Annotated in this window: 52 protein-coding genes and 4 tRNA genes (1 of these 56 running past the window's edge); 27 read left to right on the top strand and 29 right to left on the bottom strand. The window is 60.4% G+C overall.

What is annotated here, in order from left to right:
- From rluD to OK411_RS23945, 8 genes are all read left to right on the top strand, one after another.
- Positions 1 to 228, top strand: partial view of a 23S rRNA pseudouridine(1911/1915/1917) synthase RluD gene (gene rluD / locus OK411_RS23980; protein ID WP_016773140.1) — the end only. The gene continues 735 nt to the left of window position 1, outside the view; only the last 228 of its 963 coding nucleotides appear in the window; its start codon lies beyond the left edge, outside the window; it ends in the stop codon at positions 226 to 228.
- Entirely contained in the window at positions 225 to 947 is a 723-nt protein-coding gene (gene pgeF, locus OK411_RS23975; RefSeq protein WP_136494037.1) for a peptidoglycan editing factor PgeF, read from the top strand. Before rluD ends, pgeF begins: the two co-directional genes overlap by 4 nt.
- 130 nt (positions 948 to 1077) lie before the next feature.
- Positions 1078 to 3642 (top strand): ATP-dependent chaperone ClpB, encoded by a 2565-nt coding sequence (clpB, locus tag OK411_RS23970; protein WP_016773142.1) that lies wholly within the window; start codon positions 1078 to 1080, stop codon positions 3640 to 3642.
- 297 nt (positions 3643 to 3939) lie between these two features.
- Positions 3940 to 4015 (top strand) — tRNA-Asn (locus tag OK411_RS23965).
- A gap of 9 nt (positions 4016 to 4024) precedes the next feature.
- A tRNA-Pro gene (locus OK411_RS23960) sits at positions 4025 to 4101 on the top strand.
- 5 nt (positions 4102 to 4106) lie between these two features.
- Positions 4107 to 4182, top strand: a tRNA-Lys gene (locus OK411_RS23955).
- Between the two features lie 97 nt (positions 4183 to 4279).
- Positions 4280 to 4356, top strand: a tRNA-Pro gene (locus OK411_RS23950).
- 161 nt (positions 4357 to 4517) lie between these two features.
- Positions 4518 to 6143, top strand: coding sequence for a methyl-accepting chemotaxis protein (locus OK411_RS23945; protein WP_264365781.1), 1626 nt, complete (start codon positions 4518 to 4520; stop codon positions 6141 to 6143).
- Positions 6144 to 6351: 208 nt separating this feature from the next.
- Here OK411_RS23945 and OK411_RS23940 read toward each other — a convergent pair whose 3' ends face one another.
- From OK411_RS23940 to OK411_RS23925, 4 genes are all read right to left on the bottom strand, one after another.
- On the bottom strand, positions 6352 to 7650 hold the full coding sequence (locus OK411_RS23940; protein WP_016773144.1) for an NAD(P)/FAD-dependent oxidoreductase: 1299 nt from the start codon (positions 7648 to 7650) through the stop codon (positions 6352 to 6354).
- A gap of 63 nt (positions 7651 to 7713) precedes the next feature.
- Positions 7714 to 7887, bottom strand: coding sequence for a DUF3094 domain-containing protein (locus OK411_RS23935; RefSeq protein WP_007909875.1), 174 nt, complete (start codon positions 7885 to 7887; stop codon positions 7714 to 7716).
- A 51-nt stretch (positions 7888 to 7938) separates the two neighbouring features.
- Complete coding sequence (locus OK411_RS23930) at positions 7939 to 8466, bottom strand: MOSC domain-containing protein (protein ID WP_024014346.1); 528 nt, start codon at positions 8464 to 8466, stop codon at positions 7939 to 7941.
- Positions 8463 to 9089 carry a DUF1780 domain-containing protein gene (locus OK411_RS23925; protein WP_264365780.1) on the bottom strand — a complete coding sequence of 209 codons (627 nt, stop codon included), beginning with the start codon at positions 9087 to 9089 and terminating at the stop codon, positions 8463 to 8465. The genes OK411_RS23930 and OK411_RS23925 overlap by 4 nt, the downstream gene beginning before the upstream one ends.
- Positions 9090 to 9206: 117 nt before the next feature.
- Between OK411_RS23925 and OK411_RS23920 the strand changes: the two genes are divergently transcribed.
- A complete protein-coding gene (locus OK411_RS23920; RefSeq protein WP_016773147.1) occupies positions 9207 to 9896 on the top strand; it encodes an energy-coupling factor ABC transporter permease in 690 nt (229 codons plus the stop codon).
- A 65-nt stretch (positions 9897 to 9961) separates the two neighbouring features.
- On the top strand, positions 9962 to 10177 hold the full coding sequence (locus OK411_RS23915; RefSeq protein ID WP_016773148.1) for a hypothetical protein: 216 nt from the start codon (positions 9962 to 9964) through the stop codon (positions 10175 to 10177).
- 7 nt (positions 10178 to 10184) lie between these two features.
- Here the strand turns inward: OK411_RS23915 and yacG are convergent, their stop codons facing one another.
- From yacG to pilB, 5 genes are read right to left on the bottom strand one after another with little or no spacing between them, the layout of a single operon-like run.
- Positions 10185 to 10385 (bottom strand): DNA gyrase inhibitor YacG, encoded by a 201-nt coding sequence (gene yacG / locus OK411_RS23910; RefSeq protein WP_016773149.1) that lies wholly within the window; start codon positions 10383 to 10385, stop codon positions 10185 to 10187.
- The gene (gene coaE, locus OK411_RS23905) at positions 10382 to 11005 is read right to left on the bottom strand and encodes a dephospho-CoA kinase (RefSeq protein ID WP_264365779.1); all 624 of its coding nucleotides are present in this window, start codon (positions 11003 to 11005) and stop codon (positions 10382 to 10384) included. The genes yacG and coaE overlap by 4 nt, the downstream gene beginning before the upstream one ends.
- The gene (locus OK411_RS23900) at positions 11002 to 11874 is read right to left on the bottom strand and encodes a prepilin peptidase (RefSeq protein WP_130900966.1); all 873 of its coding nucleotides are present in this window, start codon (positions 11872 to 11874) and stop codon (positions 11002 to 11004) included. The genes coaE and OK411_RS23900 overlap by 4 nt, the downstream gene beginning before the upstream one ends.
- A 1-nt stretch (position 11875) precedes the next feature.
- Positions 11876 to 13093, bottom strand: a complete 1218-nt coding sequence (locus OK411_RS23895; RefSeq protein WP_122693098.1) for a type II secretion system F family protein — start codon at positions 13091 to 13093, stop codon at positions 11876 to 11878.
- 2 nt (positions 13094 to 13095) lie between these two features.
- The gene (gene pilB, locus OK411_RS23890; protein WP_130887104.1) at positions 13096 to 14796 is read right to left on the bottom strand and encodes a type IV-A pilus assembly ATPase PilB; all 1701 of its coding nucleotides are present in this window, start codon (positions 14794 to 14796) and stop codon (positions 13096 to 13098) included.
- 226 nt (positions 14797 to 15022) lie between these two features.
- On the opposite strand from pilB, the gene OK411_RS23885 reads away from it, so the two are divergent.
- Positions 15023 to 15439, top strand: a complete 417-nt coding sequence (locus tag OK411_RS23885; RefSeq protein ID WP_264365778.1) for a pilin — start codon at positions 15023 to 15025, stop codon at positions 15437 to 15439.
- Positions 15440 to 15733: 294 nt separating this feature from the next.
- On the top strand, positions 15734 to 16087 hold the full coding sequence (locus tag OK411_RS23880) for a BON domain-containing protein (RefSeq protein ID WP_016773155.1): 354 nt from the start codon (positions 15734 to 15736) through the stop codon (positions 16085 to 16087).
- A gap of 264 nt (positions 16088 to 16351) precedes the next feature.
- Here the strand turns inward: OK411_RS23880 and OK411_RS23875 are convergent, their stop codons facing one another.
- The 14 genes from OK411_RS23875 to dksA all read right to left on the bottom strand — a co-directional run bounded on the left by OK411_RS23875 (position 16352) and on the right by dksA (position 36037).
- Positions 16352 to 16651: a DUF2845 domain-containing protein gene (locus tag OK411_RS23875; protein WP_264365777.1), complete on the bottom strand. Its 300-nt coding sequence runs from the start codon at positions 16649 to 16651 to the stop codon at positions 16352 to 16354.
- Entirely contained in the window at positions 16648 to 19599 is a 2952-nt protein-coding gene (locus OK411_RS23870) for a DUF748 domain-containing protein (RefSeq protein ID WP_264365776.1), read from the bottom strand. Before OK411_RS23870 ends, OK411_RS23875 begins: the two co-directional genes overlap by 4 nt.
- A 222-nt stretch (positions 19600 to 19821) precedes the next feature.
- Positions 19822 to 20838, bottom strand: coding sequence for a class I SAM-dependent rRNA methyltransferase (locus tag OK411_RS23865; RefSeq protein WP_071173626.1), 1017 nt, complete (start codon positions 20836 to 20838; stop codon positions 19822 to 19824).
- Positions 20839 to 20973: 135 nt separating this feature from the next.
- Positions 20974 to 22911, bottom strand: a complete 1938-nt coding sequence (gene acs, locus OK411_RS23860) for an acetate--CoA ligase (RefSeq protein WP_264365775.1) — start codon at positions 22909 to 22911, stop codon at positions 20974 to 20976.
- 200 nt (positions 22912 to 23111) lie between these two features.
- Complete coding sequence (gene pgi / locus OK411_RS23855) at positions 23112 to 24776, bottom strand: glucose-6-phosphate isomerase (RefSeq protein ID WP_016773160.1); 1665 nt, start codon at positions 24774 to 24776, stop codon at positions 23112 to 23114.
- Between the two features lie 358 nt (positions 24777 to 25134).
- Positions 25135 to 25995: a pantoate--beta-alanine ligase gene (panC, locus tag OK411_RS23850; RefSeq protein ID WP_016773161.1), complete on the bottom strand. Its 861-nt coding sequence runs from the start codon at positions 25993 to 25995 to the stop codon at positions 25135 to 25137.
- Positions 25992 to 26792 carry a 3-methyl-2-oxobutanoate hydroxymethyltransferase gene (gene panB / locus OK411_RS23845; protein WP_136494032.1) on the bottom strand — a complete coding sequence of 267 codons (801 nt, stop codon included), beginning with the start codon at positions 26790 to 26792 and terminating at the stop codon, positions 25992 to 25994. Before panB ends, panC begins: the two co-directional genes overlap by 4 nt.
- Before the next feature lie 435 nt (positions 26793 to 27227).
- A complete protein-coding gene (gene folK / locus OK411_RS23840; RefSeq protein WP_136494031.1) occupies positions 27228 to 27713 on the bottom strand; it encodes a 2-amino-4-hydroxy-6-hydroxymethyldihydropteridine diphosphokinase in 486 nt (161 codons plus the stop codon).
- A 2-nt stretch (positions 27714 to 27715) separates the two neighbouring features.
- Positions 27716 to 29116: a polynucleotide adenylyltransferase PcnB gene (locus tag OK411_RS23835; protein WP_016773164.1), complete on the bottom strand. Its 1401-nt coding sequence runs from the start codon at positions 29114 to 29116 to the stop codon at positions 27716 to 27718.
- A 733-nt stretch (positions 29117 to 29849) separates the two neighbouring features.
- Positions 29850 to 31286: a sigma-54-dependent transcriptional regulator gene (locus tag OK411_RS23830; protein WP_039761623.1), complete on the bottom strand. Its 1437-nt coding sequence runs from the start codon at positions 31284 to 31286 to the stop codon at positions 29850 to 29852.
- Between the two features lie 22 nt (positions 31287 to 31308).
- The gene (locus tag OK411_RS23825; RefSeq protein ID WP_024014332.1) at positions 31309 to 34263 is read right to left on the bottom strand and encodes a sensor histidine kinase; all 2955 of its coding nucleotides are present in this window, start codon (positions 34261 to 34263) and stop codon (positions 31309 to 31311) included.
- Positions 34247 to 34423, bottom strand: coding sequence for a hypothetical protein (locus tag OK411_RS23820; RefSeq protein ID WP_003176118.1), 177 nt, complete (start codon positions 34421 to 34423; stop codon positions 34247 to 34249). Before OK411_RS23820 ends, OK411_RS23825 begins: the two co-directional genes overlap by 17 nt.
- 77 nt (positions 34424 to 34500) lie before the next feature.
- Entirely contained in the window at positions 34501 to 35394 is an 894-nt protein-coding gene (gene gluQRS, locus OK411_RS23815; RefSeq protein ID WP_130927871.1) for a tRNA glutamyl-Q(34) synthetase GluQRS, read from the bottom strand.
- A 199-nt stretch (positions 35395 to 35593) separates the two neighbouring features.
- Positions 35594 to 36037, bottom strand: coding sequence for an RNA polymerase-binding protein DksA (gene dksA / locus OK411_RS23810; protein WP_016773167.1), 444 nt, complete (start codon positions 36035 to 36037; stop codon positions 35594 to 35596).
- 332 nt (positions 36038 to 36369) lie between these two features.
- Here dksA and OK411_RS23805 point away from each other — a divergent pair, with 332 nt between their 5' ends.
- Both OK411_RS23805 and sfsA read left to right on the top strand, forming a co-directional pair.
- Positions 36370 to 37539 (top strand): pyridoxal phosphate-dependent aminotransferase, encoded by a 1170-nt coding sequence (locus OK411_RS23805; protein ID WP_016773168.1) that lies wholly within the window; start codon positions 36370 to 36372, stop codon positions 37537 to 37539.
- Positions 37539 to 38252, top strand: a complete 714-nt coding sequence (gene sfsA, locus OK411_RS23800) for a DNA/RNA nuclease SfsA (RefSeq protein WP_024014329.1) — start codon at positions 37539 to 37541, stop codon at positions 38250 to 38252. The genes OK411_RS23805 and sfsA overlap by 1 nt, the downstream gene beginning before the upstream one ends.
- Here the strand turns inward: sfsA and OK411_RS23795 are convergent.
- Complete coding sequence (locus OK411_RS23795) at positions 38249 to 38566, bottom strand: Rieske (2Fe-2S) protein (RefSeq protein WP_024014328.1); 318 nt, start codon at positions 38564 to 38566, stop codon at positions 38249 to 38251. The two genes, sfsA and OK411_RS23795, sit on opposite strands and share 4 nt — an antisense overlap.
- A gap of 164 nt (positions 38567 to 38730) precedes the next feature.
- On the opposite strand from OK411_RS23795, the gene OK411_RS23790 reads away from it, so the two are divergent.
- From OK411_RS23790 to OK411_RS23775, 4 genes are read left to right on the top strand one after another with little or no spacing between them, the layout of a single operon-like run.
- Entirely contained in the window at positions 38731 to 39603 is an 873-nt protein-coding gene (locus OK411_RS23790; RefSeq protein WP_130900974.1) for a heme/hemin ABC transporter substrate-binding protein, read from the top strand.
- A 50-nt stretch (positions 39604 to 39653) separates the two neighbouring features.
- On the top strand, positions 39654 to 40637 hold the full coding sequence (locus OK411_RS23785; RefSeq protein ID WP_167333571.1) for a FecCD family ABC transporter permease: 984 nt from the start codon (positions 39654 to 39656) through the stop codon (positions 40635 to 40637).
- Positions 40637 to 41404: a heme ABC transporter ATP-binding protein gene (locus tag OK411_RS23780; protein WP_264365774.1), complete on the top strand. Its 768-nt coding sequence runs from the start codon at positions 40637 to 40639 to the stop codon at positions 41402 to 41404. The genes OK411_RS23785 and OK411_RS23780 overlap by 1 nt, the downstream gene beginning before the upstream one ends.
- A gap of 19 nt (positions 41405 to 41423) precedes the next feature.
- On the top strand, positions 41424 to 42272 hold the full coding sequence (locus OK411_RS23775) for a ChaN family lipoprotein (protein WP_264365773.1): 849 nt from the start codon (positions 41424 to 41426) through the stop codon (positions 42270 to 42272).
- Between the two features lie 233 nt (positions 42273 to 42505).
- Here OK411_RS23775 and OK411_RS23770 read toward each other — a convergent pair whose 3' ends face one another.
- The 4 genes from OK411_RS23770 to OK411_RS23755 form a co-directional block, all read right to left on the bottom strand.
- Positions 42506 to 43300, bottom strand: coding sequence for a Crp/Fnr family transcriptional regulator (locus OK411_RS23770; protein WP_264365772.1), 795 nt, complete (start codon positions 43298 to 43300; stop codon positions 42506 to 42508).
- A gap of 15 nt (positions 43301 to 43315) precedes the next feature.
- Positions 43316 to 43588: a TfoX/Sxy family protein gene (locus OK411_RS23765; RefSeq protein ID WP_016773175.1), complete on the bottom strand. Its 273-nt coding sequence runs from the start codon at positions 43586 to 43588 to the stop codon at positions 43316 to 43318.
- 288 nt (positions 43589 to 43876) lie between these two features.
- A complete protein-coding gene (locus OK411_RS23760; protein ID WP_039761605.1) occupies positions 43877 to 44221 on the bottom strand; it encodes a pentapeptide repeat-containing protein in 345 nt (114 codons plus the stop codon).
- 91 nt (positions 44222 to 44312) lie between these two features.
- On the bottom strand, positions 44313 to 45869 hold the full coding sequence (locus tag OK411_RS23755; RefSeq protein ID WP_264365771.1) for an AAA family ATPase: 1557 nt from the start codon (positions 45867 to 45869) through the stop codon (positions 44313 to 44315).
- A 116-nt stretch (positions 45870 to 45985) separates the two neighbouring features.
- On the opposite strand from OK411_RS23755, the gene mrcB reads away from it, so the two are divergent.
- The 3 genes from mrcB to OK411_RS23740 are packed head-to-tail and all read left to right on the top strand — an operon-like array spanning position 45986 to position 49411.
- Complete coding sequence (gene mrcB, locus OK411_RS23750; RefSeq protein WP_122706096.1) at positions 45986 to 48310, top strand: penicillin-binding protein 1B; 2325 nt, start codon at positions 45986 to 45988, stop codon at positions 48308 to 48310.
- Between the two features lie 16 nt (positions 48311 to 48326).
- A complete protein-coding gene (locus OK411_RS23745) occupies positions 48327 to 49076 on the top strand; it encodes a tetratricopeptide repeat protein (RefSeq protein ID WP_016773179.1) in 750 nt (249 codons plus the stop codon).
- On the top strand, positions 49076 to 49411 hold the full coding sequence (locus tag OK411_RS23740) for a YqcC family protein (protein ID WP_016773180.1): 336 nt from the start codon (positions 49076 to 49078) through the stop codon (positions 49409 to 49411). The genes OK411_RS23745 and OK411_RS23740 overlap by 1 nt, the downstream gene beginning before the upstream one ends.
- A 22-nt stretch (positions 49412 to 49433) precedes the next feature.
- On the opposite strand, the gene OK411_RS23735 is transcribed toward OK411_RS23740, so the two are convergent.
- On the bottom strand, positions 49434 to 49850 hold the full coding sequence (locus OK411_RS23735) for a DUF4124 domain-containing protein (protein ID WP_264365770.1): 417 nt from the start codon (positions 49848 to 49850) through the stop codon (positions 49434 to 49436).
- A gap of 399 nt (positions 49851 to 50249) precedes the next feature.
- On the opposite strand from OK411_RS23735, the gene OK411_RS23730 reads away from it, so the two are divergent.
- The 6 genes from OK411_RS23730 to msrQ all read left to right on the top strand — a co-directional run bounded on the left by OK411_RS23730 (position 50250) and on the right by msrQ (position 56237).
- Positions 50250 to 51974, top strand: coding sequence for an acetolactate synthase 3 large subunit (locus OK411_RS23730; RefSeq protein WP_039761986.1), 1725 nt, complete (start codon positions 50250 to 50252; stop codon positions 51972 to 51974).
- Between the two features lie 2 nt (positions 51975 to 51976).
- Positions 51977 to 52468 (top strand): acetolactate synthase small subunit, encoded by a 492-nt coding sequence (gene ilvN, locus OK411_RS23725; protein ID WP_003176102.1) that lies wholly within the window; start codon positions 51977 to 51979, stop codon positions 52466 to 52468.
- Positions 52469 to 52514: 46 nt separating this feature from the next.
- Positions 52515 to 53531, top strand: coding sequence for a ketol-acid reductoisomerase (gene ilvC / locus OK411_RS23720; RefSeq protein WP_003228216.1), 1017 nt, complete (start codon positions 52515 to 52517; stop codon positions 53529 to 53531).
- Between the two features lie 148 nt (positions 53532 to 53679).
- Complete coding sequence (gene pssA / locus OK411_RS23715; protein ID WP_016773182.1) at positions 53680 to 54537, top strand: CDP-diacylglycerol--serine O-phosphatidyltransferase; 858 nt, start codon at positions 53680 to 53682, stop codon at positions 54535 to 54537.
- Between the two features lie 63 nt (positions 54538 to 54600).
- The gene (gene msrP / locus OK411_RS23710; protein ID WP_136494025.1) at positions 54601 to 55614 is read left to right on the top strand and encodes a protein-methionine-sulfoxide reductase catalytic subunit MsrP; all 1014 of its coding nucleotides are present in this window, start codon (positions 54601 to 54603) and stop codon (positions 55612 to 55614) included.
- Entirely contained in the window at positions 55614 to 56237 is a 624-nt protein-coding gene (msrQ, locus tag OK411_RS23705) for a protein-methionine-sulfoxide reductase heme-binding subunit MsrQ (RefSeq protein WP_136494024.1), read from the top strand. Before msrP ends, msrQ begins: the two co-directional genes overlap by 1 nt.
- The last annotated feature ends 156 nt before the right edge of the window (positions 56238 to 56393 follow it).

Here is a 56393-nt window from a genome sequence, read left to right as displayed (position 1 = left end):
TTGGTCGGCGATCCGGCCTACGGCGGGCGTTTCCGCATTCCGCCTGCGGCCAACCCGACCATGGTGGAATCGCTCAAGCACTTCCCGCGTCAGGCGCTGCACGCGCGCTTCCTTGAACTCGATCACCCGACGAGCGGTGAGCGCATGAGCTGGGAATCGCCGCTGCCGGAAGATTTCGTCTGGCTGCTGACCCTGCTCAAGCAGGATCGCGAGGCCTTCGTCGGATGAACTGGCTGACGCCGGACTGGCCTGCGCCGGCCAGCGTCAGGGCCTGTGTCACCACCCGCGAGGGTGGTGTCAGCGAGGCGCCGTTCGACAGCCTGAATCTGGGCGATCACGTCGATGATCGCCCGCAAGCGGTGGCCGAAAATCGTCGCCGCTTGACCGAACACTTCTCCATACAGCCTGCCTGGTTGCAGCAAGTGCACGGGATCACCGTTGCCCATGCTGATCCGGGTAGCGTTGCGACTGCAGATGCCAGCTGGACCGCAACGCCGGGCATTGCCTGCGCAGCGATGACGGCGGACTGCCTGCCGGCGTTGTTCTGCGATCGTGCGGGCACTCGCGTAGCGGCGGCCCATGCCGGTTGGCGTGGTTTGGCGGCGGGGGTGCTTGAAGCTACCCTCGACAGCCTCGATGTTGCGCCTGAAGACGTTCTGGTCTGGCTCGGCCCGGCCATCGGCCCGCAAGCCTTTGAAGTCGGCGCGGAAGTGCGCGAAGTCTTCGTCAAGCAGTTGCCGGAAGCGGCGACAGCCTTCGTGCCGAGTAGCAATGCCGGCAAGTTCATGGCCGACATCTATCAGCTGGCGCGCCTGCGTCTGGCTAAACGGGGTGTCACGGCTGTGTATGGTGGCGGTTTCTGCACCGTGACCGATCCGCGCTTCTTTTCTTACCGCCGTGCGTCGCGCACCGGTCGTTTCGCCTCCCTTGTATGGCTCACCCGCTAAACTCTCTGATCTGCATCAACTCTCCGACGCTTGAATCTCCCAGAATCGACCGCATCTACAGTGGTATCTGGCAGGTTTCTTTATTCAGGATGGTTTCTTAGGTCCGGCCTGCTCAAAAGGAAGGTGACCCATGCGTATTGACCGTTTAACCAGTAAATTACAGTTGGCCCTGTCCGACGCCCAGTCGTTGGCGGTTGGCCACGATCATCCGGCCATCGAGCCGGCGCACTTGATGCAGGCCATGCTTGAACAGCAGGGCGGTTCGATCAAGCCGCTGCTGATGCAGGTAGGCTTCGACGTCAACAGCTTGCGTAAAGAGCTGACCAAAGAGCTCGACCAATTACCGAAAATCCAGAACCCGACCGGCGACGTCAACATGTCGCAGGATCTGGCGCGCCTGCTCAATCAGGCCGACCGTCTGGCTCAGCAGAAGGGCGACCAGTTCATCTCCAGCGAACTGGTGCTGCTCGCCGCGATGGACGAGAACAGCAAGCTTGGCAAGTTGCTGCTCGGCCAAGGCGTGAGCAAAAAAGCCCTGGAAAACGCGATCAACAACCTGCGTGGTGGCGAAGCGGTAAATGACGCCAACCACGAAGAATCGCGTCAGGCCTTGGACAAATACACCGTCGACCTGACCAAGCGCGCCGAAGACGGCAAGCTTGATCCGGTGATCGGCCGTGACGACGAGATCCGCCGCACCATTCAGGTTCTGCAACGCCGCACCAAGAACAACCCGGTGCTGATCGGTGAGCCTGGCGTGGGTAAAACCGCGATCGCCGAAGGGCTGGCGCAGCGCATCATCAACGGCGAAGTGCCGGACGGCCTTAAAGGCAAGCGCCTGCTGTCGCTGGACATGGGCGCGCTGATCGCCGGCGCCAAGTATCGCGGCGAGTTCGAAGAGCGCCTGAAAGGCTTGCTCAATGAACTATCGAAGCAGGAAGGGCAGATCATTCTGTTCATCGACGAACTGCACACCATGGTCGGCGCCGGTAAAGGCGAAGGCTCGATGGACGCCGGCAACATGCTCAAGCCTGCGTTGGCTCGCGGCGAGTTGCACTGCGTCGGCGCGACCACGCTCAACGAGTACCGCCAATATATAGAGAAGGACGCGGCGCTCGAGCGGCGTTTCCAGAAAGTCCTGGTGGACGAGCCGAGCGAAGAAGACACCATCGCCATTCTGCGTGGCCTCAAGGAGCGTTACGAGGTCCACCACAAGGTGGCGATCACCGACGGCGCGATCATTGCCGCGGCGAAACTCAGCCATCGCTACATCACGGATCGGCAGTTGCCGGACAAGGCCATCGACTTGATCGATGAGGCCGCCAGCCGTATCCGTATGGAGATCGACTCCAAACCGGAAGTACTCGATCGTCTGGAGCGGCGCCTGATTCAGTTGAAAGTGGAATCCCAGGCGCTGAAGAAAGAAAGCGACGACGCAGCGAAGAAACGCCTGGAAAAACTCCAGGAAGAAATCGAGCGTCACGAACGTGAGTATTCGGATCTGGAAGAAATCTGGAACTCGGAAAAAGCCGAGGTGCAGGGTTCTGCGCAGATCCAGCAGAAGATCGAACAGTCGCGCCAGGAATTGGAAGCCGCACGCCGCAAAGGCGACCTGAATCGCATGGCGGAGTTGCAGTACGGGGTGATCCCCGATCTGGAGCGCAGCCTGCAAATGGTCGACCAGCACGGCAAGAGCGAAAACCAGTTGCTGCGCAGCAAGGTGACTGAAGAAGAGATTGCCGAAGTCGTGTCGAAGTGGACCGGCATCCCGGTGTCGAAGATGCTCGAAGGCGAGCGCGACAAGCTGATGAAGATGGAGAGCCTGTTGCACAAACGGGTGATCGGTCAGGAAGAAGCGGTCGTTGCAGTGGCCAACGCCGTACGGCGTTCCCGCGCCGGGTTGTCCGACCCGAATCGTCCGAGCGGCTCGTTCATGTTCCTCGGCCCTACCGGTGTTGGTAAAACCGAGCTGTGCAAGGCCTTGGCCGAATTCCTTTTCGATACCGAAGAGGCGATGGTGCGGATCGACATGTCGGAGTTCATGGAGAAACACTCCGTGGCTCGTCTGATTGGTGCGCCACCGGGCTACGTCGGCTATGAAGAGGGCGGTTATCTGACCGAAGCGGTGCGGCGCAAGCCGTACTCGGTGATCCTCATGGACGAAGTCGAGAAGGCGCACCCGGATGTGTTCAACATCCTTCTGCAAGTGCTTGAGGATGGCCGGCTGACCGACAGTCACGGGCGTACGGTGGACTTCCGCAACACGGTGATCGTGATGACCTCCAACCTCGGGTCGATGCAGATCCAGGAGCTGGTCGGTGATCGCGAGGCGCAGCGCGCTGCTGTGATGGACGCGCTGACGTCGCACTTCCGTCCGGAGTTCATCAACCGGGTCGACGAGGTGGTGATCTTCGAGCCGTTGGCGCGGGATCAGATCGCCGGGATTACCGAGATCCAGTTGGGTCGCCTGCGCAGCCGTCTGGCTGAGCGCGAGCTGAAGCTGGAGCTGAGCCCGGAAGCGATGGACAAGCTGATCGCCGTCGGTTACGACCCGGTGTATGGCGCACGTCCTTTGAAACGGGCGATCCAGCGCTGGATCGAAAACCCGCTGGCACAGTTGATCCTGTCGGGTCATTTCATGCCGGGCGACACCGCCACCGGCAAGGTCGAGAACGACGAAATCGTTTTCGGCTAAGCCTCAGCGGCAATGAAACCGGGAAGGCCTCGCATTGCGAGGCCTTTTTTTCGCCAGGCTGTTGAACTCAAAGGAAAAGGCTTGTAAAGTGCGCCCCGCAGTCAGTCACCGGCAGCGTTTCAACCCACCGGGTTGGAATCTGAAATAAGTTGCAAATCATTAACTTGAAAGCAATTTAGGGGGTTGACAGAGGTGTTCTAGGTTGTAGAATAGCGCGCCTCAGACACACGAACGCAGCGATGCGAACGGGTGGCGAGATGCAACAAAGCTTCACCGTTGTAAATTGAAATATATAGTTCCGTGATAGCTCAGTCGGTAGAGCAAATGACTGTTAATCATTGGGTCCCAGGTTCGAGTCCTGGTCACGGAGCCAATTTCAAACCGGGGTATAGCGCAGTCCGGTAGCGCGCCTGCTTTGGGAGCAGGATGTCAGGAGTTCGAATCCCCTTACCCCGACCATATTTGGGTCGTTAGCTCAGTTGGTAGAGCAGTTGGCTTTTAACCAATTGGTCGTAGGTTCGAATCCCACACGACCCACCATTTTTGAAACCAGTTTGCGCTGGGATCGAATCTTAAGATCAGAGGCCAAAAGCGCTGATCGAAGAAGGCGATCTTTGAAAGGTCGCCTTTTTTTTACCGGGGTATAGCGCAGTCCGGTAGCGCGCCTGCTTTGGGAGCAGGATGTCAGGAGTTCGAATCCCCTTACCCCGACCATATTGAAAATCCTCGTATCGAAAGATACGGGGATTTTTTTTGCCTGCTGAAAGCTGAATCCCTTCAAGTCGTCATACAACCTGCCGATAGCCCGCTAACACGAGGGGACTGCCAACGCTTCGCCCCTTGATCTGGCCATTACAAGAATAAGGGCGTTCGTCATGTTGCTTCGTCAGTTGAATATTGCTCCCCGGGCTGCCTTGGGATTTGCCCTGATCGCGGTGTTGGTGGCCTTGCTCGGCGTGTTTGCGCTGGGGCAGATGTCGAGCATTCGCGACAGTGAGGTGGCGGTGGAGAACCGCTGGTTGCCGAGCATCCGTGGCGGCGACGAGATCCGCGAACTGATGCTGCGCATCCGCACCATCTCCCTGCGCATGGCGCTCGATCAAGATCCGGCCAATATCGCCACCTATCGCGGCCAGATGGACACCCGCGACAAGGAACTGAGCGAGAAGATCGCCGCCTACGACAAACTGGTCGACACTGCCGAAGGCCAGCAGCTGTATGACCAGTTCAAGAAAACCTTCGCCGCCTATCGCACTGGCATTGCCCAGTCATTCACCCTTGCCGAGCAAGGCAAGCGTGACGAGCTGACCAAATTGCTGCTGGTTGACATGAAGACCGTGGTCGACGGCTCCGGCAAACAGCTCAATGATCTCGCCGATCTGTTCGCCCGCCAGGTCGCCGCCGAAAGCGAGAAGTCCGCCGCGCATTATGAAACCTCGCGGACCATCGTCAGCCTGTTCATTGGTCTGGCAGCGCTGGCCACGGTGGCGCTGGCGATGTTGCTTACGCGCAGTATCGTGCGCCCGCTGAGCAGCGCTGTGGATGCCGCTGAAAGTGTCGCCAAGGGCGATCTCACGCGGCCGATCGAAACCCATGGCAACGACGAAGTCAGCCGCTTGCTCAAGGCCTTGGCGACGATGCAACAGAACCTGCGCGAGACGCTGCAGGGTATCAGCGGCTCAGCTACGCAACTGGCCACCGCCGCGGATGAACTGAGCGCCGTCACCGTCGACAGCACCCAGGGCCTGCAAGAGCAGAACAACGAAATCGAACAGGCCGCCACTGCGGTTAACGAGATGACCGCTGCGGTGGAGGAGGTCGCGCGCAACGCGGTGTCGACGTCCGATGCCACGCGCCAGTCCAGTCAGTCGGCGCAATTGGGCCAGGAGCGCGTCAGCGAAACCGCCAGCGCGATCAATGCCCTGGCCAGCGATGTGCAGAACACCGGCGAACTGGTGCAGTCGCTGGCCAATCAGTCGCAGGACATCGGCAAGGTTCTTGACGTGATTCGCGCCATCGCCGAGCAGACCAATCTGCTGGCGCTCAACGCTGCCATCGAAGCGGCTCGTGCGGGCGAAAGCGGTCGCGGCTTTGCGGTGGTGGCCGACGAGGTGCGAGCGCTGGCGTATCGCACCCAGCAATCGACGCAGGAAATCGAACAGATGGTGCAAGGCATGCGCAGCGTTTCGAGCCAGGCGCTGGAGTCAATGCAGGCCAGCGCATCTCGTGCGGCGAGCACGCTGGTTCTGGCAGAGCGGGCGGGTGAGGCATTGGTGACGATCACGGCGTCGGTGCACGAGATTCACGAGCGCAACCTGGTGATCGCCAGCGCTGCCGAGGAGCAGGCGCAGGTGGCGCGGGAAGTGGATCGCAATCTGGTGAACATTCGCGACCTGTCGGTGCGTTCGGCTGCGGGGGCTGATCAGACCAGCGCATCGAGCCATGAGCTGTCGCAACTGGCCAATGCGCTACAGGGCATGGTGCGGCGCTTCCAGCTGTGATCGACAGCCAATAAAAAGCCCCGCGCGATGCGGGGCTTGGAATAAAGATCAAAGGTGGGAGCGAGCCTGCTCGCGAATGCGCCTGATCTTCGAGCAGCACGAAAACCTGTGGGAGCCGGGCTTGCCCGCGATAGCGGTGGGTCAGGCAACAGAAATATCAACTGACCCGGCGCCATCGCTGGCAAGCCAGCTCCCACAGATGTTGGCCTTAGTGCAGCTTCAGACGCGGTTCGGTGCCACGACCAATCTTGCTCCCCAGCATCAGCATCGCCGTGCGGAACGGGCCGTACAGTGCCATCTGGTGCATGCGGTACAGCGACACATAGAACATCCGCGCCAGCCAGCCTTCGAGCATGACGCTGCCGGTCAGGTTACCCATCAAGTTACCCACAGCAGAAAAACGCGACAGCGAGATCAGCGAGCCGTAGTCGGTGTATTTGTACTCCGGCAGGGTCTTGCCTTCGATGCGCAGTTTCAGCGACTTGGCCAGCAACGAGGCTTGTTGATGCGCCGCTTGTGCCCGTGGCGGCACGTTGCGATCGGTGCCCGGTTGCGGGCAGGCCGCGCAGTCACCGAAGGCAAAGATGTTTTCGTCGCGCGTGGTTTGCAGAGTCGGCAGCACTTGCAGCTGATTGATGCGGTTGGTTTCCAGACCGTCGATGTCCTTGAGGAAACCCGGTGCGCGAATGCCGGCAGCCCAGACTTTCAGGCTGGCCTTGATCTCGTTGCCATCGGCGGTGATCAGGCTGTCGGCAGTCACTTCGCTGACTGCTGCGTTGGTCATCACATTGACCCCGAGCTTTTCCAGGGTCTTGTGCACCGGCCCGCTGATGCGCTCCGGCAGGGCAGGCAGCACCCGTGGGCCGGCTTCGATCAGCGTGATGTGCATGTTTTCCGGTTTGATCCGGTCCAGACCATACGCGGCCAATTCATGGGCGGCGTTGTGCAGCTCTGCCGCCAGTTCGACGCCAGTGGCGCCAGCGCCGACGATGGCCACGCTGATCTGCTCGACCACATCGGTCTGCCCGGCGTGGGCGCGCAGATAGTGATTGAGCAATTGCTGGTGGAAGCGCTCAGCCTGTTTGCGCGTATCGAGGAACAGGCAATGCTGCGCCGCGCCCTGGGTGCCGAAATCGTTGGTGGTGCTGCCCACGCTGATCACCAGCGAGTCATAAGCCACTTCACGCGCCGGCACCAGCTCGACGCCGTTTTCGTCATAGGTCGCGGCCAACTGGATTTTTTTCTGCGCGCGATCGAGCCCGCTCATGCGCCCGAGCTGGAACTCGAAGTGGTTCCATTTCGCCTGGGCGACATAGTTGAGTTCGTCTTCGGAGGAGTTCAGGGAACCGGCGGCCACTTCGTGCAGCAGCGGTTTCCAGATGTGGGTCAGGTTCGCGTCGACCAGCATCACGCTGGCCGTGCCGCGCTTGCCCAGAGTCTTACCCAGACGGGTAGCCAACTCCAGACCGCCGGCGCCGCCGCCGACAATGACAATACGATGGGACATAGGGATAACTCGCAAGGTTTTTAAAGGAAATCGGTGCGGTTACCCGAGGGAGCGCAAGGCAGCTCATAACGTCAGGTAACTGATAAATCGGCTCAACAGGCCCAGACCAATGGTCACTGCCAGCACCAGCACCAGGAGCATCCACGGCCGGAAAGGCCGGCGCTCGACACGGTGTTGGGACAATTGCAGGTACTCTTCGACATGCTTTTGGTCTTCGGGGTTCAGGCGGCTGGTCATATTTGCCTCGTCAGGTAGACGTTACTGAATGAGCACAGGCTACAGCGGTTTTCAGCCCGGATTGAACGCAGCGTAGCCGCTGTCCGGAACCGGTTCGACGCACACGCTATCGTCGAGGCGAATGATGCCGCTTTGTAGCACCCGGGCGGTGATCCCGCCATGCCCGCGCACGGCCTGGAAAGTGCCCGGGCCGAGATTGTTCTGCAAACGTGCGCAGGGCTGACACCAGCCAGTGGTTTCGAGTATCGCTTGCCCGATGCGAAAGCGCCGCCCCTTCAGGCTAAACAAATTGATTCCGCTTATAACGAGATTGCGCCGCAGATCTTCAGGCCGGACTGGCTGGTCAGCGGGACGGCCCATCAGTGCGTTGATTACCGCCAGGTGCTCCCACTGGATCAGCGTCACCTGTCGCGCATTGCGAATGCCCGGGCGGGCGTGGTCGCCGGTGAGCCCGGCTTCCAGCCGCGCCTCGACCGCGTCCAGCTCAAGCATCGGCCCACGGGATTCTGGACGCACACCGATCCAGCGCACACGACCGGTTTGCGGAACCTCGGCGATCAACTGCTGCAGCGGCGTCACAGGCTGATGCCCACGTCGAACACAATGCTGCGGCCGAGGTTGCTGCGCAGAAAGTCCGGTGCGTCGGGGTGGGCGAACAGCACGCGGGCGAATGTCGGGCCGACCAGCGACAGCGAGCGCCAGCCCTGACGCAGGTATTCGGTCGGTGGCGGGAAGTGGCTGTTGAGATCCAGCACTTCGCGTTTGAGGCTGGCGAAGGCGATGATGTCCAGCTCACCCAGATCCATGCCGCGTTCCTTGTAGTTGTGCGCCTTCTTGCGCAGGGTTGGCGCCAGACGCAGGAGAAATTCATTGGCCGGGATGCGCTTGGGTTTGGCTTCGCGGCGCACCAGTTGGCTCAGGGAAAACGCGCTGCGCCGACGCTGCAATTCGTCGCGCCACTCGTCATTGAGACGGCGGCCTTCATCGAGGACGAAAAAAACTTCGAAATTGGCATCGCGGAACAACACGTCCGGCGGCTCACCCGCCGGGGCGAACTCATCGGCGCGGTAGGGGATGTTCAGACCCCGCAGCAGGCGCTGGCAGACCCAACGCTCACGCTCCCATTTGCGGGCATTGGACAGGAACGCATTGGCCTGCTCGGCCGCGATGGTCAGCAGGCGTAAATAATCTGAATCATCCATAAGCCCAAGCTTAGCGTCCAAATGCGACAAGCAGATAGCTTTGCATCGGCTGGTGCACATACATCAGCGGTGTAGACTGCGACAAAGCGGTAAGTCCATGGAGAGGGTGAGGGAATCATGATCGGTGCCGAACTGCTGTCCTCGGCAAGCCTGACGCTCGGCTGGCTGATTTATCTGCCGGTGCTGCTCTGGGCGATCATGCGTGCACCATGGGTCGAGCTGTTCAGCGACAGTCGCCGGCAGCACTTGCTGTTCGGCACGGTGTTCGCGCTATTTCTGCTGTGGCTGGTGCGCAGGGATTTCGACACCGGCGTGTCTTATCACTTCATCGGCATGACGGCAGTGACGCTGCTGCTTGATTGGCCGCTGGCGATCGTCGGCGGGCTGGTTGCGCAGATGGGGCTGGTGCTGCTGGGGCGTCAGGACCTGGCGGCGGTGGGCGTCAATGGCGCGTTGCTGATTCTGCTGCCAGTGCTGATCACCGAGTGCGTGGCGATTCTGGTCGAGCGTGCGCAGCCACGCAATCCATTCGTTTACATCTTCTGTTCCGGTTTCTTCGCCGCTGCGTTGTCAGGCCTGTTGTGCCTGATTCTGAGCCTGACGTTGCTGTGGTACGACGGCCTCTTCGCCATGCCGGAATGGCTGGAAGATTTCGTCGGCTACCTGTGGTTGCTGCTGTTTCCCGAGGCCTTTATCAACGGCATGGTTGTCAGTGCGTTGGTGGTGTTCTGCCCGGAATGGCTGGAGACCTTCAACCGCACCCGTTACCTTTCAGCGCCGTGGAAGGACGACGATCCGAAGTCTTGATCCACATCAAACCGGCCATGCCGCAGAGATTTCATGCTCGCGCAAATTCCTTCAGGAGCAGTGGCATGGGCGTTTACGAATGGGCGCGGCAGGAAACCCGGCAGAGTCTGGAGCTGGCGCAGGAGGTGGGCTTTGACCCGGGCCTGAGTTTGCGCGCCCTGCTCAGCGCCGTGGTGCAGCAGAGCAAGGCCGTGCGCAATGCCGAAGACCTGGCCGACGAGTTGCGCTTTCTCGCGGAGAACCTCGACGACAGTCAGGACTACGGCTTTATGCGGCCCTGATCAGCGATCAGTGACGCGGATCGAAATCGCCGGAAAACAGCTCGTCTTCGGCATCCGGGGCGACCGGAATCTTGTGCTCTTCCGAGGCCCAGGCGCCGAGGTCGATCAGTTTGCAGCGATCGGAGCAGAACGGACGGAATTTGTTCGCCGGGGTGAATTCGACGGGGGCGCCGCAGGTTGGGCATTCAACGGTTGGAATCTGGCTCATGCTTGGCCTCCGGATAAAGTCAGATAAAAGTGATGCAGACGCTCGACCTCGCTGTGCAGCCAGGCGAGGTCGCGGTCGTTGACGATCACATCGTCGGCACGGCTCACGCGGTCTTCACGGCTCGATTGCGCCTTGAGGATCGCCTGCACCTGCGCTTCGCTGGTCTGGTCACGTTGCAAGGTGCGTTCGATCTGCAGTTGTTGCGGCGCATCGATGACCAGAATGCGCTGGGTCATCGCGTATTGCCCGGACTCGATCAGCAGCGGTGAAACCAGAATCGCGTAAGGCGATTTTGCCTGCGCCAGATGATGAGCGATTTCTTCGCCGATCAACGGATGCAGCAGCGCTTCGAGCCAACGCCGCTGTTCAGGGTCTTCAAAAATCAGTTTGCGCAGGGCGGCACGATCCAGTGTGCCGTCGGCCTGCAACACGGCGGAACCGAAATGCTCGGCGATTTTCGCCAGCGCCGGACGCCCCGGCTCGACTACCCAGCGCGCCGCGTGATCGGCGTCCACCACGTGCACGCCGAGGTCGATGAAGTGCTGCGCCGCCGCGCTTTTGCCGCTGCCGATGCCGCCGGTCAGGCCGAGGATCCAGGGTTTTTCCACAGGGGTATTCATTTCAAACCGACAGACTGCCAATAGAAGTCGGTTATTTGACCACCCCAGAGCAAGGCAATCCAGCCGGCAATTGCCAGAAAGGGTCCGAAGGGGATCGGCGTCGAGGTTGCCTGGGCGCGCAGACGCAGCATGACGACGCCCAAAATCGCTCCCACCAAGGATGACAACAGAATCGTCAGCGGCAGAATCTGCCAGCCACCCCAAGCGCCAAGCAAGGCCAACAGCTTGAAATCGCCATGACCGATGCCGTCCTTGCCGGTGAGCAGTTTGAACAGCCAGAACACCGACCACAGCGCCAGATAACCCGCCACTGCGCCCCACAATGCATCGGGCAACGCCACGAACACGCCGAAGCTGTTGACGATCAGCCCCAGCCACAGCAGCGGCAGCACCAGCACATCGGGCAGCAGCTGATGTTCGCAGTCGATCAGACTCATCGCCAGCAAGCCCCACGTCAGCAAAATCAGCAAGCCCGCCGGCCAGCCGAAGCCCAGATGCCAGGCGATGAATGCCGACAGCAGGCCGCAGGCCAGTTCGGTCAGCGGGTAACGTTTACTGATCGGCGCCGAACAGGCCGAGCAGCGCCCCCGCAGCAGCAGATAACTGAGCAGCGGAATGTTTTCCCACGGGCGGATCCGGTGTCCGCAATGCGGGCACGCGGAGTGCGGCAGCATCAGGTTGTAGGTCGGCACGGGCGTTTCAGTGGGCAGGCCGAGCACATCATGGGCTTGCTGGCGCCAGTCACGCTCAAGCATTTTCGGCAAGCGCCAGACCACAACATTGAGGAAGCTGCCGACCACCAGCCCGAGCAGCAGCGCGCTGACCACAAAGGCCAGCGGATACACGGCAAACAGTTCATCGATAGGCATGTCAGATCGCTGAGCCGAGTTGGAAGATCGGCAGGTACATGGCCACCACCAGTCCACCGACGATGACCCCCAGCACCACCATGATGAACGGCTCCATCAGGCTGGTGAGGTTGTCGACCATGTTATCGACTTCTGCTTCATAAAAACCGGCGACCTTGTCGAGCATGTCATCCAGCGCGCCCGATTCCTCGCCGATGGCGGTCATCTGCACCGCCATATTGGGAAACACACCGGTGCTGCGCATCGAGAAATTGAGCTGCATGCCGGTCGAGACGTCCTGCCGCACCCGTAGCACCGCGCGCTTGAACACCACATTGCCGGTGGCACCGGCGACCGAATCCAGTGCCTCCACCAACGGCACGCCGGCGGCGAAAGTGGTCGACAGGGTGCGGGCGAAACGGGCGACGGCGGACTTGTACATCAAAGTGCCTACCAGCGGCAGCTTCAGCAGCCAGGCATCGCGCCGGTCGCGCAGGGCCTGCGAAGTCTTCAACGCGTGGCGAGTGCCGAAAAACGCTGCCACAAGCGCAAAAAGAATCGCCCACCACCACTGCTGCATGAATTCCGACAGGCTGATGATCATCAGGGTGAAGCCCGGCAGTTCGGCGCCGAACCCGGAGAATACCGACTGGAACTGCGGCACCACCTTGACCAGCAGAATGCCGGTCACCACCGCCGCCACCAGCACCACGGCGGTGGGGTAGGTCATGGCTTTCTTGATCTTGGCCTTGAGCGCTTCGCTTTTTTCCTTATAGGTCGCCACTCGTTCGAGCAACGTGTCGAGGGCACCGGACTGTTCGCCGGCGTCGACCAGGTTGCAGTACAACTCGTCGAAGTATTGCGGTTTCTTGCGAAGGGCCGTGGCGAAGCTGTTACCGGCCGCGACCTCCTGTTTGACCTCGTCGACCAGTTTGCGCATCGCCGGGTTTTCGAAGCCTTCACCGATGATGTCGAAGGACTGCAATAGCGGCACGCCGGCCTTCATCATCGTTGCCATCTGACGGGTGAACAAGGCGATGTCCTGCGGTTTGATGCGTTTGCCCAAGGTCAGCAGGGAGGCGGACTTCTTGCGCACCTTGCCCGGGTTGATCCCCTGTTTGCGCAGCTGCGCCTTGATCAGTGCGGGGTTCTGTCCGCTCAGTTCGCCGCTGACTTTGCTGCCTTTGCGGTCGGTGCCTTCCCAGGCGTAAATGCTGACTTTTGCTGCCTTGACCGCCATGTTCAATCCTTGGTGACCCGGTTGATTTCCTCAAGGCTGGTGATGCCTTGCATGGCCTTGTGCAGCCCGGAGGTGCGCAGATCGGCGAAACCGTCGCGGCGCATCTGAATGTCGATTTCCAGCGAATTGCCTTCGGCCATGATCAACCGTTGCAGGTCCGGTGTGTTCTTTACCACTTCATAAATCCCCACGCGTCCTTTGTAACCGCCGTTGCAGTGATCGCAACCGACCGGCTCGTAGATCGTGAAATGACCGATGCGTTCCTCGGGGAAGCCTTCCTTGAGCAAGGTTTCGTGCGGGATTTCCAGCGGCCGCTTGCAGTGCGCGCACAATTTGCGCGCCAGACGCTGGGCGATGATCAGGCTGACCGAGGTGGCGATGTTGAACCCGGGAATGCCCATGTTGTGCAGGCGCGTGAGGGTTTCCGCTGCGCTGTTGGTGTGCAGGGTCGACAGCACCAGGTGGCCGGTCTGCGCGGCCTTGATCGCGATCTCGGCGGTTTCCAGATCGCGGATCTCGCCGACCATGATCACATCCGGGTCCTGACGCAGAAACGAGCGTAGCGCCTGGGCAAAGTCCAGCCCTTGGCGGGGATTGACGTTGACCTGATTGATGCCTTCCATGTTGATTTCCACCGGGTCTTCGGCGGTGGAAATATTGATGTCGACGGTGTTGAGGATATTCAGCCCGGTGTACAGCGACACGGTTTTACCGGAGCCGGTGGGGCCGGTGACCAGAATCATTCCTTGCGGCTGTTTCAGCGCGGCCAGGTACAAAGCCTTTTGCTCGGCTTCGTAACCCAAGGCGTCGATGCCCATTTGTGCACTGGACGGGTCGAGAATCCGGATCACCACTTTTTCGCCCCACAGGGTCGGCAAGGTGTTGACGCGAAAATCGATGGATTTGCTTTTCGACAGGCGCATCTTGATCCGCCCGTCCTGGGGTTTGCGTCGTTCGGAAATATCCAGACTGGCCATCACCTTCAGGCGCGCGGCAATACGCCCGGCCAGCTGGATCGGCGGCTTGGCCACCTCGCGCAGCATGCCGTCGGTGCGCATGCGCACCCGATAGTTTTTTTCGTAGGGTTCGAAGTGCAGGTCGGAAGAGCCACTCTTGATCGCATCGAGCAGCATTTTGTGCACGAAACGTACGACCGGGGCGTCGTCAGCATCGAGGCCGCCGATCACGTCCTGTTTGTTGTCCTCAATCGACTCGACGTCGAGGCCGTCGAGATCGACATCGGCCATTTCCTCCAGGCCCGAGGCATGGCTGTCGAAGAACTTGTCGATGGCGTCGCTGAGTTTGTCGTCCTCGACCAGAATCGCTTCGGTGCTCAGGCCGGTGCTGAACTGGATGTCGCTGATCGCCTGCTGATTGCTCGGGTCGGAAAGGCCCACGAACAGTTTGTTGCCGCGCCGCCACAAGGGCAGGGCGCAGTGCTGACGAACCAGTTTTTCACTGACCAGGCCCCTGGGCTGAGTCTCCTTGTCGAGGCAGCTGAGATCGAGCAGGGCCATGCCGAAATGTTCGGAAGCGATCTCGGCGATCTGCCGGCTGTTGACCAGTTTGTTGTGTACCAGGTAATTGACCAGCGACACGCGATTGCGCTGGGCCTGCGCCCAGGATTGCCGGGCACTTGTTTCCGTGAGCAGTTCGGCCTGGACCAATTGCTTGGCCAGACCGCTCAGAGCGATGTCATTCATGGGGATTCCGCACGCTTGCCGTTCATGACTTATAGCCTAGTCAAGTGACAGCGCCAAACACGGCCGGTGCAGGTGACAAAAAGTGTCAGATAGTGCGGTTGCGGGTTGTAGGAAACGGCGCAGGAAATTGCGCGCGCCCAGCAGGCGGGGTCTGAAAGGCGTTGGCATGGGCTGTGCTGAGCCTTGTTCAGATCATGAGATTTCGACTCATGCATGGAGCGTGTCTATGAAAAAACAACAAGGTTTCACATTGATCGAGCTGCTGATCGTCGTGGCGATCATCGGCATTCTGGCGACTATCGCCCTGCCGCAGTATTCGAAGTATCAGGCGCGGTCGAAGGTGACCGCTGGGATTGCGGAAGCATCAGCTCTTAAGGTTAATTTTGAAGACGTGATCAATGCCGGATCGACTGACCCGAGCATCACCAACGTGAACGGCGGCACAGCGGCCACGCAGAATTGCACGTTGGTGGCATCCGGAAAAGTCGCCGATGGGACGGGTACTATTACTTGTACGCTGCTCAACGCTCCAGCGCCTGTTCTCGGCCAGACCGTAACGCTGACACGCAGTCCTACCACTGGCTGGACCTGTAAGTTCTCCGGCTCGAAAGAATATACAACTACGAGCTGCCCGGGCGTTTGACACGCACCTGCAACTTAAAAAGCTCCGCAATTGCGGAGCTTTTTATGGCGCAACGGTTTTTAAAAGCTCCAATAATTTCAGCAGCTTATGAACTTTCCGAAAAACCGCAACTTGCATGCGAAATTGCGTTGAGTCATGCATTTTGCATGAAAACGAAAATCAGCGTTTTTCATAACTTATTGTTTTAAAAGGATTTTATACGACAGAAAAAGTTGGCACAGCGTTCGCAATATCTCCGGTAACCCTGCTGACAAGCGTTACAGCAGACTTCCAGTAAAAACAGGAGTTACTCGTATGAAGAAGTTCGCTATCACTGCCGCTGCTACCGCTCTGACCCTGACCATGGCTGGTGGCGCTTTCGCCCAGTCCGCTCAGGCTACCCAGGCGCCAATGGTTCTGGCTGCCGGTGAAGTTACCGAAATGAAACAAGACACCAGCGACACCTGGATCACCACCAAGGTCAAAGCTGACCTGGTTACCGAAAAAGGCATTCCAGGCACCGACATCAAAGTCGAAACCAACAAGGGTGTAGTTTCCCTGTCGTCGACCACTGCGGTAACCGAGTCGCAGAAAGAAGTCGCCGTAGGCATTGCCAAGAAAATCAAAGGCGTTAAAGCGGTCTCCGCTGACGGCCTGAAAGCCGAATAAGGCAAGACTTCTCGCCTGAACCGGGAGAAGACGCGACAGACGGGCCGAGCAATACGTCTGCCGCAACTTTAGAGTTCATGCGAACGGTCACACGGATGTGACCATTACAGGCCCCGGCACTTGTGTCGGGGCCTGTTCTATCTTGGGCAATACCAATGTGGGAGCGCGCCTGCTCGCGAATGCGTAGTGTCAGCCGACAAGTTCGTCAGTAGACAGAGCGTATTCGCGAGCAGGCTCGCTCCCACAGGGTGAATTTCGTTCGGCTTAGCTACCGCGTTTGCTGTTGATCTGCCGCAAGCGATTACCTTCGAAGCGCAGGTACTGGTACATGCCGTTGTTCGGGCCGTAGGTCCATTCCTCGACCTGAAACTCTTCGCGGCGATTGACACTGCGCTTGTAGCCGAGCACATCGCGACTGACCGGCTCGCCGCATTTTTGCAGCACTTCGCTGGCGCGGTCGCCGAGGCTGATCAACTGGCTGGCGCAGCGCAATGTATCCGAAGCCGACGCGTGGCCGGCGGCGCACGTCAGCGCGAGCACAGCCAGCCAGTTACGCACGGTCATTCTGCATCCAGGTGCATTTGCGTGACCACGCGGCCATCGCTTTCGGCCTCGCCGAGGTTGGCGTCGATGAAGTACACGCGGTCATCTTCGAGCTTGCCCTTGTCGACCAGGTAATCCTTGATGGTGCTGGCGCGATCCTGGCCCAACTGTCGCAACAGCACCTCGCTGCCGCTCCAGAACGCGATCACGCCTTGGCGCATTTTCGCCGTGCGCTCTTCCTTGCCCAGGTCTTTCCATTCTGCCGGTGGCTGGGTTTTCAGGCGGGTGCGGTAAATCCCTTCGAGCAATGCGCCTTTCTCGCCTTCGGGCACTTGCAGCAGCGAGGCCTGGGCCGGAACTTTGTCGCCACGGCGCTGAAGCATCTTGTAGTAGTTGTATTGGTATTCGCGTTCCAGACGTTGCTCGGCCAGCAGTGGCCCATCACTGCTCTTCGCGGCAGTGCCTTCGATTTCCAGGCGCAGCGCCGGACGTTCCTTGAGCGCTTGCGACAGTTTCACCAGCGCCGCTTCGGCGTCTTTGCTCAGATCGCTGGAGCCCGGCGCGAAGGACACCGTGCCGAGGTCTTCGGAGCCGCCGCCACTGACCAGTCCGCCGATCATCCTGAACGGCGCGGCGGCAGCTTTGACGATGAGGTTGCGCAGGGTCTGCCAGACGATCGGCATCACGCTGAACTGTGGATTATTCAGGTCGCCGGTCACCGGCAACTCGATGGAGATCTTGCCGTCGACGTCCTTGAGCAGGGCGATCGCCAGTTTCAGCGGCAGACTCACTGCATCAGGGCTGTCGACCTTCTCGCCCAGTTGCAGCTGCTCGACGACGACTTTGTTCTCGGCTTTCAGTTGGCCTTTGGTGATCAGGTAGTGCAGATCAAGGTTGAGCCGGCCCTTGCGGATGCGGTAGCCGGCGAACTTGCCGGAGTAGGGCGTCAGGGTGGTTAGCTCGACGCGCTTGAAACTGGTGGCGATGTCGAGGCTGGCCATCGGGTCGAACGGATTGACCGCCCCCTTGATGGTCACCGGCGCATAACGGTCGACCTTGCCTTTGATGTCGACGCTGGCCGGTTTTGCCTGACGGCTGTCGATGGTGCCGATCTGACCGTTGAGCTGCTGCACGGCGGTGGCGAAATTCGGCGTCAGGCTGAGGTCGGCGAAGTTGGCCGAGCCGTCGTTGATCGCAATCGCACCGATGTGAATGCCCAGTGGTTTGTCCTTGCCGGCCGGTTTGGCTGCGGTGCTTTTTGCACCGCTGTCGGCCGGTTGCGGGATCAGCAGATCGTCGACGTTGGTGGTGCGATCGTCGTTGATCATGAAGCGCACATACGGCTGCAACAGGTTGACCCTGTCGATCGACAGGCTGTCGCCGTGCTGATAGTTGATACCGTCGACCACGACTTGCTGCCATTTGAGGAAGTCGCGGGTCTTCAGCGTATCGAGGGTGTGCAGTTGATCGATCTGCGCGCGGCCGGTGACGCTGAGGGCCAGCGGCTCGGTGCTCTTGAGGTTGACCTTGAGGTCACTGCCGAGCATGCCGCTGCGCAGTTCCAGGCGAATGAACGGGTTGATATAGGACTGCGCGACACGCAAGTCGACGTCCTCGGTTTTCACGTTGAGCTGTGCGTTGACGGGGGCCAGATTGACCGTGCCGTCTGCGCTGATCTTGCCTTGCTTGCCCAGGCCGCTGTCGAGCTTGAGCTTGAAAGGCGAGCCGTTGAGGCTGTCGAAATCCTGCAGGTCGACGTTCAGCGGAGTGATGTCCAGCGCCACCGCCGGTTGCGCCGAGCGGTCGGCGAGATGGACCGTGTAGTTGCGCAGTTGCACATCCTTGACCAGCACCTGCCATGGCTTGCTCGGGGCGCTTGGCTCAGGTTTCGGCGAGTCGGCGGCGGCCGGTGTATCCGTAGGTTCGGCAGCGGCTTTGGCCGCCGGTTTCGACGGTTGGCTGGCGAACAGCTTCTGCCAATCCAACTGGCCGTCGGCTTCCAGCGCCGCCCAGGTTTCCAGTTTGTTGCTGCGGATCTTGCCGACCACCACTTGCTGCTTGGCCAGGTCGAGCGAGGTTTCGCTGACGTCGAGGCGTTCAAGCCTGGCCAGCGGACGTCCGTCCGGAGCCTTGATGGCGAATGGCGCAATGCTCACCGCGACGTTGTTCAGCAGTAGTTCGGTCTGTTTCGACAGGTTGAGCTTGTACTCGGTGCTGAGGCTGACCACGCCGTTTTCCAGCACCAGCGGCACGGCGTCGCGCACGTAGGGCCAGAAGGATTTCATCTGGCCATCGGTGACTTTAAGGGTGCCTTCGGAGGTGAACGGGATCAGGCTGAAATTGCCGGTCCAGTCGATCCGCCCGCCAGCGGGGCCGATGGCGACGAGGGTCATGTCGGCGCTGTCCTCGGGCAGGGTGCTGAGGTTTTTCAGCTCGAAACTGAGGTCGTCGTAAAGAAATTCGATCGGCTCGCTGGGCCGCATATCCTCGAAATGCACCACGCCGCCGGCCAGTTTGATGTTGTCGATACGCAGCGGAAATGGTTTGGCGTCGGGATCGGCGGGTGTCGGCTCGCTCGGCGGCAGGTTGAACAGGCCGAGCAGGTTGAGCTTGCCGTCCTTGGCGAAGAGGATTTCGCTTTTGGGTTTGTCCAGTTCGATGTCGGACAGATGCAGCGCTTTCGTCCACAGGCTGTCGATTTGCAGGTTGGCATAGAGGCGATCGAAGCCGACCTGCTCCTTGCCCGGTTCGCCGATGACTAGGCCCCACAGGGTGACCTCAAGGCTGAAGGGGTTGAGTTCGATGCGCTGCAGATGCGCGGGCACCGTCGCGTAGTTGGCCAGTTGCTGGTTGGCCACGCGCAAGGCAATGCCCGGCAGGATCAGAAACCCCAGCAGGCTGTAGAGGGCCAGGGCTGTCAGCAGTGCGCCAATCGCGCGAATCAATCCTTTGGGCATGTGCGGCTTCATCTGTCTGAATCGGAGTGCCTTGGAGTATGGCACGCGATTCTGGTTCCGAAGTGCTTGATGTGGGACAGGATTGTTCAGAAATTTCTGTAGGAACAAATCTCCCTTGTGGGAGCGAGCCTGCTCGCGAATGCGGTGGTTCAGTGAAAAATAAGTCGACTGACACTGCGCCTTCGCGAGCAGGCTCGCTCCCACAGGGGAATGTAATCGCTCATGCCGGAGGGATCACAGCTGCAAGATCAGCGTCTTCAACGGGGGCTGCTGGTCCCGCGAGGGAAAGTCGGCGCCCGGGGTCATCACGCTCCATTCGCGCACCGGGCGGCCGGCCTTTTCGGCGCAGCGCAACACTTGTTCGCGCCAGTCGTCCATGCTGACTTTCGCCAGGTTGTTGCAGCAGATCAGCACGCCGTTGTCAGCGGTGGTCAGCAGGGCCGGTTTGAGCAGGCTCTGATAATCGCGCAGCAAATCGACTGTGCCGAATGCGCTTTTGGCCCACGCCGGCGGATCGAGCAGGACCAGATCGTATTGGCGCTGTTCGAGGCGCTGATAGCTCGGCAACTTCTGCCCGCGCCGCACGCTGATCGGCAGGCCAGCAAGCTGACGGATCGCCGGGAAGTAATCGGACTGAATGAATTGCATCTCCGGCAGTTGCGGGTTGAGCAAACCATTCTCGCGACCGACCGCCAGATTGCCCTCGGCAAAATCGAGGTTGCACACCTCACGTGCACCGCCGGCCGCCGCACTGAGGCCAACGCCGCAGGTGTAGGCAAACAGGTTGAGCACGCTTTTGCCTTGCGCATGATCCTTGACCCAGCCACGGGTGTTGCGCAGGTCGAGGAACAGTAGCGGATCCTGCCCGGCATGACGCCCGCGCACGCGGTAGTTCAGGCCCCATTCATGCCCGACCAGATCCGCCAGTGCGGCGTCATCGGCTTTATAAACGCTGTCCTCGCGATCGATCCGCGAGTTGCCACGGGAGCGGTCGTTGTAGACCAGCAGGCTGTCGAAGCCCAGCGTCTGGTTGACCATGGCGTGCAGTTGCAGCAGATCATCACGTTCGAGCGTCTGGTGAAAACTCTGCACCAGCAGTTGCGGGCCGTAGCGGTCGATGGTCAGGCCGCCGGCACCTTCCTGGCTGCCATGGAACAGCCGATAGCAATCGGTGCCCTGGCTGTGCAGCGCAGCGAGCAGGTCCTGGCGTTGATCGAGGGCGGCGCGCAGCGCCTGGTTCAAGGAAGACATGCGGGCGCCTTGCTGAAAAAACGCGAAGCTTAGCAGTCGGGGAGCTACAAGCGGCAAGTTTCTAGCTGCAAGCTAAAAGCGAAAAGCTGCGCGGACCGCTTTAGCTTGCAGCTTGTAGCTAGAAACTTGCAGCTCTCAAGTATTGAGCCGCTTGTCGACGAGGTCCTGCACCACACTCGGATCAGCCAGGGTCGAAGTATCGCCGAGGCTGTCGAGCTCATTGCAGGCAATCTTGCGCAGAATCCGCCGCATGATCTTGCCCGAACGGGTCTTCGGCAATGCCGGCGCCCACTGGATCAGGTCCGGTTTGGCGAAGCTGCCGATCTCCTTGCTGACATGCGCCAGCAGGTCTTTCTTCAGCTCTTCGTTGGCCTCGGTGCCGTTCATTGGCGTGACGAATGCGTAGATGCCCTGGCCTTTGACGTCGTGGGGATAACCGACCACGGCGGCCTCGGCGATGCTGTCGTGCAGCACCAGGGCGCTTTCCACTTCGGCGGTGCCGATGCGGTGGCCGGAGACGTTGATCACGTCGTCGATGCGTCCGGTGATCCAGTAATCGCCGTCCTCGTCGCGGCGGGCGCCGTCGCCGGTGAAGTAATAGCCGGGGTAGGGTTTGAAGTAGGTGTCGATCATCCGCTGCGGATCGCCGTAGACGCTGCGAATCTGCGCCGGCCAGCTCGATTTGATCGCCAGCACGCCACTGCCGGCGCCTTTGATTTCCTTGCCGACTTCGTCAAGCAGCACCGGTTGCACGCCAAACATCGGTTGCGTCGCGCAGCCCGGTTTGATCCGTTGGGCGCTGACCAGCGGGCTGAGCATGATGCCGCCGGTTTCGGTCTGCCACCAGGTGTCGACAATCGGGCAGCGCTGTTCACCGACAGCATTGAAATACCATTCCCACGCTTCCGGGTTGATCGGCTCACCGACGCTGCCGAGCAATCTGAGGCTGGCGCGCGACGTTTCCTTCAATGGTCCGGTGCCTTCGCGCATCAGCGCGCGCAGGGCGGTGGGTGCTGTGTAGAAAATGTTCACCTTGTGCTTGTCGATGACCTGCCAGAAGCGCGAACTGCTCGGGTAGCTCGGCACGCCTTCGAACATCAGTGTGGTCGCACCGTTGGCCAGCGGCCCGTAGACGATGTAACTGTGGCCGGTGACCCAGCCGACGTCGGCGGTGCACCAGAACACTTCGCCGTCGCGGTAATCCAGCACGTACTTGAAGGTCATTGCTGCTTGCAGCAGGTAGCCGCCGGTGGTGTGCAGCACGCCTTTGGGTTTGCCGGTGCTGCCGGAGGTGTAGAGGATGAACAGCGGATCTTCGGCGTCCATCGGTTCCGGCGGGCAGTCGTCGCTGACCTCGCGCACGGCCTGGTGGTACCAGAGGTCACGGCCCTCGACCCAATCGACTTGGCCCTGCGTGCGCTCGACCACCACCACGGTGCTGACGTTCGGGCAACTTTGCAGGGCTTTGTCGACGTTGTTTTTCAGCGGCACGAAGCGGCCGCCGCGCACGCCTTCATCGGCGGTGATCACGGTACGGCAGTCGGCGTCGAGGATTCGATCACGCAAGGAATCCGGGGAAAATCCGCCAAACACTACCGAATGGATCGCACCGATTCGCGCGCAGGCGAGCATGGCGTAGGCGGCTTCGGGGATCATCGGCATGTAGATGCACACCCGATCGCCTTTCTTCACGCCACGGCTTTTCAGTACGTTGGCCAGACGGCAGACGTGGTGATGGAGTTTGTTGTAAGTGATCTGCGCCGATTCGGCAGGATCGTCGCCCTCCCAGAGCAGGGCGGTCTGTTCGCCGCGTTGCTTGAGGTGACGGTCGATGCAGTTGTGACTGACGTTGAGCTTGCCGCCGGCAAACCAGGCCGCTTCACCGGTCTTCAGGTCATAGCGCTGAACAGTCTGCCACGGCGTGCTCCAATCGAGGAAACGCGTGGCCTGCTCGGCCCAGAAGGCACTGGGGTGTTCAATCGATTCGCGGTACAGGCGCCGATACTCGTCCTGGCTCAACTGAGCGGCCTGGCGCACGGCATCGGCTTTGGGGAACGTGCTGATATCGAACATGACGGTTCCTTATTCTTGTGGTGCGACACGAATAAAGATGCGCCGAGCGCTGCACAGGTTCAAGTCATGCGCCAAAACAACTGTGGGAGCGAGCCTGCTCGCGAAGGCGGCGGATCAGTCAACACAGTGTTGAATGACGCACCGATTTCGCGAGCAGGCTCGCTCCCACAGGGGAACAGCGTTGTGCCCGAAGGCTTTTATCAGCCGCGATGACGCCCGCGGAAGTAGTTGATCAGGCCCTGAGTCGAGGCATCGTCAGCCACGGTCTCGTCGCTGCCGACCAGACGGTTGTAGACGCCTTTGCCCAATTCCTTGCCCAGTTCCACACCCCACTGGTCGAAGGCGTTGATGCCCCAGACCACGCTTTGTACGAACACTTTGTGCTCATACATCGCAACCAGGGCGCCGAGGCGACGCGGGCTGATGCGTTCGACCACCAGGGTGTTGCTCGGACGATTGCCCGGGATCACCTTGTGCGGCGCAAGTTTGCGCACGTCGTCTTCGCCCATGCCTTTGTCGCGCAGTTCGGCTTCAGCTTCCGGCAGGGTCTTGCCGAGCATCAGCGCCTGGCTCTGCGACAGGCAGTTGGCGTACAGCCACTGGTGGTGGTCGGAAACCGGGTTGAAGCTGACGATCGGCACGATGAAGTCGGCCGGGATCAATTGGGTGCCCTGGTGCAGCAACTGGTGATAAGCGTGCTGACCGTTGCAGCCGACGCCGCCCCAGATCACCGGGCCGGTATCGGTCGACACCGAGGTGCCGTCCTGACGCACGCTCTTGCCGTTGGACTCCATGTCCAGCTGTTGCAAGTGCTTGGTGATGTTGCGCAGGTAGTGGTCGTACGGCAGGATCGCGTGGCTTTGCGCACCCCAGAAGTTGCCATACCAGACGCCGAGCAGGGCCAGCAGCACCGGCATGTTCTGTTCGAACGGCGCGGTCTGGAAATGCTGGTCCATGGTGTAGGCACCGGACAGCAGTTCCTTGAAGTTGGACATGCCGATGGCCAGCGCAATCGGCAAACCGATCGCCGACCACAGCGAGTAGCGCCCGCCGACCCAGTCCCACATCGGGAAGATGTTTTCTTCGCGGATGCCGAAAGCCACAGCTGCGGCGTTATTGCTCGACACAGCGATGAAGTGGCGATACAGCTCGGCTTCCGAGCCGCCCTGCGCCAGGTACCAGGCGCGTGCGGCCTGCGCGTTTTTCAACGTTTCGAGAGTGTTGAACGACTTCGACGAAACGATGAACAGCGTGGTCTCGGCGCGCAGTTTCTGCGTCAGCTCGTGGAATTCGCTGCCGTCGATGTTCGCCAGATAGTGGCAACGCACACCTTTCTGCGCGTAGGACAGCAGTGCTTCGGAGACCAGCTCAGGACCGAGGAACGAACCACCGATACCGATATTGACCACGTCAGTGATCGGCTTCTCGGTGTAGCCACGCCACAAGCCATCGTGAATGCGGCCGACCAGATCGGTGATCTGGTTCAGCACCTTGTGCACTTCCGGCATCACGTTGACGCCGTTGACCGACAACTTGTCGCCGACCGGGCGGCGCAGGGCGGTGTGCAGTGCCGGGCGGCCTTCGGAGGCGTTGACGATTTCGCCGTCGAACAGCGCTTTGATCGCGCCCTTCAGATCGACTTCATTGGCCAGGCCCACGAGCAGGTTGCGGGTCTCGGCGTTGATCAAATTCTTCGAATAGTCGAGAAACAGACCGCAGCTACTAAGGGTGAACTGATTGAAACGCTGCGGATCGGCGTTGAAGGCTTCGCGCATGCTGAAATCCTGCATGGCTTGGCGGTGATCTTTCAACGCTTGCCAGGCGGGCAGAGCGGTAACGTCGTGAGGAGTGCGGTAGTACGCCATCGCTGCGGTTTTCCTTTTTACTTGAACGGCCTTTTGAACACGGTACAGATCAACCACGAGTTTTAGCGCATGGGATCAACTGCGTCGATACGAGATCTGGACACAGGGCGAATACAGTAAACCTCGCGCTGCGTTCTGTCTTGACTTTGTCTGACCAGATCCCTGTACTTTTTTAACATCCGTTGAGGAATCTGGCCGACAAACGGAGGTGCCCGGAACACTTTCGCCCAACCGGCATGCACCGAAAACACCTGTGGGAGCGAGCCTGCTCGCGAAGGCGTGGTGTCAGGCAACTTATAAGTCGCTGATACACCGCCTTCGCGAGCAAGCTCGCTCCCACAGGGAAATTCGTTGCTGCTTAAATCGGGCTATCGAGATTCAGGTGCAGGTTGTCGATCAGCCGCGTGGTGCCGAGGAACGCCGCTGCCAGAATCACCAGATCGCGGTCTTCCGCCGTCGCCGGGCGCAACGTCAGGCCATGACGGATTTCCAGATAGTCCGGACGCAGCCCCGCCGCTTCCAGCACCTGCAACTGCGCAGTGATCAGCGCCGGGTAATCGCGCTCACCTTGCTTGATCGCTTCGGCAATGCTGCTCAGCACGCGATACACCACCGGTGCCACGGCGCGCTGGTCTTCATTGAGGAAGCCGTTGCGCGACGACAGCGCCAGACCGTCGGCAGCACGCACGGTCGGCTCGCCGATGATCTGGATCGGCATGTTCAGGTCATGCACCAGTGCGCGGATCACCGCCAGTTGCTGGTAATCCTTCTGGCCGAAGATCGCCAGATCCGGCTGGACCATGTTGAACAGCTTGCTGACCACCGTCGCCACACCTTCAAAGTGCCCCGGACGGCTGGCGCCACACAGGCCTTCGGACAATTGCGGCACGCTGACCCGGGTTTGTCCGGCCATGCCGTCCGGGTACATCTCTTCAACCGTCGGCGCAAACAGCAGGTCGCAACCGGCTTCGAGGAGTTTTTCCTGATCGGCAGCGAGGGTGCGCGGGTATTTGTCGAGGTCTTCGCCGGCGCCGAATTGCAGCGGGTTGACGAAAATACTCGCAACCACGAAATCGACTCGCTGGGTAGCTTTGGTGATCAGGGCGACGTGGCCGCTGTGCAGGTTGCCCATGGTCGGCACGAAGCCGATGCGCTTGCCTTCACTGCGCGCGCGGGCGACGGCGGCGCGCAGTTCGCGTACGGTTTTGACGGTGTTCATGCAGAGAATCCGTGTTCGATGCCGGGGAACGTGGTGGCTTTGACTTCGCTGACGTAAGCCTTCAGCGCGGACTGGATGCTGTCCTGACCTTGCATGAAGTTCTTGACGAACTTGGGTACGCGGCCGGTGATCGACAGGCCGAGCAGGTCGTGCAATACCAGTACCTGGCCGTCGGTGGCGTTGCCGGCACCGATACCGATCACCGGAATGCCCACGGCCTGGCTGATTTCTGCTGCCAGTTCGCTCGGCACGCACTCAAGCAGCAGCATGGCCGCACCGGCCTGCTCCAGCGCGATCGCATCGGCACGCATCTGCCGCGCCTGATTCTCGTTGCGGCCCTGCACCTTATAGCCACCGAGAATGTTCACTGCTTGCGGCGTCAGGCCCATGTGGGCGCAAACCGGCACACCGCGCTCGGCGAGCAGACGGATCGACTCCGCCAGCCACAGCTGACCTTCGACCTTGACCATGTGCGCGCCGGCCTGCATCAGCATGGCGCTGTTGGTCATGGTCTGTTCGAGGGTGGCGTTGGCCATGAACGGCAAGTCGGCGAGGATCAGGGCATCGCCATTGCCACGCTTGACGCTGGCGACGTGATAGGCCATTTCCGCCGTGGTCACCGGCAGGGTGCTGTCATGACCCTGCAGAACCATGCCGAGGGAGTCGCCGACCAGCAGCACTTCGACACCGGCCTCGTTGCAGGCGTGGGCGAAGGTCGCGTCATAGCAGGTCAGCATGGTGATTTTTTCACCTTTCTGCTTGAGGCTCTGGAGCGTGGTCAGGGTGATGGCTGGCATGTAAAAAATCCTCGTTCAGGCGCTCTGGAAACTGCTGCGAGTCACGCGCGTGATTCTTCATCTACTCAGGCGCACGGTCTTGTGTCGTGCTTTGAAAGGCCTGGATTGCGCCCGTTCATACCGGGTTGGCGGCAGCGGGACGCCTATAGTCGTGATGAGCCAACAGGAAGTCAATTGCGTGTGTTACCGCATTGTTACGCGGGCGGTGTTACCGGCGTTACTGATGCGATTCAGCGGCGCGGCGGGCCTGATTCGGGGGATTTTTGTCTGACAAAAACTGGAGATTGGCAGGTAACCTGTGGCGAGGGGATTTATCCCCGTTGGACTGCGAAGCAGGCCCAAATCTGAACTAGCTGTACACAACATGGGGCCGCTCCGCGACCCAACGGGGATAAATCCCCTCGCCACACAGCCACATTTCACAGAAGATTTTTGTCAGGGCTGGGAGAGGCGTTCAAGGCCGACGAACGGGCAGGCGGCCAGCAGGTCTGTCAGCGTGCGGCCATCGGCAAGACGCAGATCCTGCGGTGCCAGTTCAGCGAGGGGATAAAGAACGAACGCCCGCTCCTGAATCTGGTAATGCGGGACCTTCAGCCGTGGCTCATCGATCAGGCGATCGCCGAACAGCAGAATATCCAGATCCAGCGTGCGAGGCCCCCAGCGCTCAAGACGCTCGCGGCCCTGAGCGTTTTCGATCGCTTGCAAGGCGTCGAGCAGCTCGATCGGTGCGAGCGAGCTGTCGAGGGCGGCGACCGCGTTGGTGTAACGCGGCTGGCCCGGCAGCAGCGAATCGCTTTGATAAAAGGCTGACACGCCGGCAAGACTTGTTTGCGGCAATTGGCCCAGCGCCGCGATGGCGCTGCGCAACTGGTCGGCCGGGTCAGCGAGGTTGCTGCCCAGGCCGATGTAGATGCGTTCCACGCTTACTCGCCCGTCGCGCTCGAAGCACCGGCGCGCTTGCGCTTGGAACCGCCGCTGCGGCGACGTTTGCGTGGCGCGCCGCTGGCATCGTCACCCTTGCCGCTGAGGTCGCGGATCATGTCGCGACGCTCGCTGTCGTTGGCGTCCTGATAATCGGTCCACCATTCGCCGAGGCCATCGGTCTCCTCACCGGCGCTTTCACGCAGCAGGAGGAAATCGTAACCGGCACGGAAGCGCGGGTTGTCCAGCAACAGATCGGCGCGTTTGCCGCTGCGCCGTGGCAGGCGTTCCTGCATGTCCCAGATTTCGCGGATCGGCATGGTGAAGCGCTTCGGAATCGCGATGCGCTGGCACTGTTCGGCGATCAGTTCGTGAGCGGCTTCCTGCATCGCCGGAATCGGCGGCATGCCACGTTCCTGCAGACGCAACACGCGGGCCGGCAGTGCCGGCCAGAGCAGGGCGGCAAAGAGGAACGCCGGGGTCACCGGTTTGTTCTGCTTGATGCGCAGGTCGGTGTTGGTCAGCGCTTCGCTGATCAAGGTGTGGGTGTATTCCGGGTTGTATTCCAGCGCTTCGGCACTGGCCGGGAACAGCGGGGCGAACAGTTGCAGATCAACCAGCATTTCAAAGGTGATCGCGCCGTGCCCGGAGAGGAACAGCTTGAGCACTTCTTCGAACAGCCGCGCCGACGGAATCTCGCGCAGCATCGGCGCCAGCTCACGGATCGGCTGCACGGTGTGCTTCTCGATGCCGAAGTTGAGCTTGGCGGCGAAACGCACGGCCCGCAGCATGCGCACCGGGTCTTCCTGGTAACGCTGCTTCGGGTCGCCGATCAGGCGGATCAGGTGATTGCGGATGTCGTGCACGCCATTGGCGTAATCGAGAATGCGCTCGCTGACCGGATCGTAATACAGGGCGTTGATGGTGAAGTCGCGACGTTGCGCGTCTTCTTCCAGGGTGCCGTAGACGTTGTCGCGCAGAATGCGCCCGCTCTCATTGCGCGAAGACTGGTTGCTGTCTTCGTCGTCTTCGTTGACCGGGTGATTGGCGCGGAAGGTCGCGACTTCAATGATTTCGCGACCGAAATGGATGTGCACCAGCTTGAACCGGCGGCCGATGATCCGCGCATTGCGGAATTCGGCACGCACCTGCTCGGGGGTGGCACTGGTGGCGACGTCGAAGTCCTTGGGCGTGATGCCCAGCAGCATGTCACGCACGCAACCACCGACCAGATAAGCCTGGTAACCGGCACCTTGCAGGCGTTCGACGATATTCACCGCATAGCGGCTGAACTGCGTTTTCTGCAGCGAATGTTGGCCGCTGTTGAGCACTTCAGGGGTGCTGCGGATGTGTTGCGTACGACGCACGGGAGTTCGGAATGACTGGAACAGCTTCTTCAGCATGGGATGCACTGTTTGAAGGAATGTTCGGCCATACCAAAAGAATGACCGCATGATGGGCGCAGATTCTAGCATTTAGTCGGGGGATGGTGTAGGACGCGGCAGATATGAGCTGCAAGCCCCAAGCTACAAGGGTCGAGCGAGGAAAACGGGGGGATTTCACGGAAGGGAGAAACTACAAGGGGAGCCGAAGCTCCCCAAGAAGTAGTTGCGTGCTCTTTTTATTATTGATTCGGGCTTCTTGTTTTTGTTGAGTGCCCTCGCCACGAAGTGTTTCCTTCGTGACCCTCCCAATCGGGAGCCAAGAGCAAACGGATTGCTTTGGTCGCTGAATTGCAGTGATCTGTCGATCCAACCAGTACAGGCTCTGTCTTAGGACAGTTTTTGTTGTTCTCGGCCTGGTCGTGGGGCAAGCCCCAAATACAACGCCTCTCCAAAAGAATCAGTTAGCTGCGCCTCTCGCCGTCTTGTTTTTATTGTGCGTGAGTCGATTCGTCTTATTTTTATTGTCTTGTGCATTGCTTGTTATTGTTCTTGTACCAAACATATAGCAGGGTGCGTGCCAACTTTTGCCAAGCCCAGTAAAACAAGGGGTTAGGTCGATATAACCTTTTTGCAGGGGCGAAAAAAAGCCGGGGTTTCGTTACCGATAACCCCGGCTTCTGTTACGTGAATCGACTGCGGTAACAGTTTTTTCACATTGTCATGCGTTACCCGCGCACGCGGTGGGTAACGCTCAGCTTTCGCTGGCGACCCCGGTCTTGCGCCGTGGAATGCCCAGACGCTGGCGGCGTTCCCACAGGCATTTGCGGCTGACGCCCAGTTTGCGTGCCAGTTCGGTCTCGGTCATGTGGTCCTGATGCTCGAGGACGAAGTGCTGGAAGTAATCCTCCAGCGACAGATCCTCGGTCGGCTCATGGCTGCTGTTGCTGGCGTTACCGCCGGTTTGCGGCGGCAGACCGATGAACTCGTCGTCTTCCAGATCGCTCAGCTCGATGTCGATGCCCAGCAGGTCGGCCGAGATCTCCGGGCTTTCGCTGAGAATCACCGCGCGCTCGACAGCGTTTTCCAGCTCACGCACGTTACCCGGCCAGGAATAGTGCCGGATCGCCTGTTCGGCATCGGCAGCGAATTTCAGGTCGGTGCGGTTGATCCGCGCGCTCTGGCGAGCGAGGAAGGCATTGGCGATTTCGTTGACGTCGGCGCCACGCTCGCGCAGCGGCGGCAGCTTCAGGGCAATCACGTGCAGACGGTAATAAAGGTCTTCACGGAACTGACCGATTTTCGCCAGGCTTTTCAGATCGCGGTGCGTTGCAGCGATCAGGCGCACATCGACTTTCTGCGACTGCACCGAACCTACGCGGCGGATCTCGCCCTCCTGCAGAACCCGCAGCAAGCGAGCCTGGGCTTCGAGGGGCAGTTCGCCGATCTCATCGAGAAACAAGGTGCCGCCGTCCGCCGCTTCAACCAGACCGGCACGACCGGCACTGGCGCCGGTGAACGCGCCTTTCTCGTGGCCGAACAGTTCGGATTCGATCAGGCTTTCCGGAATCGCCGCGCAGTTCACCGAAATCATCGGCGCCTTGGCGCGTTTCGACAGATTGTGCAGGGCACGGGCCACCAGTTCTTTACCGGTACCGGACTCACCCTGAATCAACACGTTGGAGTCGGTTGGCGCGACTTTGCGGATCTTGCTGTACAGGTCCTGCATCGGTGGGCAGGAGCCGATGATGCCAATTTCACCATTGCTGTTATCCACAGCAGCTTTGCCATTGCCAGCGGCAGGCTTGCTCGCCGTAGCTTCGCCGGCAGCCGGCGCCGACTGGCGATCGCGCAGGATCCGCGCAACCGCCTGGAGCATTTCATCGTGGTCGAACGGCTTGGCGATGTAATCGACCGCGCCCATTTTCATCGAGTCGACCGCCGAGCGCAGGCTGGCGTAACTGGTCATGATCAGCACCGGCGTGCCTTGCCCTAGCTTGATCAGCTCGGTGCCCGGAGCGCCCGGCAGGCGCAGGTCGCTGACGATCAGATCGAACGTAGGAATGGTGAAGCGTTCTTGTGCTTCCTGCACTGATCCGGCTTCGCTGACCTGGTACTGGTTGCGTTCCAGCAGGCGGCGCAAGGCGGAGCGGATAATGGTTTCGTCTTCGACGATCAAAATGTGCGGCATTGATTCGATACTCTCGACGGTCTCAGTTCACAGCGGACGTCGCTTCGACATGACGCGGTAAGGTCACCCGGATACGGGTGCCGCGTTGGCTTTGTACATCAGCCGGGCTGTCGATGGTGATTTGTCCATAATGCTCTTCAACGATGGAATAGACCAGTGCAAGGCCCAGACCGGTGCCTTCACCCGGATCCTTGGTGGTGAAGAAAGGTTCGAACAATCGGTCCATGATGCTCGACGGAATGCCACTGCCTTCGTCTTCGACGATCAGATCGACCGTGTGTTCGCCGGCTTCGCTCTTGACCCGTACCGCACTGTGCGGCGGCGAGGCGTCGCGGGCGTTGGAGAGCAGATTGATCAGCACCTGGGCAAGCCGTTGCGGGTCGCCTTCGACCCAATGATCGGGATCGCACAGGTTGTAGAACTGCACTTCGAAATTGCGCCGGTTCAGCGCCAGCAGGCCGATGGCGTCCTGCGCGACTTCGGCCAGACACACCGGTTCGTCGTTGTGCTGATGACTGCCGGCATGGGCGAAGCTCATCAGCGACTGGACGATGCGCGAGACGCGTTTGGTCTGCTCGAGAATCTGCCCGCTGATTTCCGTCAGCTCGCCGTCGTCTTCGCGCTCTTCGCGCAGGTTCTGCGCCAGGCAGGCGATGCCGGTGATCGGGTTGCCGATTTCGTGGGCCACACCCGCTGCGAGTCTGCCGATGCTGGCCAGCCGTTCGGAATGCACCAGTTTGTCTTCGAGCATCTGCGTTTCGGTCAGATCCTCGACCAGTAACACCAGGCCACTGTTACCCGGGGCCAACGGCTCGTCGATTGCCGCTTTGTGCAGATTCAGCCAGCGGGTCTGACCATCGAGGGCTAGATGCTGTTTGTGCAAATGCTCGTCGGGCAGGTTGATAAAGCCTTGCAGCAGTTCTTTCCACGGGTTGGCGATGGTGCTCAAGCGAGAACCGACCACTCGCTGTGCGGCGATGCCGGTCAGCTCTTCCATCGCCTTGTTCCACATCAGGATCTCCTGATCCTTGGCCAGCGAGCAGACGCCCATCGGCAGTTCCTGCAAGGTCTGGCGGTGGTAGCGGCGCAGGGCATCGAGCTCGGCGGCCAGGCCGGTGAGGCGCGAGTGGTAATCCTCGAGACGGCTTTCAATGAAGTGAATGTCTTCGGTGACGTAGTTTTCGCCGCCAGCCTTATAGGGCAGGAAGGTTTCCACCATATCCTGCGCAACGCTCGGGCCCATCAGGCCGGACAGGTTGGCCTCAATGCGGTCGCGCAACCGGCGCAAGGCATACGGCCGGCGTTCATCGAAGGGCAGATACAAGTCGCGCAGCGCTTGCTCGACTTCTTTCTGCGCAGCCTTGGCGCCGAGCGGTTTGGCCAGTTGCGTGGCGAATTCCTGCGGCGAGGCGGCGTGCAGTTCGCGGCGTTGCGGGCGCCGCACGTTATCCACCGCACAGGCTTCGGCGGCGCTGGCTTCTTCCGGGCTGGCGTTGGTGAACAGTGAGATCAGGGTGAACATCAGCACGTTGGCCGCCAGCGAGGCGATGGCCGCCATGTGCCAACTGGTGTCGTCGAGCACGTAGATCATGTTCAGCAGCGGGATATAGAAGCCCTGCAGATTGCCGACCAGCGGCAGCAGCATGGTCACCACCCAGACCGTGATCCCCGCCAGCAGACCGGCAATGAAGCCGCGGCGGTTGGCGGTGGGCCAGTACAACACCGACAACACCCCGGGCAGAAATTGCAGGGTCGCCACGAACGCGACGATGCCGAGGTTGGCCAGATCCTGCTCGACGCCGAGCATCAGGTAGAAGCCGAAGCCGGCCATGATGATCGCCACGATCAGCGCCCGACGGGTCCATTTCAGCCAGCGGTAGATATTGCCTTCGGCCGGCGGTTGATAAAGCGGCAGCACCAGATGGTTCAGCGCCATGCCCGACAAGGCCAGGGTGGTGACGATGATCAGGCCACTGGCGGCGGACAGGCCACCGACGTAGGCGAGCAAGGCCAGCGGTTTGCTGTTGGCGGCAATGCCGATACCAAGGGTGAAATATTCCGGATCGGTGGTGGCGCCGAGTTTCAGCCCGGCCCAGAGGATCAGCGGTACGGCAAGACTCATCAACAGCAGAAACAACGGCAGGCCCCAACTGGCGCTGACCAGCGAGCGCGGGTTGAGGTTTTCCGTAAAGGTCATGTGATACATGTGCGGCATCACGATCGCCGAGGCAAAGAACACCAGCAGCAGCGTGCGCCACGGACCTTCCTGCAACGGCGTGTGCAGGGCGGCGAGGGCGGTCTGGTTTTGCAGCAGCCACAGTTCGAGCTGTTGCGGGCCGTCGAACACACCATACAGCGCGTACAGGCCAACGCCGCCCAGAGCGATCAGTTTGATGATCGATTCGAAGGCAATCGCGAACACCAGCCCTTCATGTTTCTCGCGCGTGGCGATGTGCCGGGAACCGAAGAAAATCGTGAACAGAATGATCAGCGCACAGAACGCCAGCGCCACGCGGCTTTGCACGCGTTCGCCGGTGAGAATGCCGATCGAGTCGGCCACGGCCTGAATCTGCAGGGCCAGCAACGGCAGCACGCCAATCAGCATGAAAATCGTGGTCAGCGCACCGGCCCAAGTGCTGCGAAAGCGGAAGGCAAACAGATCGGCCAGCGACGACAGTTGATACGTGCGGGTGATCTTCAGGATCGGATAAAGCAGCACCGGCGCCAGCAGGAATGCACCGGACACGCCGAGATAACTGGACAGAAAGCCGTAACCGTACTGATAGGCCAGGCCCACCGTGCCGTAGAACGCCCAGGCACTGGCGTAAACCCCCAGCGACAGGGTGTAGGTCAACGGGTGGCGAATGATCGCGCGCGGGATCATGCCCCGTTCGCTGACCCAGGCAACGCCGAACAGCGCCGCCAGGTACGCGGCGCTGATCAGGATCATCTGGGTCAGGCTAAAGCTCATCGGCATCTTTCTGGCTCTGCAGGATGAAGGTCACGACAATCAGGATCAGCCAGAGCAGATAAGGGCGATACCAGGCGCCCGTCGCGTCGATCCACCAATCCATGATGGCGGGGGAGAACAGGTAGATCCCGACGACCAGAAGCAGGACCAAGCGATAGATGTACATCCCGGCCTCTCTTTTTTATGCGCGTGCCCGAAAACGTGCGGCGATGGTAACGGATGGGCGCGCGACTGCAAGTGTCGTCATTGCAGTTGCGCTTCGGGCAGGGTCAGTGTGCGCGGGATCCCGTCGGCATCCCAATGCGCGCTGCCCCAGGCCAGCAGTTCGCCCGGCGAAGCGTGAGCCAGTTCGGTACCGGGATTCTGCCCCAGTGCGCGCAAGGCCCGCAGCAGCAACGGCGTGGCCTGATCGGCTTCGAGCGGCGGCGAACGGTAGGACTTGCCGAGTTTGTTGCCGTCCGGCTGGGTGATCAGCGGCAGGTGCAGATAGCGCGGCTGTTTCAGGCCGAGCAGTTCTTGCAGGTACAGCTGACGCGGCGTCGAATCGAGCAGATCGGCGCCACGCACGATGTCGGTAATGCCTTGCCAGGCGTCATCGAGTACCACCGCGAGTTGATAGGCGTAGAGACCATCGCGCCGACGGATGACGAAGTCGCCTACGTCGCGGCCCAGGTGCTGGCGGTATTCGCCCTGCACGCGATCAATGAAGTGGTATTCCAGCTCCGGCACGCGCAGGCGGATCGCGGCGTCGTGCTGTTCATGCCCGGCATTGCGGCAAAACCCCGGATAAATCCCGTGATAGGGCTCCAGTTGTTTGCGCGAGCAGGTGCAGGCGTAGGCCAGGCCATGATTGAACAGGCTGTCGAGCACTTCGGCATAAGCCGCGTGTCGATCGCTCTGGCGGACCATTTCGCCGTCCCATTCGAAGCCGTAACTTTCCAGCGCCTTGAGAATCGCCGCTTGCGCACCGGGCTCTTCGCGCGGCGGATCGAGATCTTCCATGCGCACCAGCCAGCGCCCACCGACGGAGCGGGCGTCGAGGTAGGACGCCAACGCAGCGACCAGCGAACCGAAGTGCAGGTGGCCACTGGGGGTGGGGGCGAAGCGGCCGATGTAGGCGGGGGATTTGGCAGTCATGGAGGCGATAAAGGCTATTCAGAATTTAAGCAGGTTACCCCTGTGGGAGCGAGCCTGCTCGCGAAAGCGCTGTGTCAGGCAATAATGAGCTGTCTGAAGGGACGCTTTCGCGAGCAGGCTCGCTCTCACAGGTTCCGTGGGCAAAACACAGAAACAAAAACGGAGCGTTCGCACGCTCCGTTTTTCGTTCAGGTCGAGATTACTTGCCGACCTGCTTTTCCTTGATTTCCGCCAGGGTCTTGCAGTCGATGCACAGATCCGCTGTCGGGCGGGCTTCGAGGCGCTTGACGCCGATCTCGATGCCGCAGGACTCGCACCAGCCGTACTCTTCGTCTTCGATCAGTTGCAGCGTCTTGTCGATTTTCTTGATCAGCTTGCGCTCGCGGTCGCGGGCGCGCAGTTCGAGGGCGAACTCTTCTTCCTGGCTGGCACGGTCGGCCGGGTCAGGGAAATTGGCCGCTTCGTCTTTCATGTGATCAACCGTGCGGTCGACTTCCTGCATCAAGTCCAGTTTCCACTTGTTCAGGATCTTGGTGAAGTGCGCGCGCATTGGAGCGCCCATGTACTCTTCACCCGCCTTCGAAACGTAAGGTTCGAAGCCGCTGATCGTGTCTTTCTGCTGTTGCTTTGCTTGGGTGGACATGAAATAGACCGCCTCTACTCTTGTAATCCATTGCGCAGGATTGCTCCATCACCGACACCTGCCGGCCCTGCGGCTGCAAGCGGGCGAACTTACCAGATCAAATCAGCCTGCGCTACTCCCGGATGTCGAGCCCCCGGCGGGTGGCGCTTGCAGATGTCTGACAAGCCGTGTCTGTGGGAAGGGAGACCTGTTCAATCACTGATTTTAGTCAATCCTGGAGCGTACGTTCAGATCGTTACAGTCCAGCGTTCTTGAGGCTGTGACCTCCACGGGTTCTCGCTCGTTCCGGCAGACAGGTAGAATCGTCTCTTTTTTCCGTCGAAGGCATTCCAATGGGCCCCTACAGTGCGCGCAGTCGTGCGATCGAACCGTTCCATGTGATGGCGCTGCTGGCGCGGGCCAATGAATTGCAGGCCGAAGGCCACGACGTGATCCATCTGGAAATCGGCGAGCCGGACTTCACCACCGCCGAGCCGATCATCCGCGCCGGGCAAGCTGCGTTGAGCGCCGGCAAGACCCGTTACACCGCCGCCCGTGGCATTCCCGAACTGCGCGAGGCGATCGCCGGTTTCTACCAATCGCGGTACGGCCTGAATATCGACCCACGGCGGATTCTGATCACGCCGGGCGGCTCCGGCGCGCTGTTGCTGGCCAGTGCCCTGTTGGTCGATCCGGGTAAACACTGGCTGTTGGCAGACCCCGGCTACCCGTGCAATCGGCATTTCTTGCGGCTGGTCGAAGGCGCGGCGCAACTGGTGCCGGTCGGGCCGGAGGTGCGTTATCAACTGACCCCGGATCTGGTCGAGCGGCATTGGGATCACGACAGTGTCGGCGCCCTTGTCGCTTCGCCGGCCAACCCGACGGGCACTTTGCTGACCCGCGATGAACTGGGCGGATTATCCACAGCGATCAAGGCCAGGCACGGGCACTTGGTGGTGGATGAGATCTACCACGGCCTGACTTACGGCACCGATGCCGCCAGTGTGCTGGAAGTTGATGACAGCGCTTTTGTCCTCAACAGTTTCTCCAAGTATTTCGGCATGACCGGTTGGCGCCTGGGCTGGTTGGTGGCGCCAGAAGCGGCAGTCAGCGAACTGGAAAAACTCGCGCAGAACCTCTACATCAGCGCGCCAAGCATGGCGCAATACGCGGCACTGGCCTGTTTCGAGCCGGCCACCATTGCGATTCTCGAAGAACGCCGCGCCGAGTTTGCGCGCCGTCGCGACTTCCTCCTGCCGGCGCTGCGTGAACTCGGTTTCAACATCGCCGTTGAGCCGGAAGGCGCGTTTTATCTGTACGCCGATATCAGCCGTTTCGGCGGTGATGCCTTCGCGTTCTGCCGGCATTTCCTCGAAACCGAGCACGTTGCCTTTACGCCGGGACTGGATTTCGGTCGTTATCAGGCCAGCCATCACGTGCGCTTCGCTTACACACAAAACCTCGCACGTTTACAGGAAGCGGTTGAGCGCATTGCGCGCGGCTTGAAGAGCTGGCAAGGCTGATGCGCTTTTATCCTGCTCTGGAAGAAGCGCGACTGATTCGCCGATACAAGCGGTTTCTCGCCGATATCGAGACCGTTAGCGGGGAGTTGCTGACCATTCACTGCCCTAACACCGGTTCGATGCTCAATTGCCAAGTCGAGGGCGGGCAGGTCTGGTTCAGTCGCTCCAATGACCCGAAACGCAAATTGCCCGGCACTTGGGAAATTGGCGAAACCCCGCAGGGCCGGCTGTTTTGCGTCAACACCGGGCGCGCCAACGGCTTGGTTGAGGAAGCCTTGCAGGCGGGCGTGATCACCGAGTTGAACGGTTTTACCGCATTGAAGCGTGAGGTTGCCTACGGACAGGAAAAAAGCCGCATCGACTTCCGCCTCGAATACCCCAGCGGCCCGGCGTATGTCGAAGTCAAAAGCGTCACCCTCGGCTTCGACGGCACGGCGGTGGCGGCGTTTCCCGATGCGGTGACCCAGCGCGGCGCCAAACATCTGCGCGAGCTGGCGCATCTGGCGCGCGACGGCATTCGGGCGGTGCAGTTGTACTGCGTGAACCTCACCGGCATCGATGCCGTGCGCCCGGCCGAGGAAATCGATTGGGCTTACGCCGAGGCGCTGCGTGAAGCGGTCGCCTGCGGTGTTGAGGTGTTGGCCTACGGTGTGCGCCTTGACCACGAAGAAATGGTCATCGACCGCCGACTCGACGTGCGGCTAAACGGTTAAACGTCGACCCACACGCCTTGTGTATCTTCCCGGCATTCAATTGCCGTGAGCGACTGCCCGGCGCAGGGGCCGGCGACGCATTCGCCGTCCTCGATCAGAAACAGTGCGCCATGGGTAGCGCACTGGATCAGGCTATTGCTCGGATCGAGAAACTGGTCGGGCTGCCATTCCAGCCCGACGCCCCGGTGCGGGCAGCGATTGAAATAGACAAACACCTTGCCGCCACGACGCACGGCAAACAGCTTTTTGCCTTCGATTTCGAAACCGCGACTGCCACCTTCGGCCAGCTCACTGTCGGCGCAGAGAAACTTCATGGCTATCCTCAAATGTCCGCTCGTGTCTGGATATGTCCGAGCTTGACGTTCAAATGCAAACAATTATCAAATGGCGACCTTCTCCCACAGGGAGTCTGGCCGTTGCCGAGGATACTTGGCTCGCTGCGCCGATGCCCGGGAAACCTTGTTCAAGGAAGCTGCGTATGCGCCTGAAAACCCGCGTTGCCGTACTGTGCGTCGGCCTTTTTCTCAGCCATCAGGCGATCGCAGCGGATTTACCGCAACGCTGGGTCAGCGCCGGCGGTGCGCTGTCGGAATGGGTCAGCGCACTGGGCGGCGAATCGAAGCTGGTAGGGGTCGACACCACCAGTCAGCATCCCCAATCGTTGCAGGCGCTGCCGAGTATTGGTTATCAGCGCAGCCTGTCGGCCGAAGGCATCTTGAGCCTGCGCCCGGACATTCTTGTCGGTACCGAAGAAATGGGGCCGCCGCCGGTTCTGGCGCAAGTCAAAGCCGCCAAAGTGAACGTCGAGCTGTTCTCGGCACAGGCTGATCTGCCGACGCTGGAAAAGAATGTCACTCGTTTGGGCCAGTTGCTCGGCGCACAAAGCCAGGCAGCGCAGCTGCTGCAGAGTTATCAACAGCAGCTCCAGGCGCAGACAGTGCGAGTTACCCAAGTGCAAACCACACAGAAAGCCCCCGGTGTGTTGCTGCTGCTCGGGCACGCCGGCGGCAAGCCGTTGATCGCCGGCAAGGACACTGCCGCCGATTGGCTGCTGCAACAGGCCGGCGGGCACAACCTTGCTACTCATACCGGCTACAAACCGTTTTCTGTCGAATCCCTCGCCAGCCTCGATCCCGAAGTGCTGGTGTTCGCTGACCGAGCGTTGACCGGTGAGGCGGCAAAAGCCGCGTTGTTCAAGGAAAACCCCATCCTCAATTCCAGCCGCGCGGCCAAGAGCGGGCGGGTGATGGAGCTGGACCCGACGCTGCTGGTTGGCGGTCTCGGGCCACGGTTGCCGGCTGCTTTGCAAACCCTGACTGACGGCTTCTACCCGGCCAAGGGCGGCCAATGACCACACTGGTCAAACCCCGTGGCTTGTTTATCGGCCTGACATTGCTGTGTCTGCTCGCGATCTGGCTGTCGCTGGCGCTGGGGCCGGTGAGCCTGCCGCTGTTCGATACCTTGCGCGCGGCGCTGCGTCTGATCGGCGTGCCGTTGGCGCCGCAAGGGTTGGAGCAGGCTGAGCTGATTCTCGGCCAGATCCGCCTGCCGCGAACCTTGCTCGGCTTGGCGGTCGGCGGAGTGCTGGCGCTATCCGGGGTAGCGATGCAGGGCTTGTTTCGTAATCCGCTGGCCGATCCGGGGCTGGTCGGGGTGTCCAGTGGCGCGGCGCTTGGCGCGGCGATTGCGATTGTCGGCGGTTCGTTATTCGGCGGCCTGCCGGAGTGGTTCGGGCCGTATCTGTTGTCGGTGTGTGCGTTTCTTGGCGGGCTCGGGGTGACGGCGCTGGTCTACCGGCTGGGCCGGCGCAACGGTCAGACGCATGTGGCGACCATGTTGCTGGCCGGTATCGCTTTGACGGCGCTGGCCAGTTCGGCGGTCGGTCTGTTCACCTATCTGGCCGATGACGCCACGCTGCGCACCCTGACCTTCTGGAATCTGGGCAGCCTCAACGGCGCCAGTTACGCGCGGCTGTGGCCACTGCTGATCATCACCATCGGCGTGGCGCTGTGGCTGCCGCGTCGGGCCAAGGCATTGAATGCCTTGTTGCTCGGTGAATCCGAGGCCGGTCATCTGGGCATCGATGTCGAACGGCTCAAGCGCGAACTGGTGTTCTGCACCGCGCTGGGTGTCGGCGCGGCGGTGGCGGCGGCGGGCATGATCGGTTTTGTCGGGCTGGTGGTGCCGCATCTGGTGCGCCTGCTGGCCGGCCCCGATCACAAAGTTCTGTTGCCAGCCTCGGTTTTGGCGGGTGCGAGCCTGTTATTGCTCGCCGATCTGGTGGCGCGCCTGGCGCTGGCGCCGGCGGAGTTGCCGATCGGCATTGTCACGGCGTTTATCGGCGCGCCGTTCTTCCTTTATCTGCTGCTGCGAGGGCGTGCCTGATGTTGTCTGCGCACAATCTGCATGTCCGCCGTGGCCGCAAAGCAGTGCTCAGTGGGGTTACGCTCGGGCTCGAACCCGGCGAGGTGCTTGGCGTGCTGGGGCCGAACGGCGCCGGGAAAAGTACGTTGCTTGGCGCATTGTGTGGTGAGTTGCCCGCCAGCGACGGCAATGTCTCGCTCGATGGTCAGACGTTGAGCCACTGGAGCGGAACGCAGCGGGCACAACGACTGGCGGTGTTGCCGCAGGTGTCGACGCTGGATTTTGCCTTCGCCGTGGAAGAGGTCGTCGGCATGGGCCGCTTGCCGTACCAGACCGGGCGCGTACGTGATGACGAAATCGTCGCGGCAGCGCTGGCCGCCGCCGATGCCGGGCACCTGAGTGGGCGCAGTTATCTGGCGTTGTCCGGTGGCGAGCGTCAGCGCGTGCATCTGGCGCGGGTGCTGGCGCAACTCTGGCCGGGTCAGGCCGGGCAAACCCTGTTGCTCGACGAACCGACGTCGATGCTCGATCCGCTGCATCAGCACACCACCTTGCAGGCGGTGCGCGAGTTCGCCGATCGCGGTGCGGCGGTGCTGGTGATCCTGCATGATCTGAATCTGGCGGCACGCTATTGTGATCGTGTGCTGTTGCTGGAGGAGGGGCGCCCGGTTGCGCTGGATACTCCGCAGCAGGTGCTGCGTCCGGATACGCTTAAAGCAGTGTTCGGCCTGGAGGTTTTGGTGCAACCGCACCCGGAGCGTGGGCATCCGCTGATCATCGCCCGCTGAATCATCATCGAGGTGTCGCATGCGTGGATTGTGGTTGTTGGCGCTGGTGTTGCTCGCGGGCTGTCAGCACGTGGCGGCTCCGCCGGTGGGCGCTGATATCCGCGATCTGCGCAGCGGCGAGGTACTTACGGCGCAGCAATTGCTGACGCGTCTGGCTGAGCCTGAGCGTTTGATCATCGGTGAGCAGCACGACAACGCCGATCACCATGCCGCACAGTTGTGGCTGTTGCAGTCGCTCGGCGAGCAGCGAGCGCAAGGCAGTCTGCTGCTGGAAATGCTCTCGCCGGTTCAACAAGCGAAAGTCGATGCGGCGCGCCAGCCGAAATCCGTTCCGGCAGATCTGCCCGCGGCATTGGCCTGGCAAGAGGGCTGGGACTGGAACCTTTACGGGCCGATCGTGCGCTTTGCCCTGTCGCAGCCGTATCCGCTGCTGGCGGCCAATCTCGATGACAGCGAAATCCGCGCGTTCTACCGCAATCCACCTGCTCTGAACGGTCCGCGCAGCAATTCGCTGTCGGTTAAAAAAACTTTGCTTGGGCAAATCAGTGAATCCCACTGCGGCTTGCTGCCCGAATCACAGATGCCAGCAATGCTGGCGATTCAGCAACAGCGTGATCGACGCATGGCCGAACGCATGCTGGCGGCGCCGATGCCTTCGATTCTGCTGGCCGGTGCCTGGCATGCGCGCAAGGATGTCGGCGTGCCGCTGCATCTGTCGGATCTCGGCGCTGGCAAGGCGCCGATCGTATTGATGCTGGCCGAGCAGGGCGCTGCGGTATCGGCGGCGATGGCCGATTACGTCTGGTATACGCCTGCTACGCCGAAGCCGGATTACTGCGAGCAGATGCGCCAGCAATTCGCTAAATGACTTTTCCACAGGCAAAAAAAGACCCGGTAAAAAACCGGGTCAAATAACCGTGATTAGCCTGATGAGGAGATAATCTGAGAGTCCGAACCAAGGGCTTTTCAGAATATCGACTGATCTCGCGACCAGTTGTGATAATCATAGCGATTCTCATTACCGCGTCAACCGCTGATTTTGCAAATCTGTAATTTTGTTTTGCGAGCGGTGGTGAGGCCCTGTGAATAAAGGGCTTTGCGCTAGATGCGCTGCGTCGTCAACTGCGTGATCCTGCGATTCAACTGGCCGATGCGTCGAGCCATGCCCTCAATCAGGCTATGGGCGATCTTCGGATTGCTGCGGGTCATGCTCAAAAATTGATCACCGGGAATCAACATCAACGTGCTCGGCTCGGACGTCACCACCGAAGCGTTGCGCGGCTCGCCGGTAAACAACGCCATGGCGCCGAAAATCTCGTCCTTGGCCACGTCACCGACCTTGTACCCGTCCACAAATGCCTCGGCGTGCCCGTCGATGATCACGAAGACATGATCCGCTGCATCGCCCTGTTGAATCAGCACGGCGCCCGCCTCAACGCGTTTGAAGCCGTTGGTGCTGCGGAACTCTCGGGGTTTCAGCTCGGCCACGGCATGGGCGAGCAGCGCCATTTGCCCGAGCAGATAGCTCAGCAACTGCTCCGATCGATCAGGATCGGCATACAGATGCTGCAAAACCTCAGCGCGCCCATAGGGCACCAGGCGCACAGCGCTGTCGCTGCAAATGCGGCAATCGCTCCATTGCTCGCCACGTTGCAGGCCGAGCAGATCACCTTCCTGCCAGTAGAACAGCGCACGGCCCGCGATGCAGCCATGTACCACGCCCTCGCTCAGCAGAAACAACTGATCGCTCGGCACCTGTGCAAACAGATCGTCCGTTGCCTCCAGCTCGATGACCGGCGCGCACGGCGACAAATCCTGCAACCACTGCCCGGGAAGACTCTGCAAGCGATTGATCAATGCGTCGGCGTGGGCCGATTGTTCCCCCAGTAAATACATGGCGTCAGCGCCTGTTCAGTTCTTGTGGCGCGCGGAAATGGCTTCGAGCTGTTTGTTCAAGGCGTCCTTGCGCTCGGCGGGGATATCGTTCCAGTGCACGTCCATCAACGCGCCCTCGATCGCATACAACAACACCTTCGATGCGCGAAACCCCCGAGTACGCACAGCCCGGTAGGCATCCACTGCACCGAGGCGACGCAAGTCCGAGGCGCTGTGGATGCCCACGGCATGCAGCCATTGCGCCGATGTCTTGCCAAGATTTTTCAGGTGTTGCAGTTCATCATTCATCAAGCCTCCTTGCGACGGCCGAATGGTGCGTGGGCGAGCTTCTCAGCAGTGTAGCCATCAGTAGGAAAAGCGTGGTTGTTTGGTCGGATTCGACGCAAACGCTTCTAAGAAAGGGGGTAAAGGACCTGCGAACGCAGAGGGAAGCGAGTTAGGCGGTTAACAATGTGAGAGCGAGCCTGCTCGCGAAGAGGGCGTATCAGACACAATCGATATCAGCTGACACTACGCCTTCGCGAGCAGGCTCGCTCCGACAGGGGAAAGGCGTGGCGTCAGGAAGATTTCCAGATTTCAGCGGGTGCGATAGCGCAACCGCGTGCCGAAATTCATCGACATCAGAATCTCGTCAGCACTCAGCTCCGGCGGAAAGTACGCCCCGGAAATCTGCGCATGGGCCAGGCTGGCGCCTTCGAGCGAAGCCTTGCGGAAGTCGATGCCGCGCAGGTCGGCGGAGCGGAAGTACGCATCGCGGAAATCCACGCCGTCGGCGTTCAGCTCGCGCAGGTCGAGACCACGGAAATCGCCGCCGACCATGTCGATCGGGCCATCCTGTGGACGTTCTTTGTTGAAGCCTGCAACGTCATCTTTGTGCAGCAGGGCGTAAAGCGGAGTGTCGAGCAGTTTAGGCTGGCTCATGTCAGATCACCTGTTGGTTTTATGACGCCAGTATAGTGCCACTATTTGCCGGCCGTGAAGCGAGCGAGGGCTTCACGGCCGAAATAGTTTTTTACAGACCCGGCAGGCGCTGACGGATCTGCGCGACCACGGTGTCCAGCGTGCCGGATTCATTGGTCTGCACGCGTTTGCTGCGCAGAATCTCCTCCGGGGTCAGCGCTTCGCGATTGGCCTGCTGCGCTTCGATCACTGCCAGGGTGGCGTCGGACGGATCCTTCTGGTCGGCCTGACGCATCGCCAGCCAGCTCTCGATTACCGCTTGCGGGGCGTTGCAGTCGAGGATCAGGAACGGCGTGCCGGTGGCTTCGGCAATCTTCGCCGCGTTGTCGCGCTGTTCACGCTTGAGGTAAGTCGCGTCGATGACCACCGGGAACCCGGCGTGCAGGATCACCTCGGCGATTTCATGCAGGCGCGCGTAGGTCGCGGTGCTGGCATCGGCGCTGTAAATGCCGGCCTGCACATCGTTGGCAACGGTCTGCTCACCAAACAGGCGCTTGCGCTCGACATCGGAACGCAGGCGAATCGCGCCCAGCGCTTCGACCAGGCGCATGGCCACATGGCTCTTGCCGACTGCGGAAACACCGTGGGTAATGGCCATGAAGCGCGAAGGAATGGTGCTGTAGCTTTCCGCCAGGTTGGCGTAGTTGCGGTACTGGCGCAGGGTGGTGGCGCGCTGCACCGCAGTCGCGTCGGCCGGCATGCTGAACAATGCCACCTTGGCCCGCACCAGCGCGCGGTAGGCTTTATAGAAGTTCAGCACTTCCAGGCCCTCATAGTCGCCGGTCAGTTCCAAGTACTGGCTGATGAGGCGACGCGCCAACGATTTCAGGCCACGGTCTTCCAGGTCCATGGCGAGGAAGCCGGTGTCGGCCCAGACGTCAGTGAAACGGAATGGCTCGTTGAACTCGATGCAGTCGAAGATCACCACATTGCCGTCGATGACCGTGGCGTTGCCCAAATGGATGTCGCCGTGGCATTCACGGGTGAAACCTTGCGCCTTGCGCTGGGCGAACAGGGGCTTGAGGCGCTCGAAGCTGCTTTCGGCCCAGGCTTTCAGGGCATCGAGTTGCAGCAAATCGTTTTTGTCGCTGAGGAACGGCAGGATCTGCTCGAAGTTTTGCGCGACCGGCGCCATCACGCTGTCCGGCGTGCCGGCGTCGTGTTCGGCCGGGACTTTCGGGGCGTTGAGATGGAAATGGGCGATCTGTTCGGCCAACGCATCGATGTGCTGAGTGGTCAGTTCGCCATTGGCTTGCAGGGTGCTGAGCAAGCCGCTCTGGGGGAACTGGCGCATTTTCAGCACGTATTCGATAGCCGGGCCGTCGCCGCCCAATTGCGGTGCCTCGACGCTGCCGGTGATTGGCAACACGTCCAGATACAAATCAGCGGTCAGACGCTGGTTCAGACGCAGCTCTTCAGCGCAGAAATGCGCACGGGCGTCGAGGCTGGTGAAGTCGAGGAAGCCGAAATTCACCGGCTTCTTCACTTTATAGGCAAAGGGGCCGGTGAGAATCACCCACGAAATGTGGGTTTCGATGACCTGAAACCCTTCGACGGGATGCGGGTAGAGGGCCGGGTTTTGCAGGGCAGCGATCAGGGACTGGCTCACGGGCGATCCTTCAGAGGCGGGGGAATTCGAGGCGGCCATTATGGCTGCTTGCCCGCCTGACGCAAACCTCCGCGCGTGCCTGTTGAGGATCGATAAAGTGCGTATAATCCGCCGCCATGACTCGATCCCGATCCCCCCGTACCAAGAAAAAACCACCAGCCAAGGGCCTCAGCCCATGGTTGAGCTGGGCCATTAAACTCAGCCTGGTCGGCCTTGTAGTGCTGGCCGGCTTCGCCGTTTACCTCGATGCCGTGGTGCAGGAGAAGTTCTCCGGCAAGCGCTGGACCATCCCGGCCAAGGTATACGCGCGCCCGCTCGAGCTGTTCGTCGGACAGAAGCTCAGCAAGGACGATTTCCTCACCGAACTCGATGCCCTCGGCTATCGCCGCGAAGCCGTGAGCAATGGCCCCGGCGCCGCCGCCGTCAGCGGCAATACGGTTGACCTGAACACCCGTGGCTTCCAGTTCTATGAAGGCCTGGAAAAGCCGCAGCCGGTGCGCGTGCGCTTCTCCGGCGATTACGTTGCCGAGCTGTCCGCGACCAACGGTTCGAAACTGTCGGTGGTGCGCCTCGAGCCGCTGATGATCGGCGGCATTTACCCGAAAAATCTTGAAGACCGCATCCTGATCAAACTCGATCAGGTGCCGCCGTACCTGCTCGAAACCTTGATCGCTGTGGAAGACCGCGACTTCTACAGTCACTGGGGTGTGTCGCCGAAATCGATCGCCCGCGCCGTGTGGATCAACACCTCCGGCGGCAAGATGACCCAGGGCGGCAGTACGCTGACCCAGCAGTTGGTGAAGAACTTCTACCTGACCAGCGAACGCAGCCTGACCCGCAAGCTCACCGAAGCGATGATGGCGTTGCTGCTCGAACTGCATTACGACAAGAAGGAAATCCTTGAGGCCTACCTCAACGAAGTCTTTGTCGGCCAGGACGGTCAGCGTGCGGTGCACGGTTTCGGTCTGGCCAGCCAGTTCTTCTTCGGCCAGCCATTGTCCGAGCTGAAACTGCATCAAGTGGCGTTGCTGGTCGGCATGGTCAAGGGGCCGTCCTACTACAACCCGCGTCGTAACCCGGAGCGCGCGCTGGAGCGGCGTAATCTGGTCCTCGACGTGCTGGCGCAGCAAGGCGTGGCAACCGCCGAGCAGGTCGAAGCGGCGAAGAAAATGCCGCTCGGCGTGACGACTCGCGGCAAGCTCGCCGACAGCTCGTTCCCGGGCTTTATCGATCTGGTCAAACGTCAGTTGCGCGAAGACTACCGCGACGAAGACTTGACCGAAGAAGGCCTGCGCATCTTCACCAGTTTCGACCCGATTCTGCAGATGAAAGCCGAAGCCTCGGTCAACGACACGTTCAAGCGTCTGGCTGGGCGCAAGGGCTCGGATGACGTCGAAGCGGCGATGGTCGTGACCAACCCGGAAACCGGTGAAGTCCAGGCGATGATCGGCAGCCGTCAGGCCAGCTATGCCGGCTTCAACCGCGCGCTGGATGCGGTGCGCCCGATCGGCTCGCTGATCAAACCGGCGGTGTATCTGACCGCGCTCGAGAAGCCGAGCCAGTACACGCTGACCAGTTGGCTGTCGGACGATCCGCTGTCGGTCAAGGGCGCCAACGGTCAGGTGTGGAAGCCGCAGAACTACGATCGCCGCTCCCACGGTACGGTGTTCCTCTATCAGGGCCTGGCGCATTCCTACAACCTGTCGACCTCGCGTCTGGGCCTGGAAGTCGGTGTGCCTAACGTGCTCAAGACCGTGGGTCGCCTGGGCGTCACTCGTGAGTTCCCGGCGTTCCCGTCGATGCTGCTCGGTGCCGGCGGCATGACGCCGATCGAAGTGGCGACCATGTATCAGACGCTGGCCAACGGTGGTTTCAATACGCCGATGCGCGGCATCCGCAGCGTGTTGACCGCCGAGGGCGAGCCGCTCAAGCGCTATCCGTTCCAGATCGAACAGCGCTTCGACCCTGCCTCGATTTACCTGATCCAGAACGCGATGCAGCGGGTGATGCGTGAAGGTACCGGCAGTTCGGTTTATAACGTGCTGCCCAAGACCCTGACACTGGCGGGCAAGACCGGTACCAGTAACGATTCGCGCGACAGCTGGTTCGCCGGTTTCAGTCAGGATCTGCTGGCAGTGGTCTGGCTCGGCCGCGATGACAACGGCAAGACGCCGTTCACCGGGGCCACCGGTGCGCTGCAGGTCTGGACCAGTTTCATGCGCAAGGCCGATCCGCTGCCGCTGGACATGCCGCAGCCGGACAACGTCGTGCAGGCCTGGGTCGATTCGCGCACCGGCCAGGGTTCGGATGCCAACTGCCCCGGCGCGGTACAGATGCCGTATATTCGCGGCAGCGAACCGCCACCCGGCGCCGCGTGTGCAAGCGAAACACCTGCCTCGCCGGAGTCGGTGATGGACTGGGTCAAGGGCTGGATGAATTAAGCAAAGAGGGTTTCAAGTGAACAAGTGGTTGATTCCAGCGGTGACCGCCGTGGCTTTGCTCAGCGGCTGCTCCACCGTACAGCGTGGTTCGATTCCTGTGGTGGATTCGGGCACCGCCGTGTCCAACAGCGAGCGCATCGGCGCCAATGGCGGTTTCCGCCAGACCACGGTCAAGCGCCCGGTGCAGGGCCAGACTCAGGCGATTCCGCAAGGCGATACCGGCGTAGTGGTGATGGTGCCGGGTGGTGGTGCGGCGGTGTCGACACCGATCAGCTCTTCGCCGATCGTCCCGGGGCCGGCATCCGGAGGCATCACGTCGGGGCCTTACAACCCGTCGGCGGTTGAGTCGGCGCCGATCAACTCCGGCAGCTACAGCATGCCGTCGACGCCAAGTGGCATTCCTTCGGCCAGCAGTGGCGGTGGCCTGTCGGCGGATGAGCAACTGGACGGCCCGGTACTCGCCTTGCTGACCACCGCGCAACAGCAACAGGCCGGTGGCGACCTCAATGGTGCTTCTTCCAGCCTGGAGCGGGCGCAACGTGTCGCCCCCCGTGAGCCACAAGTGCTGTACCGTTTGGCGCAAGTACGTATGGCCCAGGGCGATGCGCCGCAAGCCGAGCAATTTGCCCGTCGTGCGCTGACCATGGCCAACGGTCGTCCGGATCTGCAAGCCAGCCTGTGGGAAATCATCGCTCAGTCTCGTGAGAAACAAGGCGATTCCGCCGGCGCCGCACTGGCCCGTCAGAAGGCCAAGGTTTCCCTGTGATGGATGTGCGCTTCCCGAAAATCGCCGATCAGCTGTTGCTGATCGAACGAGAGCTGCGCACCCAGGGCTGGTGGGATGAGGTTGAGCCGTCCGCCGAAGCGCTGAGCAGTGTCGAGCCGTTTTCCGTCGACACGCTGGACTTCGAGCAATGGCTGCAATGGATCTTCCTGCCGCGCATGAAGATGATCCTCGAACAGGATCTGCCGCTGCCGAACGCCTCGGGCATTCAGGAAATGGCGGAAATGGTCTTTGCCCAGCGCAACCTTGGCGGAAAGGATCGGCAGTTGCAGGTGCTGCTCAAAGAGTTTGACCTGCTGATCACTGCGTCCCGCTGAACTAAACTGGGAACTGCCAGGCCTACTGGCAGTTCTCGGCAATCTGCTTCTTCGCTTCGACGATGCGTTCCTGACGCTGTGTATCGTCGAGCCTGCGCACATCCCCCTCGACCTCCTCACGCAAACGCGGATTGTTCTGCAGTTGCGCCAGGTTCGTGCGTGCCTGTTCGCAAAATGCCTTGAGCTGCGCCTGATGCTCGGCGACCTGTTTCTTCACCTTGGCATCAATGGCTTTCTGATCGCCAAGTACGCCGCCGCCCGGCATCGGCGCAGCTTTCGGTGCGGGTGAGGAGGGCGTCTGTACGGTCGTCGACGGTTGGCCCTGCGGCGGCTGTGCATCGAAATGCGTGACGCCTTGGGCATCGACCCATTTGTAGATTTGAGCGGCCGAGCACCATGGGCTGAGACCGATCAGCAGAGTGAGGAGGAGCGTTCGCATGCTGATTCCTTGGCAAAAATGCGCAATTGACGCTAACAGAGTAGCGCTTTTCAGGTTTTTTCTTGCGTTCTCATGTGCTTACCCACAATTAACCACACAGACGACTTGACTTGCAGAGGGCGAAACAGAAGAATCCAAAGTCCGCTGTAGAGGGACTGCCAGAAGCAGACCCACTCGGTAGATCATGAGGCGCACATCCGCGCCGACCTGTTACACCCGCAACGCGTTACCTCGCGCTGGGTGGGAAAGGCCCGCAACACTTGGGACGATCCCAATACTTGCTCAGTCAGTGCTGACGTAGTCGGCGACCACCGTCGCTCATGCTCTGCCGAGAAGTAAACCTATTAAGACCCGCCCCTTTTTTGTGGACGGTATTCTGGCGTTTTAGAGGTGAACAACGTGGAGCTTTTATCTGGCGGTGAGATGCTCGTCCGCTTTTTGCGTGACGAAGGCGTCAAATATATCTACGGGTACCCGGGTGGTGCTCTCCTGCATGTTTACGATGCCCTGTTCAAAGAACCGGAAGTGACCCACATCCTGGTTCGTCACGAACAAGCGGCGACCCATATGGCTGACGGCTACGCCCGTGCCACCGGTAAAGCCGGCGTGGTATTGGTGACTTCCGGTCCAGGCGCCACAAACGCCATTACCGGTATCGCCACCGCCTACATGGACTCGATTCCGATGGTGATCATTTCCGGTCAGGTGCCAAGCACCATGGTCGGCACCGACGCGTTCCAGGAAACCGACATGATCGGTATCTCCCGGCCGATCGTGAAGCACAGCTTCATGATCAAGCACGCTTCGGAAATCCCGGAAGTCATGAAGAAGGCCTTCTACCTGGCGCAATCCGGTCGTCCGGGCCCGGTCGTGGTCGACATCCCGAAAGACATGACCAACCCGGCCGAAAAGTTCGAATACGTTTTTCCGAAAAAAGCCAAGCTGCGCTCCTACAGCCCGGCCGTTCGCGGTCACTCCGGGCAGATCCGCAAAGCAGCGGAAATGTTGTTGGCGGCCAAGCGCCCGGTGCTGTACTCCGGCGGCGGCGTGATTCTCGGCAATGGCTCCGCGCAACTGACCGAACTGGCAAAAATGCTCAACCTGCCGGTGACCAACACCTTGATGGGTCTGGGCGCATTCCCTGGCACTGACCGTCAGTTCATCGGCATGCTGGGTATGCACGGCAGCTATACCGCGAACCTGGCGATGCACCATGCCGACGTGATCCTCGCAGTGGGCGCACGCTTCGACGATCGGGTGATCAACGGCCCGGCGAAATTCTGCCCGAACGCCAAGATCATCCACATCGACATCGACCCGGCGTCGATTTCCAAGACCATCAAGGCCGACGTGCCGATCGTTGGTCCGGTCGAGAGCGTCCTGACCGAAATGGTCGCGATTCTCAAGGAAATCGGCGAGACCCCGAACAAGGAGTCCGTAGCCAGCTGGTGGAAGCAGGTCGATGAATGGCGCGGTGATCGCGGCCTGTTCCCTTATGAAAAGGGCGACGGCAGCAAGATCAAGCCGCAGACCGTGATCGAAACCCTCTGCGAAGTGACCAAAGGCGACGCCTTTGTGACCTCCGACGTTGGTCAGCACCAGATGTTTGCCGCGCAGTACTACACGTTCAACAAGCCGAACCGCTGGATCAACTCCGGTGGTCTGGGCACGATGGGCTTCGGTCTGCCAGCAGCGATGGGCATCAAACTGAGCTTCCCGGACGATGACGTTGCCTGCGTCACCGGCGAAGGCAGTATCCAGATGAACATCCAGGAGCTGTCGACCTGCCTGCAATACGGCTTGCCGGTGAAGATCGTCATCCTCAACAACGGTGTGCTGGGCATGGTTCGCCAGTGGCAGGACATGAGCTACGGCAGCCGTCACTCGCACTCCTACATGGAATCGCTGCCCGACTTCATCAAGCTGGCTGAAGCCTACGGCCACGTTGGCGTACGCATCACCGAATCGAAAGACTTGAAGTCGAAGATGGCCGAAGCGTTTGCCATGAAGGATCGCCTGGTGATCATCGATGTTGCGGTCGACACCAGCGAGCACGTCTACCCGATGCAGATCAAAGACGGCTCCATGCGCGATATGTGGCTGAGCAAGACGGAGCGTACTTAATCATGCGGCACATTATTTCCCTGCTTCTGGAAAACGAACCCGGCGCTCTGTCTCGCGTAGTCGGCCTGTTCTCGCAGCGCAACTACAACATCGAAAGCCTGACCGTGGCCCCGACCGAAGACCCGACCCTGTCGCGTCTGACGCTGACCACCGTGGGCCACGATGAAGTGATCGAGCAGATCACCAAAAACCTGAACAAGCTGATCGAAGTGGTCAAGCTGGTGGACCTGTCGGAAAGCGCTCACATCGAGCGTGAACTGATGCTGGTCAAGGTCAAGGCCACTGGCGCCCAGCGCGCCGAGATCAAACGCACCACCGATATCTACCGTGGGCAGATCGTCGACGTCAGCGCCAGCGTGTATACCGTTCAATTGACCGGTACCAGCGACAAGCTCGACAGCTTCATTCAGTCCATCGGCACCGCATCGATTCTGGAAACCGTCCGTAGCGGCGTGACCGGCATTGCTCGCGGCGACAAAGTACTCAGCATCTAAACCAAATTAGCGCATGGCCTGAACGGCCGGATATAAGGGGAAATTCATGAAAGTTTTCTACGATAAAGACTGCGACCTGTCGATCATCCAGGGCAAGAAAGTTGCCATCATCGGTTACGGCTCCCAGGGCCACGCTCAGGCGTGCAACCTGAAAGACTCCGGTGTCGACGTTACCGTCGGTCTGCGTAAAGGTTCGGCCACCGTTGCCAAAGCCGAAGCTCACGGCCTGAAAGTGACCGACGTTGCTTCCGCTGTTGCCGCTGCCGACCTGGTCATGATCCTGACCCCGGACGAGTTCCAGTCCTCGCTGTACAAGAACGAAATCGAGCCGAACATCAAGAAAGGCGCCACTCTGGCCTTCTCCCACGGCTTCGCGATTCACTACAACCAGGTTGTTCCGCGTGCCGACCTCGACGTAATCATGATCGCGCCGAAAGCCCCGGGCCACACCGTGCGTTCCGAGTTCGTCAAAGGCGGCGGTATCCCTGACCTGATCGCGATCTACCAGGACGCCTCGGGCAACGCCAAGAACGTTGCACTGTCCTATGCCGCTGGCGTTGGTGGCGGTCGTACCGGCATCATCGAAACAACCTTCAAGGACGAGACCGAAACCGACCTGTTCGGCGAACAAGCCGTTCTGTGCGGCGGTACCGTTGAACTGGTGAAAGCCGGTTTCGAAACCCTGGTTGAAGCTGGCTACGCGCCGGAAATGGCCTACTTCGAGTGCCTGCACGAACTGAAGCTGATCGTTGACCTCATGTACGAAGGCGGTATCGCCAACATGAACTACTCGATCTCCAACAACGCCGAATACGGCGAGTACGTGACTGGCCCGGAAGTGATCAACGCCGAATCCCGTCAGGCCATGCGCAACGCCCTGAAACGTATTCAGGACGGCGAATACGCCAAAATGTTCATCAGCGAAGGCGCAACCGGCTACCCTTCGATGACCGCCAAGCGTCGTAACAACGCCGCTCACGGCATCGAAATCATCGGCGAGCAACTGCGCTCCATGATGCCGTGGATCGGTGCCAACAAGATCGTCGACAAAGCCAAGAACTGAGTCGTCGTTCCTTGTACGAAAAACGCGGCCTCGGCCGCGTTTTTTCGTTTGGGCCGGTGCTTCTGGTATAAAGCTGCATCGTTTGTGGCCGAACTGTCGTCCTCAAGCCTCTGTCGAATTTTTTCCAAACCGTTGCAAGGTAATGTCCATGAGCGAACGTCCCGAAGAGCCGAACAAGGCTTCCGACGCCGAAAGCCTGCTGCCCATCGATGAACACATCGAAGAAGGGCACGACGCAGAAGGTCGTAAAGTCCGGCATCGTGGTATCTATCTGCTGCCGAACCTGTTCACCACTGCCAACCTGTTCGCAGGCTTCTATTCCATCATCAACTCGATGAGCGCCCAGGCCGCGTTGAGCGCCGGCGACTCGGTGAATGCGAGCAAGTACTTCGCTTTCGCTGCGATCGCGATTTTCGTCGCGATGGTGCTCGACGGCCTCGATGGTCGCGTGGCGCGCATGACCAATACGCAAAGTGCCTTCGGCGCCGAGTACGACTCGCTGTCGGACATGGTCGCCTTCGGCGTCGCGCCGGCATTGCTGGCCTTCGGCTGGGCGCTGGGAGACATGGGCAAGGTCGGCTGGATGGTCGCCTTCATATATGTAGCGGGTGCGGCGTTGCGTCTGGCGCGTTTCAACACCCAGGTCGGCACGGCGGACAAACGCTACTTCATCGGTCTGGCCAGCCCGGCGGCGGCAGGTGTGGTGGCCGGTATTGTCTGGGCGTTCAGCGATTACGGCATCCAGGGTTCGAAGATGTCGTTCCTGGTGGCCTTGATGGTGGCGGCGGCCGGCATGCTGATGGTCAGCAACATCAAGTACAACAGCTTCAAGGAGCTGGATCTCAAAGGTCGCGTGCCGTTCGTGGCGATCCTCGCGGTGGTGCTGGTATTCGCTGTCGTGTTCAGTGATCCGCCGCGCATTCTGCTGCTGGTGTTCCTCGCCTATGCGGCGTCCGGTCCGGTGCAATATCTGTTGCGTCTTCGTCGTCACAAAAACGCCGAGTGATGTAATTTCCCGCATACTCCGCAGTCTATGGGTGCACCTGTCCTCCAAAGCTGCGGAGTTGTCATGTTGATCAAGATCCCCAAAGCATCCGACTGCCATGAGTCGGATGTCACGCCTGAAGCCATTTATCTCTCCCGTCGCCAATTGCTCGGCGCCACTGCTGCCGGTATTGCCGTGAGCAGCCTGCCGCGCTGGGCCAGCGCAGCTGATGCCCCGCGTTACTCTGAAGTCGAATCCGGCAAGGCTCCGGCCTGGTTTGCCGAAAAGCTTCCTTCTACTCAATGGGGGGCGGTCAACGTCAAGGACGAGGCGATCACGCCTTATAAAGACGCGACGAACTACAACAACTTTTATGAGTTCGGTACCGGCAAGGGAGATCCCGCGAGGAACGCTGGCGACCTGAAAACCGAACCCTGGAGCGTGGTGATTGACGGGGAGGTGGGTAAGCCGGGGCGTTATGCGCTGGAAGACTTCATGAAACCGTATCAGTTGGAGGAGCGTATTTATCGTCTGCGCTGCGTCGAGGCGTGGTCGATGGTCATTCCCTGGATCGGCTTTCCCATCTCGGCCTTGCTCAAACAGGTCGAACCGACTTCCAAAGCCAAATACATCCGCTTCGAAACCTTGCAGGATCCCAAGAGCATGCCCGGCCAGCGTTCCGGTTTTGCCTTGATCGACTGGCCGTATGTCGAAGGCTTGCGTCTCGATGAGGCGATGAGTCCTTTGGCGATCCTGGCGGTGGGCATGTATGGCCGCGAACTGCCGAACCAGAACGGCGCGCCTCTGCGTCTGGTGGTGCCGTGGAAGTACGGCTTTAAAAGCGTGAAGTCCATTGTGCGCATCAGTCTGGTCAGTGAGCAGCCGAAGACCACCTGGCAAAGCATTGCTGCCGATGAATATGGCTTCTACGCGAATGTGAATCCTACCGTCGACCATCCACGCTGGACCCAGGCGCGCGAGCGGCGCCTGCCGAACAGTCTGTTCAAACCGAATGTGCGCGATACGCAGATGTTCAACGGCTACTCCGATGAAGTCGCTTCTTTATATACAGGGCTCGATCTGCGGAAGAACTACTGATGCGTTATCCGTTCTGGCGAGTGGGCGTTTTCATTGCTGCGGCGGTCTGGCCATTGCTGTGGTTCTATCAAGCGTTCGCCGATCTGCTCGGGCCTGATCCGGGCAAGGTGCTGGTTGATCGTCTCGGGCTTGGCACGCTGGTGTTGCTGTTGATTACGCTGAGCATGACGCCGTTGCAAAAGCTGAGTGGCTGGGCGGGGTGGATTGCAGTGCGCCGGCAGTTAGGGCTTTGGTGTTTTGCTTATGTGACGCTGCATCTGTTCAGCTATATGGCGTTTATCCTCGGGTTCGATTGGTCACAGTTGGGCGTTGAGCTACGCAAGCGTCCTTACATTATTGTCGGTGCGCTGGGCTTTCTCGGATTGCTGATACTGGCGGTGACGTCCAATCGTTATAGTCAGCGTCGTTTGGGAGCTCGCTGGAAGAAGCTGCATCGCCTGGTTTACCTGATTCTCGGACTGGGTTTGCTGCATATGCTGTGGATCGTGCGGGCCGATCTGGAAGAGTGGACCATTTATGCCTTTATAGGTGGCGTGCTTTTGCTGCTTCGTCTGCCGCCGGTGATGAAGCGAATCCCGCGTTTACTGGGTAAAAAGCAAAATCTGCAAGAAAAGCGAAGTTAACGGTTGACGGCAGATTCCAGAGGTCTATAATTCGCCCCACTTCCGGCGCAGTCGAAACGGAAAACTCCTTGAGATTCAAAGAGTTAAGCAGTTTTCGACAGCGGCTTGCTTCAGATCATCGAAGCCTGGAAGGAGTTGAAGGAGCAGTGATGTGTA

It is taken from the genome of Pseudomonas sp. RG1 (assembly GCF_025910115.1).
Taxonomy (GTDB): Bacteria; Pseudomonadota; Gammaproteobacteria; order Pseudomonadales; family Pseudomonadaceae; genus Aquipseudomonas; species Aquipseudomonas atacamensis.
The sequence above is the reverse complement of the archived record's forward strand: the minus strand, read 5'-3'. Positions and strand labels throughout refer to the sequence as shown.

What these genes read in the sequence shown, in the direction of transcription:
- OK411_RS23835 (WP_016773164.1), bottom strand. Translation starts at nt 29,116, where the DNA reads ATGCTGAAGAAGCTGTTCCAGTCATTCCGAACTCCCGTGCGTCGTACG.
- OK411_RS23760 (WP_039761605.1), bottom strand. Translation starts at nt 44,221, where the DNA reads ATGAGCCAGCCTAAACTGCTCGACACTCCGCTTTACGCCCTGCTGCAC.
- pilB (WP_130887104.1), bottom strand. Translation starts at nt 14,796, where the DNA reads ATGAATGACATCGCTCTGAGCGGTCTGGCCAAGCAATTGGTCCAGGCC.
- pgeF (WP_136494037.1), top strand. Translation starts at nt 225, where the DNA reads ATGAACTGGCTGACGCCGGACTGGCCTGCGCCGGCCAGCGTCAGGGCC.
- OK411_RS23900 (WP_130900966.1), bottom strand. Translation starts at nt 11,874, where the DNA reads ATGCCTATCGATGAACTGTTTGCCGTGTATCCGCTGGCCTTTGTGGTC.
- OK411_RS23805 (WP_016773168.1), top strand. Translation starts at nt 36,370, where the DNA reads ATGGGCCCCTACAGTGCGCGCAGTCGTGCGATCGAACCGTTCCATGTG.
- OK411_RS23935 (WP_007909875.1), bottom strand. Translation starts at nt 7,887, where the DNA reads ATGACCAGCCGCCTGAACCCCGAAGACCAAAAGCATGTCGAAGAGTAC.
- ilvN (WP_003176102.1), top strand. Translation starts at nt 51,977, where the DNA reads ATGCGGCACATTATTTCCCTGCTTCTGGAAAACGAACCCGGCGCTCTG.
- OK411_RS23820 (WP_003176118.1), bottom strand. Translation starts at nt 34,423, where the DNA reads ATGTACATCTATCGCTTGGTCCTGCTTCTGGTCGTCGGGATCTACCTG.
- OK411_RS23880 (WP_016773155.1), top strand. Translation starts at nt 15,734, where the DNA reads ATGAAGAAGTTCGCTATCACTGCCGCTGCTACCGCTCTGACCCTGACC.
- OK411_RS23870 (WP_264365776.1), bottom strand. Translation starts at nt 19,599, where the DNA reads ATGAAGCCGCACATGCCCAAAGGATTGATTCGCGCGATTGGCGCACTG.
- OK411_RS23735 (WP_264365770.1), bottom strand. Translation starts at nt 49,850, where the DNA reads ATGCGAACGCTCCTCCTCACTCTGCTGATCGGTCTCAGCCCATGGTGC.
- OK411_RS23925 (WP_264365780.1), bottom strand. Translation starts at nt 9,089, where the DNA reads ATGGATGATTCAGATTATTTACGCCTGCTGACCATCGCGGCCGAGCAG.
- OK411_RS23920 (WP_016773147.1), top strand. Translation starts at nt 9,207, where the DNA reads ATGATCGGTGCCGAACTGCTGTCCTCGGCAAGCCTGACGCTCGGCTGG.
- OK411_RS23765 (WP_016773175.1), bottom strand. Translation starts at nt 43,588, where the DNA reads ATGAATGATGAACTGCAACACCTGAAAAATCTTGGCAAGACATCGGCG.
- OK411_RS23780 (WP_264365774.1), top strand. Translation starts at nt 40,637, where the DNA reads ATGTTGTCTGCGCACAATCTGCATGTCCGCCGTGGCCGCAAAGCAGTG.
- OK411_RS23825 (WP_024014332.1), bottom strand. Translation starts at nt 34,263, where the DNA reads ATGCCGATGAGCTTTAGCCTGACCCAGATGATCCTGATCAGCGCCGCG.
- yacG (WP_016773149.1), bottom strand. Translation starts at nt 10,385, where the DNA reads ATGAGCCAGATTCCAACCGTTGAATGCCCAACCTGCGGCGCCCCCGTC.
- OK411_RS23940 (WP_016773144.1), bottom strand. Translation starts at nt 7,650, where the DNA reads ATGTCCCATCGTATTGTCATTGTCGGCGGCGGCGCCGGCGGTCTGGAG.
- OK411_RS23945 (WP_264365781.1), top strand. Translation starts at nt 4,518, where the DNA reads ATGTTGCTTCGTCAGTTGAATATTGCTCCCCGGGCTGCCTTGGGATTT.
- OK411_RS23885 (WP_264365778.1), top strand. Translation starts at nt 15,023, where the DNA reads ATGAAAAAACAACAAGGTTTCACATTGATCGAGCTGCTGATCGTCGTG.
- coaE (WP_264365779.1), bottom strand. Translation starts at nt 11,005, where the DNA reads ATGAATACCCCTGTGGAAAAACCCTGGATCCTCGGCCTGACCGGCGGC.
- panB (WP_136494032.1), bottom strand. Translation starts at nt 26,792, where the DNA reads ATGCCAGCCATCACCCTGACCACGCTCCAGAGCCTCAAGCAGAAAGGT.
- OK411_RS23830 (WP_039761623.1), bottom strand. Translation starts at nt 31,286, where the DNA reads ATGCCGCACATTTTGATCGTCGAAGACGAAACCATTATCCGCTCCGCC.
- OK411_RS23865 (WP_071173626.1), bottom strand. Translation starts at nt 20,838, where the DNA reads ATGTCTTCCTTGAACCAGGCGCTGCGCGCCGCCCTCGATCAACGCCAG.
- sfsA (WP_024014329.1), top strand. Translation starts at nt 37,539, where the DNA reads ATGCGCTTTTATCCTGCTCTGGAAGAAGCGCGACTGATTCGCCGATAC.
- msrP (WP_136494025.1), top strand. Translation starts at nt 54,601, where the DNA reads ATGTTGATCAAGATCCCCAAAGCATCCGACTGCCATGAGTCGGATGTC.
- OK411_RS23895 (WP_122693098.1), bottom strand. Translation starts at nt 13,093, where the DNA reads ATGGCGGTCAAGGCAGCAAAAGTCAGCATTTACGCCTGGGAAGGCACC.
- msrQ (WP_136494024.1), top strand. Translation starts at nt 55,614, where the DNA reads ATGCGTTATCCGTTCTGGCGAGTGGGCGTTTTCATTGCTGCGGCGGTC.
- gluQRS (WP_130927871.1), bottom strand. Translation starts at nt 35,394, where the DNA reads ATGACTGCCAAATCCCCCGCCTACATCGGCCGCTTCGCCCCCACCCCC.
- panC (WP_016773161.1), bottom strand. Translation starts at nt 25,995, where the DNA reads ATGAACACCGTCAAAACCGTACGCGAACTGCGCGCCGCCGTCGCCCGC.
- OK411_RS23775 (WP_264365773.1), top strand. Translation starts at nt 41,424, where the DNA reads ATGCGTGGATTGTGGTTGTTGGCGCTGGTGTTGCTCGCGGGCTGTCAG.
- acs (WP_264365775.1), bottom strand. Translation starts at nt 22,911, where the DNA reads ATGTTCGATATCAGCACGTTCCCCAAAGCCGATGCCGTGCGCCAGGCC.
- OK411_RS23875 (WP_264365777.1), bottom strand. Translation starts at nt 16,651, where the DNA reads ATGACCGTGCGTAACTGGCTGGCTGTGCTCGCGCTGACGTGCGCCGCC.
- pgi (WP_016773160.1), bottom strand. Translation starts at nt 24,776, where the DNA reads ATGGCGTACTACCGCACTCCTCACGACGTTACCGCTCTGCCCGCCTGG.
- OK411_RS23795 (WP_024014328.1), bottom strand. Translation starts at nt 38,566, where the DNA reads ATGAAGTTTCTCTGCGCCGACAGTGAGCTGGCCGAAGGTGGCAGTCGC.
- OK411_RS23915 (WP_016773148.1), top strand. Translation starts at nt 9,962, where the DNA reads ATGGGCGTTTACGAATGGGCGCGGCAGGAAACCCGGCAGAGTCTGGAG.
- OK411_RS23790 (WP_130900974.1), top strand. Translation starts at nt 38,731, where the DNA reads ATGCGCCTGAAAACCCGCGTTGCCGTACTGTGCGTCGGCCTTTTTCTC.
- pssA (WP_016773182.1), top strand. Translation starts at nt 53,680, where the DNA reads ATGAGCGAACGTCCCGAAGAGCCGAACAAGGCTTCCGACGCCGAAAGC.
- dksA (WP_016773167.1), bottom strand. Translation starts at nt 36,037, where the DNA reads ATGTCCACCCAAGCAAAGCAACAGCAGAAAGACACGATCAGCGGCTTC.
- ilvC (WP_003228216.1), top strand. Translation starts at nt 52,515, where the DNA reads ATGAAAGTTTTCTACGATAAAGACTGCGACCTGTCGATCATCCAGGGC.
- mrcB (WP_122706096.1), top strand. Translation starts at nt 45,986, where the DNA reads ATGACTCGATCCCGATCCCCCCGTACCAAGAAAAAACCACCAGCCAAG.
- OK411_RS23740 (WP_016773180.1), top strand. Translation starts at nt 49,076, where the DNA reads ATGGATGTGCGCTTCCCGAAAATCGCCGATCAGCTGTTGCTGATCGAA.
- OK411_RS23770 (WP_264365772.1), bottom strand. Translation starts at nt 43,300, where the DNA reads ATGTATTTACTGGGGGAACAATCGGCCCACGCCGACGCATTGATCAAT.
- clpB (WP_016773142.1), top strand. Translation starts at nt 1,078, where the DNA reads ATGCGTATTGACCGTTTAACCAGTAAATTACAGTTGGCCCTGTCCGAC.